47 protein-coding genes are annotated in these 57,671 nt (G+C 37.4%); 21 read left to right on the top strand and 26 right to left on the bottom strand.

The window, feature by feature from the left end; all coding sequences use genetic code 11:
• Positions 1 to 8 precede the first annotated feature (8 nt).
• A complete protein-coding gene (locus OPU68_RS06830; protein ID WP_498473265.1) occupies positions 9 to 1,256 on the bottom strand; it encodes a Kelch repeat-containing protein in 1,248 nt (415 codons plus the stop codon).
• Positions 1,257 to 1,456: 200 nt separating this feature from the next.
• Here OPU68_RS06830 and OPU68_RS06835 point away from each other — a divergent pair, with 200 nt between their 5' ends.
• Positions 1,457 to 2,521 carry a sensor histidine kinase gene (locus tag OPU68_RS06835; RefSeq protein ID WP_498473266.1) on the top strand — a complete coding sequence of 355 codons (1,065 nt, stop codon included), beginning with the start codon at positions 1,457 to 1,459 and terminating at the stop codon, positions 2,519 to 2,521.
• A 25-nt stretch (positions 2,522 to 2,546) separates the two neighbouring features.
• Entirely contained in the window at positions 2,547 to 3,182 is a 636-nt protein-coding gene (locus OPU68_RS06840; RefSeq protein ID WP_498473267.1) for a LytR/AlgR family response regulator transcription factor, read from the top strand.
• Here the strand turns inward: OPU68_RS06840 and OPU68_RS06845 are convergent.
• From OPU68_RS06845 to OPU68_RS06875, 7 genes are all read right to left on the bottom strand, one after another.
• A complete protein-coding gene (locus OPU68_RS06845; RefSeq protein WP_498473268.1) occupies positions 3,171 to 4,313 on the bottom strand; it encodes an inorganic phosphate transporter in 1,143 nt (380 codons plus the stop codon). The genes OPU68_RS06840 and OPU68_RS06845 overlap by 12 nt on opposite strands.
• A 24-nt stretch (positions 4,314 to 4,337) precedes the next feature.
• Positions 4,338 to 4,976, bottom strand: a complete 639-nt coding sequence (locus OPU68_RS06850; RefSeq protein WP_498473269.1) for a DUF47 domain-containing protein — start codon at positions 4,974 to 4,976, stop codon at positions 4,338 to 4,340.
• A gap of 149 nt (positions 4,977 to 5,125) precedes the next feature.
• Positions 5,126 to 6,850, bottom strand: a complete 1,725-nt coding sequence (locus tag OPU68_RS06855) for a DEAD/DEAH box helicase (RefSeq protein WP_498473270.1) — start codon at positions 6,848 to 6,850, stop codon at positions 5,126 to 5,128.
• Between the two features lie 140 nt (positions 6,851 to 6,990).
• Positions 6,991 to 8,409 (bottom strand): L-serine ammonia-lyase, encoded by a 1,419-nt coding sequence (locus OPU68_RS06860; RefSeq protein ID WP_498473271.1) that lies wholly within the window; start codon positions 8,407 to 8,409, stop codon positions 6,991 to 6,993.
• 315 nt (positions 8,410 to 8,724) lie between these two features.
• On the bottom strand, positions 8,725 to 9,366 hold the full coding sequence (locus tag OPU68_RS06865) for an alpha/beta hydrolase (RefSeq protein WP_498473272.1): 642 nt from the start codon (positions 9,364 to 9,366) through the stop codon (positions 8,725 to 8,727).
• A 90-nt stretch (positions 9,367 to 9,456) separates the two neighbouring features.
• Positions 9,457 to 10,023 carry a YceI family protein gene (locus tag OPU68_RS06870; RefSeq protein ID WP_498473273.1) on the bottom strand — a complete coding sequence of 189 codons (567 nt, stop codon included), beginning with the start codon at positions 10,021 to 10,023 and terminating at the stop codon, positions 9,457 to 9,459.
• A 131-nt stretch (positions 10,024 to 10,154) separates the two neighbouring features.
• Positions 10,155 to 10,727, bottom strand: a complete 573-nt coding sequence (locus tag OPU68_RS06875) for a hypothetical protein (protein ID WP_498473274.1) — start codon at positions 10,725 to 10,727, stop codon at positions 10,155 to 10,157.
• 218 nt (positions 10,728 to 10,945) lie between these two features.
• On the opposite strand from OPU68_RS06875, the gene OPU68_RS06880 reads away from it, so the two are divergent.
• From OPU68_RS06880 to OPU68_RS06895, 4 genes are all read left to right on the top strand, one after another.
• Positions 10,946 to 12,313 (top strand): DUF1800 domain-containing protein, encoded by a 1,368-nt coding sequence (locus OPU68_RS06880; RefSeq protein ID WP_498473275.1) that lies wholly within the window; start codon positions 10,946 to 10,948, stop codon positions 12,311 to 12,313.
• 11 nt (positions 12,314 to 12,324) lie between these two features.
• Positions 12,325 to 13,521, top strand: coding sequence for a DUF1501 domain-containing protein (locus OPU68_RS06885; protein WP_498473276.1), 1,197 nt, complete (start codon positions 12,325 to 12,327; stop codon positions 13,519 to 13,521).
• A 134-nt stretch (positions 13,522 to 13,655) separates the two neighbouring features.
• On the top strand, positions 13,656 to 14,078 hold the full coding sequence (locus OPU68_RS06890) for an organic hydroperoxide resistance protein (protein ID WP_498473277.1): 423 nt from the start codon (positions 13,656 to 13,658) through the stop codon (positions 14,076 to 14,078).
• A gap of 58 nt (positions 14,079 to 14,136) precedes the next feature.
• Positions 14,137 to 14,565, top strand: coding sequence for a MarR family winged helix-turn-helix transcriptional regulator (locus OPU68_RS06895; protein ID WP_498473278.1), 429 nt, complete (start codon positions 14,137 to 14,139; stop codon positions 14,563 to 14,565).
• Between the two features lie 58 nt (positions 14,566 to 14,623).
• Here the strand turns inward: OPU68_RS06895 and OPU68_RS06900 are convergent, their stop codons facing one another.
• The gene (locus OPU68_RS06900; protein WP_498473280.1) at positions 14,624 to 15,646 is read right to left on the bottom strand and encodes a 3-oxoacyl-ACP synthase III family protein; all 1,023 of its coding nucleotides are present in this window, start codon (positions 15,644 to 15,646) and stop codon (positions 14,624 to 14,626) included.
• Positions 15,647 to 16,125: 479 nt separating this feature from the next.
• Between OPU68_RS06900 and OPU68_RS06905 the strand changes: the two genes are divergently transcribed.
• The 5 genes from OPU68_RS06905 (at position 16,126) to OPU68_RS06925 (ending at position 22,273) form a co-directional block, all read left to right on the top strand.
• Positions 16,126 to 17,028: a magnesium transporter CorA family protein gene (locus OPU68_RS06905; protein ID WP_498473281.1), complete on the top strand. Its 903-nt coding sequence runs from the start codon at positions 16,126 to 16,128 to the stop codon at positions 17,026 to 17,028.
• Positions 17,029 to 17,033: 5 nt separating this feature from the next.
• Positions 17,034 to 17,951, top strand: coding sequence for an endonuclease/exonuclease/phosphatase family protein (locus OPU68_RS06910; RefSeq protein WP_498473282.1), 918 nt, complete (start codon positions 17,034 to 17,036; stop codon positions 17,949 to 17,951).
• A gap of 209 nt (positions 17,952 to 18,160) precedes the next feature.
• Positions 18,161 to 18,295 (top strand): hypothetical protein, encoded by a 135-nt coding sequence (locus OPU68_RS06915; RefSeq protein WP_498473283.1) that lies wholly within the window; start codon positions 18,161 to 18,163, stop codon positions 18,293 to 18,295.
• 345 nt (positions 18,296 to 18,640) lie between these two features.
• Complete coding sequence (locus tag OPU68_RS06920; RefSeq protein WP_498473284.1) at positions 18,641 to 20,764, top strand: Tex family protein; 2,124 nt, start codon at positions 18,641 to 18,643, stop codon at positions 20,762 to 20,764.
• A gap of 60 nt (positions 20,765 to 20,824) precedes the next feature.
• Positions 20,825 to 22,273: an FAD-dependent oxidoreductase gene (locus tag OPU68_RS06925; RefSeq protein WP_498473285.1), complete on the top strand. Its 1,449-nt coding sequence runs from the start codon at positions 20,825 to 20,827 to the stop codon at positions 22,271 to 22,273.
• A gap of 54 nt (positions 22,274 to 22,327) precedes the next feature.
• Here the strand turns inward: OPU68_RS06925 and OPU68_RS06930 are convergent, their stop codons facing one another.
• The 5 genes from OPU68_RS06930 to OPU68_RS06950 all read right to left on the bottom strand — a co-directional run bounded on the left by OPU68_RS06930 (position 22,328) and on the right by OPU68_RS06950 (position 30,327).
• A complete protein-coding gene (locus OPU68_RS06930) occupies positions 22,328 to 23,041 on the bottom strand; it encodes a 3-ketoacyl-ACP reductase (RefSeq protein WP_498473286.1) in 714 nt (237 codons plus the stop codon).
• Between the two features lie 155 nt (positions 23,042 to 23,196).
• Positions 23,197 to 24,780: a calcineurin-like phosphoesterase C-terminal domain-containing protein gene (locus OPU68_RS06935; protein WP_498473287.1), complete on the bottom strand. Its 1,584-nt coding sequence runs from the start codon at positions 24,778 to 24,780 to the stop codon at positions 23,197 to 23,199.
• A 28-nt stretch (positions 24,781 to 24,808) separates the two neighbouring features.
• Positions 24,809 to 26,257, bottom strand: a complete 1,449-nt coding sequence (locus tag OPU68_RS06940) for a SusD/RagB family nutrient-binding outer membrane lipoprotein (protein WP_498473288.1) — start codon at positions 26,255 to 26,257, stop codon at positions 24,809 to 24,811.
• A gap of 12 nt (positions 26,258 to 26,269) precedes the next feature.
• Entirely contained in the window at positions 26,270 to 29,242 is a 2,973-nt protein-coding gene (locus OPU68_RS06945; RefSeq protein ID WP_498473289.1) for a SusC/RagA family TonB-linked outer membrane protein, read from the bottom strand.
• Positions 29,243 to 29,580: 338 nt separating this feature from the next.
• On the bottom strand, positions 29,581 to 30,327 hold the full coding sequence (locus tag OPU68_RS06950; protein WP_498473290.1) for a glycerophosphodiester phosphodiesterase: 747 nt from the start codon (positions 30,325 to 30,327) through the stop codon (positions 29,581 to 29,583).
• A gap of 180 nt (positions 30,328 to 30,507) precedes the next feature.
• Between OPU68_RS06950 and ligA the strand changes: the two genes are divergently transcribed.
• Positions 30,508 to 32,508, top strand: a complete 2,001-nt coding sequence (ligA, locus tag OPU68_RS06955; protein ID WP_498473291.1) for an NAD-dependent DNA ligase LigA — start codon at positions 30,508 to 30,510, stop codon at positions 32,506 to 32,508.
• 98 nt (positions 32,509 to 32,606) lie between these two features.
• Here ligA and OPU68_RS06960 read toward each other — a convergent pair whose 3' ends face one another.
• The gene (locus OPU68_RS06960) at positions 32,607 to 33,257 is read right to left on the bottom strand and encodes a DUF1349 domain-containing protein (protein ID WP_498473292.1); all 651 of its coding nucleotides are present in this window, start codon (positions 33,255 to 33,257) and stop codon (positions 32,607 to 32,609) included.
• A gap of 17 nt (positions 33,258 to 33,274) precedes the next feature.
• A complete protein-coding gene (locus tag OPU68_RS06965) occupies positions 33,275 to 33,835 on the bottom strand; it encodes a sugar O-acetyltransferase (protein WP_498473293.1) in 561 nt (186 codons plus the stop codon).
• Positions 33,836 to 33,912: 77 nt separating this feature from the next.
• Here OPU68_RS06965 and OPU68_RS06970 point away from each other — a divergent pair, with 77 nt between their 5' ends.
• On the top strand, positions 33,913 to 34,674 hold the full coding sequence (locus OPU68_RS06970) for a response regulator transcription factor (RefSeq protein ID WP_498473294.1): 762 nt from the start codon (positions 33,913 to 33,915) through the stop codon (positions 34,672 to 34,674).
• Between the two features lie 123 nt (positions 34,675 to 34,797).
• Here the strand turns inward: OPU68_RS06970 and OPU68_RS06975 are convergent, their stop codons facing one another.
• The 6 genes from OPU68_RS06975 to OPU68_RS07000 form a co-directional block, all read right to left on the bottom strand.
• The gene (locus OPU68_RS06975; RefSeq protein ID WP_498473295.1) at positions 34,798 to 35,202 is read right to left on the bottom strand and encodes a hypothetical protein; all 405 of its coding nucleotides are present in this window, start codon (positions 35,200 to 35,202) and stop codon (positions 34,798 to 34,800) included.
• A 113-nt stretch (positions 35,203 to 35,315) separates the two neighbouring features.
• Positions 35,316 to 36,896 (bottom strand): DHA2 family efflux MFS transporter permease subunit, encoded by a 1,581-nt coding sequence (locus OPU68_RS06980; protein ID WP_498473296.1) that lies wholly within the window; start codon positions 36,894 to 36,896, stop codon positions 35,316 to 35,318.
• Between the two features lie 85 nt (positions 36,897 to 36,981).
• On the bottom strand, positions 36,982 to 38,097 hold the full coding sequence (locus tag OPU68_RS06985) for an HlyD family secretion protein (protein WP_498473297.1): 1,116 nt from the start codon (positions 38,095 to 38,097) through the stop codon (positions 36,982 to 36,984).
• Positions 38,098 to 38,118: 21 nt separating this feature from the next.
• Positions 38,119 to 39,417, bottom strand: coding sequence for a TolC family protein (locus OPU68_RS06990; protein WP_498473298.1), 1,299 nt, complete (start codon positions 39,415 to 39,417; stop codon positions 38,119 to 38,121).
• Between the two features lie 34 nt (positions 39,418 to 39,451).
• Positions 39,452 to 40,084, bottom strand: a complete 633-nt coding sequence (locus OPU68_RS06995) for a TetR/AcrR family transcriptional regulator (protein WP_498473299.1) — start codon at positions 40,082 to 40,084, stop codon at positions 39,452 to 39,454.
• Positions 40,085 to 40,250: 166 nt separating this feature from the next.
• A complete protein-coding gene (locus OPU68_RS07000) occupies positions 40,251 to 41,357 on the bottom strand; it encodes a DNA polymerase III subunit (protein WP_498473300.1) in 1,107 nt (368 codons plus the stop codon).
• Between the two features lie 357 nt (positions 41,358 to 41,714).
• On the opposite strand from OPU68_RS07000, the gene bamG reads away from it, so the two are divergent.
• The 3 genes from bamG (at position 41,715) to OPU68_RS07015 (ending at position 44,714) form a co-directional block, all read left to right on the top strand.
• Complete coding sequence (bamG, locus tag OPU68_RS07005) at positions 41,715 to 42,995, top strand: BamG family beta-barrel-assembly machinery protein (protein ID WP_498473301.1); 1,281 nt, start codon at positions 41,715 to 41,717, stop codon at positions 42,993 to 42,995.
• Positions 42,996 to 43,081: 86 nt separating this feature from the next.
• Positions 43,082 to 43,615, top strand: coding sequence for an LPS export ABC transporter periplasmic protein LptC (lptC, locus tag OPU68_RS07010; RefSeq protein ID WP_498473495.1), 534 nt, complete (start codon positions 43,082 to 43,084; stop codon positions 43,613 to 43,615).
• 40 nt (positions 43,616 to 43,655) lie between these two features.
• Positions 43,656 to 44,714, top strand: coding sequence for an anhydro-N-acetylmuramic acid kinase (locus OPU68_RS07015; protein WP_498473302.1), 1,059 nt, complete (start codon positions 43,656 to 43,658; stop codon positions 44,712 to 44,714).
• Here OPU68_RS07015 and OPU68_RS07020 read toward each other — a convergent pair.
• Entirely contained in the window at positions 44,711 to 45,097 is a 387-nt protein-coding gene (locus OPU68_RS07020; protein WP_498473303.1) for an SRPBCC family protein, read from the bottom strand. The two genes, OPU68_RS07015 and OPU68_RS07020, sit on opposite strands and share 4 nt — an antisense overlap.
• Positions 45,098 to 45,133: 36 nt before the next feature.
• On the opposite strand from OPU68_RS07020, the gene OPU68_RS07025 reads away from it, so the two are divergent.
• Entirely contained in the window at positions 45,134 to 45,748 is a 615-nt protein-coding gene (locus OPU68_RS07025) for an NUDIX hydrolase (protein WP_498473305.1), read from the top strand.
• A 17-nt stretch (positions 45,749 to 45,765) separates the two neighbouring features.
• Here the strand turns inward: OPU68_RS07025 and OPU68_RS07030 are convergent, their stop codons facing one another.
• Complete coding sequence (locus tag OPU68_RS07030; RefSeq protein WP_498473306.1) at positions 45,766 to 47,037, bottom strand: UDP-N-acetylmuramoyl-tripeptide--D-alanyl-D-alanine ligase; 1,272 nt, start codon at positions 47,035 to 47,037, stop codon at positions 45,766 to 45,768.
• An 88-nt stretch (positions 47,038 to 47,125) separates the two neighbouring features.
• The gene (gene gldJ / locus OPU68_RS07035) at positions 47,126 to 48,733 is read right to left on the bottom strand and encodes a gliding motility lipoprotein GldJ (protein WP_498473308.1); all 1,608 of its coding nucleotides are present in this window, start codon (positions 48,731 to 48,733) and stop codon (positions 47,126 to 47,128) included.
• A 160-nt stretch (positions 48,734 to 48,893) separates the two neighbouring features.
• On the opposite strand from gldJ, the gene porU reads away from it, so the two are divergent.
• From porU to OPU68_RS07050, 3 genes are all read left to right on the top strand, one after another.
• Positions 48,894 to 52,859: a type IX secretion system sortase PorU gene (gene porU / locus OPU68_RS07040; RefSeq protein WP_498473309.1), complete on the top strand. Its 3,966-nt coding sequence runs from the start codon at positions 48,894 to 48,896 to the stop codon at positions 52,857 to 52,859.
• A 44-nt stretch (positions 52,860 to 52,903) separates the two neighbouring features.
• On the top strand, positions 52,904 to 54,034 hold the full coding sequence (gene porV / locus OPU68_RS07045) for a type IX secretion system outer membrane channel protein PorV (protein ID WP_498473310.1): 1,131 nt from the start codon (positions 52,904 to 52,906) through the stop codon (positions 54,032 to 54,034).
• 150 nt (positions 54,035 to 54,184) lie between these two features.
• A complete protein-coding gene (locus tag OPU68_RS07050) occupies positions 54,185 to 56,440 on the top strand; it encodes an FUSC family protein (RefSeq protein ID WP_498473311.1) in 2,256 nt (751 codons plus the stop codon).
• Here the strand turns inward: OPU68_RS07050 and OPU68_RS07055 are convergent.
• Positions 56,416 to 57,027 (bottom strand): 4'-phosphopantetheinyl transferase family protein, encoded by a 612-nt coding sequence (locus tag OPU68_RS07055; RefSeq protein ID WP_498473312.1) that lies wholly within the window; start codon positions 57,025 to 57,027, stop codon positions 56,416 to 56,418. The genes OPU68_RS07050 and OPU68_RS07055 overlap by 25 nt on opposite strands.
• A gap of 143 nt (positions 57,028 to 57,170) precedes the next feature.
• On the opposite strand from OPU68_RS07055, the gene OPU68_RS07060 reads away from it, so the two are divergent.
• Complete coding sequence (locus OPU68_RS07060) at positions 57,171 to 57,554, top strand: hypothetical protein (protein WP_498473313.1); 384 nt, start codon at positions 57,171 to 57,173, stop codon at positions 57,552 to 57,554.
• The last annotated feature ends 117 nt before the right edge of the window (positions 57,555 to 57,671 follow it).

Genomic DNA, 57,671 nt, shown 5'->3' on the forward strand with positions numbered 1-57,671 from the left:
AACAACAATCAATTAACTATATGAATTTTTTTTGAAACCGAATTTTGATTTTGCTTTAAATTAATAATATATAATCCGCTTTTAAGACCTTCATTCGCAAGCGAAACTGAATGCGTCCCTTTTTTATCCGCAACTTTTGATTTTTTTCTCATTTGTCTGCCTTGCATATCCCAAATCGTAAGAAGCGTTTCCCCACTTTCTGAAAGACAAAAATTCAGTGCCGGACGAGTTCCGCTTATGGTTTTCATATTTTTCAGCTGACAAGCTTTATCATCGGAAACAGATAAATTTTCCTGAGAATAGATTTCTGTTTTTTTCAAATATTGCTGTTCAAATCCTCCTGAACAGATTAATTTCCAACTTCCATCAAGAAAAATTGAAGCTGCGTTTCCGGTATTCCAGGCCGTTGGTTTATTGGTTAAATGAGTCCACGTATTATTTTCGGCATCAAAAAAGTAATTTTCATCTGTATAAGTATCAAAAGTATTATCCGTAGTTCCACCAATAAGAATCACGCCATTATTCCAAGGCTGAAGTTCAAAGAAAGTACGCGTCTGACCTGGAAAAGAAGTTCCTTGAGTCCAGTTGACAACCGAGCGGTTATTTTGGTCTATTTCTCCAATCCAGACATTGTTCCAATAAGTTGCGGAAAAAGTTCCATTGGAACCACCAACGTAAACCAACTTATTTCCGGAAACTGAAAGTGCACCGTAAGAAAGCGAAGTTCCCGGCGAAGGAACAGCGTTACATTCACGCCATTTATTTTTATTGATATTATAGACAAAAGTCTTCTCTGAGTTATAACTTCCCACAACATAAATCAAACTGTCCTGATAAGGAACTGCGTCGCCGTCCGTAAAAGCTCTCGGAAAATCTGCAACATTACTCCAAATATCATTTTCAATATTATATTTGTAAACTTTTTTTGTAACCGTTCCCGGCGTTGTAACCATTCCTCCGATGATGAAAATATTCTCTCCAATTCTGGCACTTGCAGCTCCCAAAATTGGCGTAGGAACATTCTGCTTCGTTTCCCAAGTATTGGTTCTGATATTATAACGATAGGTTTTATTTGAAATAATTTCCTGGTCGTTTCTACCACCAATAACGTACATATAAGCATTGTCGCTGGCATCAGAATAAGAAATTGAATTCCCTGCTCTTATTCCTTCCGGCATATCTGCTCCTGTTGTCCATTGCCCAAAGAACATTTCGCAAAAGACAAACGACAAAATAAATAGTAATGATTTTTTCATTTTTTTATTAAAATTAACTCGTAATAAGATTGGAAAAAGTGATTCACAATACAAAGCTTATCAGCAATTACACACAACCGTTTTAAGTCGTTCAATAACGTCACATCTGTTTATGCGAAAAAGAGAATCATTGGTTTATTAAAAACTGTAGTTCGTGACAATCCTGAAAATCGGAAAGCTAAAAAACGTAGTTTTACTTTATGAAAAAACGATTCGTAAGACATTTCATTTTTTGGTTATTCTATGTGATTTTGGAAGTTTACACCGAATATTATTGGATGGAAATCCAGTACAAACAATCTGTCTACTCTACTTTTGTTCACGCTTTCTGGGAAGAATTTCTGACGATAATGCTTATCAAAATGCCGATGGGATATTTGATGTTGTATTTTATTTCGAGGTTCAGACATACGAAAAGCAATATCAAATTAATCATATCATTAGCAGTTACATTAATATTATTTTCGGTTCTTGGCTATGTTTTTCTGGTTCATTTTATTGTGCCTTATATTTATCCGCATCTTGAGATTGTCGGCATTTATGGCTATGGAGGAATTTTAAATTCTTTTATGGACAAGATTTTCCTGGCTTGCGTGATGATTGCACTTTATGAATATTCTGCCAGTCAAAAACTGAAACAACGGGAAATATTATTAATGAAAGAAAAAACCGAAGCAGAACTTAATTTCCTTAAATCCCAAATCAATCCGCATTTTTTGTTTAATACATTGAATAATATCTATTCTCTTGCACGGGAAAAATCTGATAAAACGGCTGATGTTATTTTAAAATTATCGAGTCTTCTGCGGTTTATGTTGTATGAAACTAAGGAAAAATTCATTCCGATATCAAAGGAAATTCAGTTTATGAATACTTATCTGGAAATTCAGAAAATACGTTTTGATGAGCGTTTGAAAATTGAATTTCAGAATTCGGTCACAGATAATCAGGAATATGTTTTACCTTTAGTATTACTTCCTTTTTTAGAAAATGCCTTCAAACACGGTGCAAGTGAAAGCACGGATGATAAATTCATTAATATCAATCTTGAAATTAATAATAATATTTTAAATTATAGCGTCATTAATTCTTTTGAAAAAAATGATAATGAAGAAAGCAAAGGCATTGGTTTGATTAATTTTGAAAGACAACTGAAATTGGTTTACAACGACTTCCGTTTGCAAACCGAAGAAGAAAATAATATATTCACAGCAACACTTTACATCAATCTGAATTCCTATGAACCTGAAATGTATAATAGTTGAAGATGAGCCACTGGCCGTCAATATAATGAAAGATTACATCCAGCAGATTCCTTTTTTGGAATTGATTGCGGTTTGCAATGATGCAATCAGTGCGATGCAAAAACTCAATGAAAACAAAATCGATTTGATGTTTCTGGATTTACATTTGCCAAAAATAAAAGGTCTGGATTTTTTAGCCACAATCAAGAATCCGCCCAAAGTCATCATCACAACAGCTTATCACGAGTTTGCCGTGGAAAGTTATCAGTATCAGGTTTTGGATTATTTGCTGAAGCCTATTGCGTTTGAAAGGTTTGTATCAGCGGTTCAAAAAGCTTTACCAACTGCAAAAACAGAAAGTCAGATACCAAATGAACCTGAATTTTTGTTCTTTACTGTTAATAAGAAAAGAGCAAAAATTCAGGTTCAAGAAATTCTTTATATCGAAAGCCAAAAAGAGAATATCAAAATTGTTTTAAAAGAAAGAACAATCATAACCCGACATTCTATTAGTGAGCTGGAAAAAATTCTGCCGTCAGATTTTATCCGTATTCATCGTTCTTTTATCATTTCAAAATCCAAAATAGACTTTTTTGATTCACAATCTGTAGAAATCCTGGGAATATCAATTCCTATCGGTAGGAACTACAAAGATTATATTAAAAGTTTATTAGAATATTAAAACTACAAGCAAATAAGTAATTCCTGCAACAATTGCGCTGATTGGAATCGTAAGAATCCAGGCCCAAAGCAAACTTACTGTAATTCCCCATCTTACAGCTGAAACTCTTTTCGTCAATCCAACTCCGATGATAGCACCTGTAACAGTGTGTGTCGTAGAAACCGGAATTCTCAATTGTTCCGTAATGAAAAGCGTAATAGCACCTGCTGTTTCCGCCGCTACACCTTCTAGTGGGGTAACTTTCGTAATTCTGGTTCCCATCGTCTTAATGATCTTCCAACCACCACTCATCGTTCCCAAAGCGATTGCCAAGAATGACACAACCGGAACCCAAAGGTAATGCTCTGCAAAGAAGTTAAACCTTTCTGCTTCCGGAATATTAAGATAAAGTGGATCTTTCATCATATTCACGTGAAAATAGATCATCGCAGCTCCAATAATTCCCATTACTTTCTGAGCATCATTGGTCCCGTGTCCAAGACTGAATAATGCAGAAGAAACCAACTGTAGTTTTTTGAACACGCGTTCAGCTTTATGCGGATTGGCTTTTTTACAGATATTGACGATAATCAATGTAATTAAAATTGAAATTGCCATACCGATAAGCGGCGCCATAAATATAAAAAGGAAAATAGGAATTACCACTTTATACTTGACAACATTCTGCGTGAAAAGCTGTACAAAGGACTGATAAGCCGTTTCGAAAAAAGAATATTCAGGATGCGTGATTGCGATCAAATGATAATCGGATATCAATGCGTGCATCAATGCTGCTCCAATAAATCCACCAATCAAAGTGTGTGATGATGAGGATGGAATCCCGAACCACCACGTTAATAAATTCCAGGCAATGGCGGCAATCAATCCTGAGAATATAACTTCGAGGGTGATGAAATTTTCATCCACCGTTTTGGCAATCGTATTACCAATTTTGAATTCGCCTACAACGTAAGCGGCAATGAAAAATGCTGCAAAATTCCAGAATGCTGCCCAGAGAACAGCTTGAAAAGGCGTCAGTACTTTTGTGGAAACAATGGTTGCGATAGAGTTAGCTGCATCGTGAAAACCATTGATATAATCAAATATTAACGCAAGTGCGATAATGATAATTAGTAGAATTGGAAATTCCATTCGTTTATTTTTAGATACTGCTTTTTATGCGTATTTGATAACTATGCTTTCCATTGTGTTGGCAACATCTTCTGCTTTGTCTGTAACGATCTCAAGATAATCCAGGATAGATTTCTGTTTGATAATCAACAATGCATCATTCGTTTCAAATAACTTCACGATAGCCTGGCTCAAAACATCATCTGCAATATTCTCGTAAGAATTGATCTTGATGCAAGACTCTCTTACCTCGTTTGGATTTTTAAAATCTTTAAGGTTTTCCAAAGCTTTCTTGATCTCGATACAACATTTGTGGATCAGCAAAGAAAACTCAGAGTAAACTTTATTTTCAGGACTTTTGTAAAGATAAATATATTTTGCAGAAGCGTAAATGTAATCCGCAATATCATCCAAACCAGACGCCAGATAGTTGATATCTTCCCTGTCAAACGGTGTGATGAAGTTTTCCCCTAACTGTACGAAGATCTCGTGTGTAAGATCATCCAATTTGTGTTCATAATCACTCATTTGATTCAACAACGTTTCATCATTGATATCAAACTCCAGAAGACCATCGTGAAATGTTTTTGACATCTCTACTAAGTTATCTGCTACACGAAGAAACAGATCAAAAAAGATTTTATCTTTCGGCTGAAATGCTCTGAAAATATTACCTATTCCCATTATTTTGCTTTAATTTCTGCAAATATGACACAAAAAAACCTTAACGAAAAACTTTTATATTAATTTTTCATTAAGATTAAAACACACAAAAACCTGCTGATTAGCAGGTTTTTATGTAAAATATTTTATTTTATTTTCGGGTTTTGTTCTTATTGGGCAACTTCTGCTCTCATTTCTTTTCCCCGAAACTTCATACTAGTTAATCCATCCATCACTTCATTCTTGTATGACTTTTCAATTTCGAAGAAACTGAATTTGTCCAAGATTTCGATTTCACCGATGTCGGCTCTTTTTTTAGATTTAGAAGTCGCTTTGTTGATGATCTCCAGCATATCAACTTTCTTCAATTGGTCTCTTTTCCCAAGGTTGAAGAAGAATCTTACCATATCTTCATTATTGCGTTTTGGCTTACGGTCTCTACCGCCATTTCTGTCGCCGCCACGGTCACGATCGCCACCTCTGTTGTCTCTGTCTCGGAAAGAATCTCTGGATCCTCTGCTGTCTCTTCCGTCTCTGTCTCTTCTACCTGGCTTTTCGTCTCTACCAGCACCAAATTTCTGATCTGCAAGATCATTGCTGTTCTGATAGTAAGTAGCCATTTCTTTCAATTGAAATTGCAATAACTGACTTACCAACTGCTCTTTTGTGAAAGCAGAAAGATCTGGGATAAGGCTCTCGTCAAAATCAATAACATCAACGTGTTCTGTCAGTAATTTTTCGAAAACACCACCAACCTGAGCTTTGATAATTTCTTTTCCGGTAGGGATTTTTTTCTCAACGATTTCGATCTTGGTTTCAGCCTTGATCTGCTTCATTTTTCTGCTTTCCTCAGGTTTTGCCAACGTCATCGAGATTCCGTTTTTACCAGCACGTCCTGTTCTTCCGCTTCTGTGAACGAAAACTTCCGGATCATCTGGTAAAGAGAAATGGATCACGTGTGTCAAAGAATCAACATCCAATCCTCTGGCTGCAACGTCTGTCGCTACCAAAATATCGATGTTTTTCAGTCTGAATTTCTTCATTACTGTATCTCTTTGAGCCTGAGAAAGATCACCGTGAAGTGCATCTGCTGCGTAACCATTCTGCATCAAGAAATCTGCAACTTCCTGAGTTTCCATTCTTGTTCTGCAGAAAATAATGGAATATTGGTTTGGATTAGCGTCAATCAGCCTTTTAAGAGCTTCTTTCTTCTGTCTGTAACCAACTACATAAAATTCGTGAAGAATGTTTTTCTTAACTTCATTAACAGACCCAACAGTAATTCTGTGAGGTGTTGTCAAATAATTTTTAGAAATACGTTCCACTTCTTTGCTCATTGTAGCAGAGAAAAGGAAAGTCTGTTTTGTATCTGGCGTTTCTCGAAGTATGGTTTCCAAATCATCTTTGAAACCCATAGAAAGCATTTCGTCAGCTTCGTCTAAAACTACCCATTGTGCTTCGGAAAAGTCTAATGCTTTTCTGTTGATCATATCTATCACACGTCCCGGAGTTCCCACAATAATTTGTGGTTTTTCTCTAAGAGATTTGATTTGATCCACAATACTGCTGCCACCATAGACTGCTGTAGTCTTGATGTCTCTAAGGTATTTAGTATAGTTTTTGATGTCTTTGGTAATCTGGAGGCAAAGTTCTCTAGTAGGGCAAAGGACCAAAAATTGGATTTTACGACTCTTGTCGTCTATCATATCCAAAATCGGAAGCGAAAACGCTGCTGTTTTGCCTGTTCCTGTTGCCGCAAGTGCGATAAGATCGCGAGTATCTGTGGAGATAAAAGGAATAGTCTGTTTTTGGATTTCTGTCGGCTCTACGAAGCCGAGGTCGCCAATCGCCTGAAGAACTTCAGCGCTAAGATTGGATTCCGTAAATAAATTCATTTAAAAAGATCGTCTAATAATTGCTGCAAAGATACACTTTTTATTTTTGATAACAAACTGACATCTTTTTTAACAATTCCTTATTACGGAAAATTAATATTGGGATTGTAAAAGATTGAATGTGAAAAGCACTGATATATTTAGCATTCAGCAACGTTCACTGCTACAGCCAAACCACCTTCTGAGGTTTCTTTATATTTAGAATTCATATCCAATGCGGTTTCCCACATAGACTTAATAACGCTGTCCAAAGATACTTTCGCTTTTGAAGGATCGCCGTCTAAAGCCAAGGATGCCGCAGTAATGGCTTTCATTGCACCCATAGAATTTCGTTCGATGCAAGGAATTTGTACAAGCCCTCCAATCGGGTCGCAAGTCAAACCAAGGTGATGTTCCATCGCTATTTCTGCCGCCATCAAAACCTGGGCCGGCGTTCCTCCGGAGATTTCCGTAAGTCCTGCTGCAGCCATTGCTGACGAAACACCAACTTCTGCTTGACAGCCACCCATAGCTGCGGAAATGGTAGCATTTTTTTTGAATAAAGTTCCAATTTCGCCTGCAACCAAAAGAAACCTGATGATATCTTCTTCCGAATTGAATTCTGTGAAAACCTGTGAATACATCAAAACTGCGGGAATCACACCACTTGCACCATTTGTTGGCGCTGTAATAATTCTTCCAAAGGACGCATTTTCTTCATTGACAGCGAGTGCAAAGCAAGAGACCCATTTGGTGACAGAATTGAAGCTTTTCTGGTCATTTTTGACCATTTCAAACCATTCGTTTTTGTTTTTATAAATCTGGGTTCCGAGGAGTTTTTCATTCATTTCCGAAGCGCGTCTTGTGACATTGAGTCCGCCTGGAAGAATTCCTTTTTTGTTGATGCTTTTGTAAACGCAATCTTTGATATTATCCCAAATTTCAAGTGCTTTCTGACGGGTTTCTTCTTGAGTTCTCCAAGATTCTTCGTTTTGAAAAACTAAATCTGAAATTTTATCAAGCTTTAGTTTTTCAATATATTTCAGAATGTCGCTGCCGTGATGACAAGGATAAAGTGTTCTTACGCAACGATCTTCCATTGAATTATCTTCTTTGGTAGCTACGAATCCGCCTCCAACTGAATAGTAATCCTGACTGATGACATCGCCGTTTTCAAAAATAACTTTGAAGATCATTCCGTTTGGATGAAAGTCAAGGGATTTTTCTTTGTTAAGGATTAAATGATGGCCGTAAACAAACGGAACCCAAATTTCTCCGCCCAAAAAGATCTGCTGCTCTGCTCTGATTTTCGCTATTTTCTCATCAATTTTATTGGTATCAATGGTTCGGAAATTTTCTCCGCTGAGGCCTAGCATCCCTGCGATATCGGTTCCGTGGCCAACGCCGGTTTTTGCCAACGAACCGAAAAATTCCACAAAGACTTCTTTTACATCTTGTAAAGAATGATTCCGTTTGACCAAATCCAGAAACATTTTTGCGGCATTCCAAGGTCCCATTGTGTGGGAAGATGACGGTCCGATTCCTATTTTTATAATATCAAAAACACTGATAGATTCCATTAAGACAAATTGATTGCGGTAAAAGTAATTGATTTTTGAAGTCTATGCAATTTTAAATTTTTCTAAGTTTATAATTGAAAAAAATAATGCAAAGCCACTAAGATTTTATTAATTATTGAGAATATTTTTAAGGCTCGCAAAGACGTAAAATTCATCAAAGAAAAGAATGCCAAAATTGTGTACCTATACTACCTGTTGTTAGAATGTTGAATCTGCAGCCCGACCTGAGTGGAGCTCATTTTTTGCTTAGGGAAAAGCTTTGGCAAAAATAGCGGAAACGGAGGGCGGAAAAGCTGCCCAAATAATTAATCAAGTTTAAATAAAAATCTTTTTCAAAATCTCGGAAACTTCTTTATGTCTGGTAACCGGGAAGAGATGCGTGGCATTTTTGATGATGAAATCCGGCTGTGAATTTTTGAGCGGGAAAACAATATCCTTATCCCCCAAAATCTGAATAACATCAGGGATTTTATCGAATTTCCAATGTGCCACTTTATCCATAGACCATTTGAGATAATATGGGTCTTTTACCCGAAAATATTGCGTGAGTTTTGGATTCTTCGGGTCAAATAATTTTCTGAAAAAGGCATAAAAAAGAGTACTTTTATCATTGAAAATCCGAAGTGGAATGTATCTTAAGACATTTGTTTTTTGTCCCGCAACGATTAATTTTGATTTCTCCAAATCACAACGGATACTTGCCATAATTACGATTTTCTTCGCCGGTTTCAGTTTATGAATTTCCTGCACGAGAATGCCACCGAAAGAATACCCCAAGAGATAAAATTCTTCGGAATCGTCTATGAATGCTGACATTCTTAAAACATAATCCGAAAATTCTTCATTGAGATTTGGAATCAGCCATGGAATATGAACGAGCTCTACTTCTTCATTAAAAGTCAGTTTCTCAAGGACTTTTTCGTCTGCGCCGAGTCCGCTTATGGTGTATAATTTCATTTGATAAATGTCTTTTGTGTTTTGCTCAAATTTAAAACAAAAAAAGAGCAGAAAAAATTCTGCTCTTTAAAATATATATATTGTGAAAAATTATTTTACGCTGATTTTCACTTTCAAATCCACATCGTCTTTTACCAAAACGTCTTGCATCGTAGATTTGTAAGCTACGTCAAATTTCTGTCTGTCAAAAGAGAATTTATCAGATTCCAAAGTCACAACACCGTTTGCAGAAGTGATTTTTGCAGGGAAAGAAACTGCATTTGTTTTTCCTTTTACAGTCAGGTTTCCGTTTACTACAAAGTTGTAATCTTTGTTAGAATTTTTCTTTACAGAAGTGATTTTGTAAGTGGCAGTCGGGAATTTTTCAACTTCGAAGAAATCACCGTTTTTCAAGTGACCGTTCAATTTGCCTTGGTATTCTCCTGACAAATCTGTAGAATTGATAGAGGTCATATCCAATACGAAATTTCCACCTACAACTGCTCCGTTTTTAAGAACCAAGTTTCCGGATTTTACATTTACAGTTCCATCGTGAGAAGATGCCTCTGTTTTTGCAATTTTATAACCCCACCAGTGTACGTCTGAACTTGTTAATTTTTTAGTTTGTCCGAAAGCCAGTCCGCTGACCAATACTGCTAGTAATAATACTTTTTTCATTTTTTTAAATAATTTTAATGATACAAATCTACTTAGAATGATTCAAAATTAAACTTGATGTATGATAAGTTTTCAAAAAATTAAAGCCCACATAAAATGCGGGCTTTAATTATACATAGTTTATTGATTGATTACTTTCCTAAAGGAATGTTGTAGCTAAATCCAACACCGATTGCACCAGCGTTATAATCCTGGTCTCCGATCTGACCCTTGTCACCAGTGAATGTTTTGTTGTACTGAGCAAAGAAGTTCCAGTCACGGTTGTGGTAACCTATTTCCGGTTTGATATAGAAGCCGCCATCTGGTCTTGCAACATTGAAATTCTCTGCCACTCTGTCATCTCCAACGATAAATCCGTAACCCAAGTCAGCTCCGAAATAGAATCCCATTTCTTTAGGATATATTCTAAAAAGTGCTGCAACTGGAATTACTCCGAAATCATTATTTTTAACTTCCACACCATTCTGCATTCTATCTTTTCCGAAATAGTTGTTATAACCTGTTGCGATACCTAAACCAAAACCTGGAGTTACCAGATGCTGGTAAGATAAGTCTACACCTAAGTTTGCTGCAGTATTACCACCAGTGGAAACGCCTCCGTTCAATCCAACTTTCAGCATATTTGTCATATTAGCGCTTTGTGCAGATATTAAACCTCCCGCTACGATCCCAGCTCCTACTATTAATTTCTTTAAAGAATTCATATTTTTAAATTTTAAATTTTACAAGATTGATACTTGTAAAATCCGTGCCAAAGCTGAAAATTTGTTTGACAAATCTAACATTAATGAAATCAACCATCTAATATCCAATTATTTAAAATCATAATTAATTATTAAAATTTATTCACAAACGGACATTTTCACAGTCTTTGATTTAACTAAGTCAAATTTCTCTACTCCAACCAATAAATCTACTTGCTATGAACAATTTTCAAAAGAATAAACATTTGGTTTCCAGAGCAGGTTTCGGCATCCATCACAACGATGTGGAAAAGTACAAAACTATAAGTCCGAAGAAGCTTTATCTTGATCTTAAAAATATTTCGGAATATCAAACCCTTCAGCCGGATGTTCCAGCTGTAACTCCTGAACAATATCAGGAAATGACCAAAGCTGCGGACAGAAAACCCCTGAATCAATTCAATAGAAATTACAATAGTGCTGTCAAAAAGTCGTGGCACAATGAGATGATCAATACACCTAACCAGCTTCGGGAAAAGATCGCGCTTTTCTGGCATGGGCATTTTGCAACCAGAATTCAACATTCGCTTTTCAACAAGGAGATTATAGAAATCTTCAGGAAAGATGGTTTGGGGAATTTCCGAGATCTGGTCTTCAAAGTTTCAAAATCTTCTGCTATGCTTCAATTCCTGAATAATCAGCAAAACAAAAAAGCCAAACCCAACGAAAACTTTGCCAGAGAACTGATGGAACTTTTTACACTCGGCAGGGGAAATCTCTACACAGAAAAAGACATCAAAGAATCGGCAAGAGCTTTCACTGGCTGGAGTTACAACGGATTGGGAGAATTTGTTGACAATAAAAAACAACACGATCCAGGAGAAAAAGAATTTCTTGGAAGGACCGGAAACTTCGATGGTACCGACATTATCAATATCATTTTAGAAAAACCGGAATGTGCGGAATTTATCACGAAGAAAATCTATCAGTTCTTTGTGAATGAAACGCCTGACGAAAAAATCGTAAAATCTATCAGTCAGAAATTCTATAAATCTAATTATGACATAGTGACTCTGATGGATGAAATTTTCCTTTCGGATTGGTTTTATTCTGACAAAAACATTGGTGCAAAAATAAAATCACCGGTTGAATTGATTGTCGGAATCAGGAGAGTCTTGCCAATGGATTTGCAGAATCGCGACACAATTTACAACTTCGAAAAGCTACTCGGACAAGAACTTTTACAACCTCCGAATGTCGCAGGCTGGCCAAGCGGTGTTGCGTGGATAGACAGTTCTACTCTATTATTAAGAATGAAAATTCCTGCCGTAATGGCTGGTTACAAAACACTCGACGTAGAACCCAAATCCAACGACGATGTGAATATGGGAAAAGAAGAGAAAAAAATAGTTGTGAACAAAAATCAAAACGCAATTACCATCCATTGGGAAAGCATCAATAATATTCTGAATGAAGACCTTTTCAGTCTTTTGCTGTCAAATCCCAGTGAAAAAGTGGAGAAAATGATTACTCAGTTCAATACAGACAAGAGTAAAAAACATTTGATGATAAGTATTATGTCGACTCCGGAATATCAACTTTGTTAAAATAAGCTGTTATGATTATCAATAGAAAAACCTTCCTAAAAACCAGTAGTCTAGCCGCTGCATCTTTTCTTTTTCCAAACTTCCTGAAAGCGCTTACGCTTCCGGAAGCACTTGCAATGAACGGAAAAACGTTGATTATCCTTCAGCTTTCGGGCGGGAATGATGGTCTTAATACGATTATTCCAGTCAAAAACGATATTTATTATAAAGTCCGGAATCAAATTTCTATTAGAGAAGAAAATGTACTTTCTTTAACGGATGAAGCGGGAATCAATCCTAATCTGAAATTCTTTAAAGAACTCTACGACAACGGTGAATTGGCGGTAATGAACAATGTGGGTTATCCGGATCCAAACAAATCACATTTCAGAAGTATGGATATCTGGCAATCGGCGAGCGATAGCAATCAGTTTGTGAACACCGGCTGGCTGGGAAGATATCTGGATGAAGCTTGCCACGACTGCACCAATCCTACCCAGGCCATAGAAGTGGATGATCTGCTGAGTCTGGCAATGAAAGGTGATTACAACAAAGCTATTGCCTTCAGAGATCCAAAAAAATTATTCAATAACAGTCAGGAAACACTTTATAAAAAATTGGTTGCGGAAAATCACGATCACGATCACGATTTAGCTTCTTACATGTACAATACATTGGGGAATACAATCAATAATTCCAGTTATATTTTTGAAGAAAGCAAAATAAAGCCTACCGATAAAGTTTATCCGGGAACGCAGATTGGTAAAGATTTCAAAACCATTGCATCACTCATCAAATCCGATATCAATACTCAGGTTTATTATCTTTCGGTTGGGAGTTTTGACACGCACACGAATCAGAATCAGAAGCAAAATCATCTTTTCCAAATTATTAATGATGCCGTTGAAGTTTTCACGAAGGATATGAAGGAAAATGGGAAATTCAATGATGTGATGATAATGACTTTCTCCGAATTCGGAAGACGCGTTGCCCAAAATGCGAGCAACGGAACCGACCACGGAACGGCCAACCAAATGTTTTTTATAAGCGGTGGACTCAAGAAAAAAGGTTTTTTGAACCCACTTCCCGACCTTACGAATCTTAACGAAGGAGATTTGATTTACACTGAAGATTTCCGAAAAGTTTATGCTACAGTTCTGAAAAGATGGCTGAACACCAATGACCGGAAAATCCTTGGAAAGGACAATGGTTATTATGATTTTATTTAGTATTCAGATTCAAAAAGCACCTTTATAGTTTACATCAATCATAGATTTTGATGTAAACTTCATTTTATATTTTGCACAATATAATTTTACACCATACATTTGTACCATCAAATAATAATTAAATCATCAATAAAATGAAAACATTGTACAGCATTGGCGCTACAGCCACAGGAGGAAGAAACGGAAACGTGAAAAGTGATAACGGAGTTCTTGACTTGGAAGTTAGAATGCCAAAGGGATTAGGTGGCGCAAACGACAATTTTGCCAATCCGGAAATGCTTTTCGCAGCAGGTTATTCTGCTTGTTTTGACAGCGCTTTGAACTTGGTTATCAAACAAAGCAAAATCGAAACTGGCGAAACAACTGTAACAGCGAAAGTTGGAATTGGACAAATCGAAAACGGTGGATTTGGATTGGAGGCTGAATTGCACGCCAACATTCCAGGTGTTTCTTTGGAACAAGCTCAGGAATTGATTGAGAAAGCTCATCAAGTTTGTCCATATTCTAATGCAACCAGAGGAAATATGGAAGTTAAATTGACCGTGAGCAACGACTAAGAAAACCGAAATTCAGTTATCTTTGATTATTGTAAAAGATTAAATTGAAAAGCCCAATATGGAAGATTTACTAAAACTCGACAAGCAACTCTGCTTCTCCGTCTATGTTTTACACCGCGAGATCATGCAGTGTTATCGTCCGATTCTGAAAAATATTGGGCTGACTTATCCGCAATACATCACGATGATGACGCTTTGGGAAAAGGATGATTTGACCGTCAACCAAGTTGGGGAAATTTTGCAATTGGATAACGGAACTTTGACACCTCTGCTGAAACGTTTGGAATCCAAAGATTATCTGACCCGGAAACGAAGCAAAGAAGACGAACGTGTGGTGAAAATTCATCTGACAGAAAAAGGCAGGAAACTAAAGGAAAAAGCAACCTGCATCCCAATTGAATTGGCGAAAGCTATGAATCTGAACCTGGAAGAAATGTTGCAACTGAAAGATTTATCTGATAAAGTTGTCAGACAAATCAATGAGTAACAAAAAGCGCTATTTGGAAATCCGAATAGCGCTTTTTTTTATTTTTAATCAAATTGAATTAATATTCAAAAAGAACACTTCCCCAAGTGAATCCACTTCCGAATGCCGACATACAAACCAAGTTACCACGTTTCAGTCTGCCTTCCTGAATCGCTTCACTCAAGGCAATTGGAATAGACGCAGCGGTTGTGTTTCCATATTTTTGGATGTTCACAAAAACCTTTTCGTCTGGTAAGTGAAGTAATTGCTGAACATATTGCGCAATTCTGATATTCGCCTGGTGTGGAATCAGCAAATCCAAATCTTCAATGGTTTTTCCTGCTTTTTCCAAAGCTTCCAAAATGGTTTCGGGAAATCTCGTCACAGCGTGTTTGAAAACAAAATTTCCGTTCATCACCGGATAGATATCTTCTGAGGTTACAGAATCTGGATTGGTCAATAAAGTGTCGCTCCAGCCTAATTTGGTTCCAGGGAATTTTACGGCTAGTTCTTCTGCATATTTTCCTTCGGAATGCATATTGACAGAGAGAATTCCTTTGGCATTTTCATCTTCACTTGCAGATAAAACCACTGCTCCTGCTCCATCGCCAAAAATCACTGAAACGCCTCGTCCGGCATCAGAAAAATCCAATCCGAAAGAATGAATCTCTGCACCGACTACCAAAACGTTTTTATACAGTCCAGATTTGATAAACGCATCTGCAACACTCATTGCATAAACGAAGCCTGAACATTGATTTCTAACATCCAATGCGCCAATCGTTCCGCAACCCAGCAAATCCTGCAAAAGCACACCAGAACCCGGGAAATAATAATCCGGAGATAATGTGGCAAATACGATATAATCGATGTCTTGAGCTGTAAGATTTGCGTTCTTAAGTGCTATTTCTGAAGCTTTGAAACCGTAGAAAGAAGTTGTCTCTTCAGAATCGACGCGGTTTTTGCGGTGTCTTCTTTCTTTGATGCCTGTTCTCTCGGTGATCCACTCATCATTGGTGGTCATCAGTTTGGAGAGATCATCATTGGTTACAATATTTTCCGGCACATAATGTCCTACGCCGGCAATTATACTTTTGATCATTTTGTAATGGTATTGATAATGGCAAAACTAATTATTTTATTTATTACATAGGTTTTTTTATTAGAAGTTAGAATTGATATGTTAGATATCAGACTGATTTCTAATCAATTAATTTATAAAAACACACAACCAACATCACATTCAGTTTATCATCCTGAAAGGATCTAAACAGCTATTAAAACTTTGTGTAGATTTCCTATGGAATGGCAAAATTGCGTTTTTTTGTTGAATGTTGTTTTACACTGAAACTGCAGCCCGAATTATCTCTCTTTTCTTATCTATTTTTATTTGAATCGATGAACCACTTTGTTAGTTTTGGGTGAAGCTCTTTTGTTATTGTGATTGTAGAAAAGTTCAACATTTGGCTTCCCTTCAATCGCAATGACAAAAAAGCGGTAACGTAAGGCCGATTAAGCCGTCCTAATAAATTGAATGATCAATATTATTCAACTAATTGTTATTTTATTTAGTTTTGCGCTATGCCTATAGAACAGAAATATAAATCAAAGCACTGGGAATGGATTGATGTAATTGCGCCAATGGAGGAAGATCTTCAGTTTTTGCATCAGCGGTACCATATCAATTACCTGCTTTTGGAGGATACGATAGATCCAAACCACCTTCCTAAATACGAAGAAGTGGGCGATGTGAAGTTCTTTCTGACGCGAGAATCCACAGATCTTGAGAAACGAACACTCAATACCATCAGTGACATCAGCAGTAAACTGGGCATATTTCTCCTTCCAAACCTCATCATCACAACTCATAGAACCAAGAGTAAAAGTATCAATGAACTATGCTCCGAGCTGGACAAAGAAGATATTGATGCTATCAAAAAAGATGATCTTGCCCTGAGATTGGCGTTAAAGATTATGAAAAGCTTTGATGACGAAAGCGCCAGCCTGCTGGAAGTGATGGATGCGATGGAAAACGAAATCTTCCTGAAAAACACCAACGACTCCGTGCAAATCCGCAGACTCTACAAACTGAAAAGAAAATCCGGGCTCAACACCAGAATCCTGAATATGTCCGGCGAATGGATCTCGAAATTCAAAACTTTGGATCTGGAAGAAGTGCAGGTGATGGATTTACTGGACAAACAAAAAGACGTCATTGCCGATTTTGACCATCTTAATGCGCAGACCACTAACCTCATCTCGATGTTTTTGGCATTATCAGACCAGAAGGCCAATCAGGTGATGAAGCTTTTGGCGATCTATTCGGTTTACTTTTTACCGATTACCTTCATCGCCGGAATCTACGGGATGAACTTCGATAATATGCCGGAACTGCACCACAAGAATGGCTATTTTTTTACCATTGGTCTCATGCTGACCATTGTTGTGGTAACATTTATCTACATGCGTAGAAAGCGTTGGTAAAGCAGATGAATTCTGAACTAATGATGTTTTATAACGTCGAAAATCTCTTTCCGCCATATGATCTGGATAATGACGCTAAAACTTCCGGATTTCGCAATTGGGACAGCTACAAGTACAATCTGAAAATCCGAAAACTCAGCAATGTCTTTCGATTTATTAAGGAAGATCATGGGCAATTACCTTCTGTCATTGGTCTGGCTGAGATTGGAGCGAGATCGGTTTTGGAAGATTTGGTTAATGAAAATTCCCCCATTCACAATTACGACATCATCTATCAGAAATCCAATGACTCCAGAGGATCAAGTGTGGCTCTGTTGTTTGATAAGGAGAAATATTCCTTAATTCAATTTAATATTTTGAAGTTTCAGTTGGATGAAAATCTGGAATTTGATACCCGGGATATTTTACACGCAGAATTCTTGTTCGAGGAAAAAAAACTGCACATTTTAGTTTGTCATCTGCCTTCCAAAAGAGAGAAAGATATTAAGAAAACGCAACGACAGTATATTTTAAAAAAGCTACACAACACCATTCAAAATTTAGCAGACAAAGGAGAACCAATCATCCTGATGGGTGACTTTAATGAAAATCCGGATGCCGAGGAATTACGACAGTTGCTTCTTGATAAAAATAACAATAAGATGCTGAGTAATCCTTTTGAAGCTTTGTATCTTAATAGTCAATTCTCGACCTATCACGGCAAGAAAGGTGTTGGTTTTGATCAGATTTTATACACGGAAGAATTGCTCTTAAAACACTTCAATCTCCAAACCATCACTGCTGAAATCTATAACGCTCCTCAACTGCGAAATAAGGACCGTAAAAACAACCAATACCCGATGAGGACTTATTCCGGGTCGCGGTATATGGGTGGGTGGAGTGATCATTTTCCTGTTATGGTGAAACTGGATCTGGAACATTAATTTTTTTAGCTCCATTTAATCTGTTATAAATTTGTGTTAATCTTATACAAACATTTCATTTTCAAGAGTTAACATTTGTTGGGGCGAAAATGATTATTCCCTTGGAAGAAGCCTGGATGTTTTTATGACGCGACTCCGGAAATATCAACAACGATGATCTTAAAAATGCTGCAAATAACAACCGAAGCATTCTTTACTAGAACTCAAAAATGAAACCTGAGTCTGGCCAATTTATCAAAGTAGATTTCTATAATAACGACACAGCCAAGCAATATCGTGTTGTCATTATCGGACCGGATTCCGTGATCGGATTATCTGTTTTTTATGATGAAAAATTACCTTAATCAACTCAAAATCAATATTAATTGACAAAATCCGTATTTATACTGAAAACAGAATAGCAATATCATTTTAGCTTTGATAAAAATATTCAGCTATGTCAGTACTTACAGTTTTTGGGGCTTTCGGATTAGAATTATTCGGGCCTATTTTATTAGTTTCATTGCTTTTCATCGTTTTATTGAAGAAAGAAAAAGAAATGGATGACGATTAGACTTCGTGACATTTCTTTGCCAATCATCTGAAAGTATATTTGAAAATATTGCGGCATTTCTGTTTTGAAAATTAAGAGCTTCTGCAATCTTTTGTTTTGATTACAAAACACTATTTTCGCTTTTCAAAACTTAGTAATGACTTCTTCAGAATTTATCCAAAGACAACTCAATATTCCTTCTAAAAGTATCAGCAGCACACTGCAACTGCTGGCAGAAGACTGCACAATTCCATTCATTGCCCGCTACCGGAAAGACAAAACAGGAAATCTTGATGAGGTGGCTATCGAGAATATCTATAAACTGAATAAGCAGCATGATGAGATTACCAAAAGGAAGGAAAGCATCCTGAAATCCATCGAGGAACAAAATGCGCTGAATCCGGAACTTAAGCAAAAAATAGAACAAAGTTTTGACCTTCAGGAGCTGGAGGATCTCTATCTGCCTTATAAAAAACGCAAGACAACAAAAGCCGATACAGCGAGAGAAAAAGGTCTGGAACCTTTGGCTAAAATCATTATGAGCCAACGCAATGATGATGTTGAGTCTCTGGCTCACAAATACCTCAGCAAAGATGTGGCGGATGAAGCTGAAGCCTTGCAGGGTGCAAGAGATATTATGGCAGAATGGATCAATGAAAATCTCTACATCCGTAAAAATCTGAGAAAATTGTTTCAAAGAAAAGCAATCATCTCTTCCAAAGTCATAAAAGCTAAAAAAGATGATGAAGCGGCACAAAAATTCTCTCAATATTTTGAATGGCAGGAAGCGCTAAACAGAATCCCAAGCCACAGATTACTAGCAATGCTTCGCGCAGAGAATGAAGGATTTGTGAAAACTTCTGTTGACATTGATAAAGAAGAAGCGCTTGAACTGATGGAAAATGCAGTCATCAAAAGCAACAATTCCACAACCAAACAAATACAACTCGCCATTGCTGATTCCTACAAACGACTCTTGGAACCGGCCATTTCCAATGAGGCTTTGCAGGAAGCCAAAGAAAAAGCAGATACCAAAGCCATCGAGGTTTTCTCTGAGAATCTTCAGCAACTGCTTTTGGCGTCGCCCCTGGGTGAGAAAAGGATTTTAGCGATTGATCCAGGTTTCCGAACAGGCTGCAAAGTGGTTTGTCTGGATGAGAAAGGTGATTTATTAAACAACGAAACCATCTATCCACACGCACCACAAAACGAAACCGGAATGGCGATGAAGAAAATCCGCTCGATGGTGAATGCATACAACATTCAGGCGATTTCTATCGGAAACGGAACGGCAGGAAGAGAAACAGAATTCTTCATCAAGAAAATCGCTTTTGATAAACCAATTCAGGTTTTTGTGGTTTCAGAAGCGGGCGCATCCATCTATTCCGCGAGCAAAATTGCCAGAGACGAATTCCCGAATTACGACGTCACAGTTCGTGGCGCAGTTTCCATCGGACGGAGACTGGCTGATCCGTTGGCAGAACTTGTAAAAATAGACGCAAAATCCATAGGCGTTGGGCAATACCAGCACGATGTGGATCAGACCAAACTAAAAGAAAAGTTGGATAATACGGTTGTCCGCTCTGTGAACTCAGTGGGAATCAATCTGAATACAGCTAGTAAATCCCTCTTAAGCTATGTTTCCGGAATCGGAGAGAAAATGGCAGAGAATATCGTGAATTACCGAACAGAAAACGGTGCTTTCACAGAGAGAAAAGAACTGAAAAAAGTGCCTCGACTTGGCGAAAAAGCCTATCAGCAGGCAGCAGCATTTGTAAGAATCAAAAATGCTAAAAACCCTTTGGATAATTCGGCTGTGCATCCGGAAGCTTATAAAACCATCGAGAAAATGGCAAAAGATCTTGGTCTGAAAACAGAAGAATTAATTTCGAACAAAGAAAAAATTGCATTGATTGATCCTGAAAAATACATCACATCAGAAATCGGGATTCTCGCAATCAAAGACATCCTGAAAGAACTGGAAAAACCGGGACTTGATCCAAGAAAAGCAGCCAAAGTCTTTGAGTTTGACCCAAACGTCAAAAGCATCAAAAACCTCCGTCCGGGAATGATCCTTCCTGGAATTGTGAATAACATCACGGCATTCGGATGCTTTGTGGATCTCGGAATTAAAGAAAGCGGACTGGTTCATATTTCCCAGTTGAAAGACGGTTTTGTATCGGATGTGAATGAAGTGGTAAAACTTCATCAGCACGTTCAGGTAAAAGTTGTGGAAGTAGATGAAACACGAAAAAGAGTTCAGTTGACTATGATTTTGTAATACAAATCAAAATTTCAATAAGATCAATTTTACTAAGTTTGTCATAGGCAATATCAAAAAATGCAAACCAAAACACCATATTTTACAGCTTGCAAAGATTGCGAGGGTCTTGGAAAAAAAAAGCGGAGAATCAAAAAAAGTGTAAGGCTGCGCTACCAGTCTGAACTGGAAATTTTTGAAAAAACCAATGGTGAAGGAACCGCTCCTACTCGTCCGGAAGCGCATTTGTACGTTTGTCCCACCTGTTCAGGCTCTGGGTTGATACCGTCTGACAGTTTTCCAGTTCCTGATACAGAAAATCTACCAAACGTGGCGATCATTGGTGCCGGGATTGGTGGTGTTGCATTGGCAGTAGCTTGTTTGCATCGAGGTATTCCTTTTACGATCTATGAGCGGGACAATAGTTTCAATGAGCGCTCGCAAGGCTATGGACTTACTTTGCAGCAAGCCAGCAAAGCAATCGAGGGTTTTGGGATTTTTAACTTAGAAAAAGGTGTGGTTTCTACCAGACATTTGGTTCATACGCCCGACGGAAAAGTGGTTGCAGAATGGGGAATGCGAAAATGGTTGCAAAAGACCGAAAAACAATCACCAAAAAAAACCAATATCCATATTGCCAGACAGTCGCTCCGCTCAGCCTTCATAGAACAATTGGGCGGATATGAAAATATTAAATGGGCACATCAGCTCATTGATTTTAATGAAAATAAAGCCGGTGAAATTAAACTCAACTTCCAAATCGACGGTGAATCAAAAATTGAAAAAGCTGATCTTATAGTAGGTGCAGACGGCATAAGAAGTGCTGTTCGCAATATTTTAATTGGCGAAGAAATTTCTCCATTGCGCTATCTTGACTGCATTGTGATTTTAGGAATTTGTCCGTTGAATGCTTTAGAAAATACAGACCATCATCTGCTGGATTCAGCCACGGTTTTTCAGACAGCGAATGGGAACGAGCGGATTTATATGATGCCATTTGATTCCGATTCTGTAATGTGGCAATTGAGTTTTCCAATGTCCGAAGAAGATGCTAAAAACCTCAGCAACAGAGGTTCGGAAGCGCTCAAACAAGAAGCTATCCGACGAACAAACTGGCACTCGCCTGTCCCGGAAATCATCAGTGCCACATTGGCAAGTCACATTTCCGGATATCCAGTTTATGACCGAGCATTGCTCACACCAGAATTCATGAAAAACTTCGGCAACGCAACATTGATTGGTGATGCCGCACATCCGATGAGTCCCTTCAAAGGGCAAGGTGCCAATCAGGCTTTGCTGGATGCATTATCATTGGTTCGGGGAATTTCAAAACAATGCAAGCCACAATCCGATTGGAAAAAAAGAGGAATCCGCGAAAGTGTACTAAACCATTTCGAATCTGAAATGCTAGAAAGAAGTTCCGTTAAAGTTGAAGATTCTGCCGCTGCTGCAAAATTCCTGCATTCAGAAATTGCACTGTATGAAGGGAATGAACCGCGGGGAAAAGTATTGAAACGGAAAGATCAATGACGAAAAAAGCGGTTACATTTTTTGTAAAACCGCTTTTTTATTTGATTTTTAATCTTAAGGATTCGTTGAGAAAATAGAACCATTGGCAATCAATGCGCGTCTGTTCATCTTCAGGATGTCTCGTACCCATTCTGCAAAATCTTCCGGCTGTAGAACTTTATCTGGGTTTCCGTCTGTCAAACCGCCATTGATGCTCATATCAGAAGCAATCGTACTTGGTGTCAAAGTAATCACACGGATATTTTGTTTTCTCCATTCTGCCATCATCGATTGTGATAATGAAACTACTGCAGCCTTTGATGCGGCGTAAGCTGACATATTCGGGCCACCTTTCAAACCTGCTGTGGAAGCTACATTCACGATATCGCCCTCTCCTTTTTCTTTTAAATAAGGATAAGCCGCTTTCGCTACATAATAAACGCCGAAAAGATTGGTTTTGATGACTTGTTCCCAAGTCTCGGAAGGCATTTCCTCGATGCTTCCAAAGTCACCGATTCCTGCATTATTAACCAAAATATCTACGCCTCCCAATTGGTTTGCAAGAGATTCTATTCCGGCTTTTACTTCCAATTCGTTGTCCACACTGAAAACTGCGTAAGCTACTTTCACGCCAGTTGCTTTCAGTTCGTTTGCTGCTATTTTAAGATAATTTTCGTTTCTTCCTGTGATGCCGACGTTCACGCCTTCATTGGCCAGGATTTGCGCAACCGCTTTCCCAAGGCCTCTTCCACCACCAGTGATGATGGCGTGTTTTCCTTTTAAATTCATTATAATCATTTTGAAGGTGCAAATTTACCAAACGATTGTTTAAAAAAGAAACATTGTAATTAGATTTAATGAAAGTTTATCATTTGGAATTTCGATAACAAAAAAACCAACTCTTGAGAAGTTGGTTTCTTTTAAAAATTAAAATTGAAAAAAAATTATGGAATCTGAACAGCTTCCTTCACCTCAAAATCCTCTGAAGCGGAAAACTGATTGCCGTACATATCCGTTGCACGCACGTCCACTTTATGTTTTCCTATAGTCAGCTTGTTATTAAAACCGCCGACCCAAATGTGCTTAGAAGATTCCGGATTGGAAGGTCTTCTTCCTGGCATCAACGTCTCTGTAGTGTCCCATTTATAAACATCCATTGCAAAGTTGGGATCTATGGTCTCATTGTACTCCATCGCTTTCCACGCATCACCATCAATCCTGTACTCTACTTTGTCGTTTTTGCTTCCCATAAAGAAGTTCGCCAGTACTTTAGCCGAAGTTTTGGACGGATGAGGAATAACTTTCGGAACGTACAATTTGATTTGATAATCATCCGGCTGTCCGGCCGTTTTGTATTTCACTTTGTATTGGTTATCATTAAAACTGATGAACGAATATCCTTTGGCTGTACCGTCTCTCATTGTGGAAGTCGGTAATCCGATATTATCCGCTGTTCCGGACCACCAGTCGCCGCAAGTGGTTCCTGCATTGTATTCATGAAGTTCTTTTGCGCCGTTCCAGCCTTGCGGTTTCCCATAGAAAATCTGCTGCTGAATGTGTGTGTGCGCTGACAAAAGCAATGCATTTTGAAATGGTGCCAGGGCGTCAAACAACTTCTGACGGTCTGCGTTTCTGAAGTTGTCCTCTTTGGTATGATCCAGAGGAATGTGGAAAGACACCACTACCAGTTTATTTTTATCAACCAGTTTCAGATCATTTTCAATGAATTTTAACTGATCTTCACGGAAGCCGCCCCAATAACCGCTTCCGTCTCTTGGATCAGGATAAAGAATATCGTCCAGGATCATAAAATGAACATTGCCATAGTTGAAAGAATAATTGGCAGGACCGAAGTTAGACTCAAAAGTCTCGTCTGAGAACTGGTCTTCTTTCGCTTCATAGTTCATATCGTGATTTCCCATCACGTTGTACCAAGGCAGTCCAACTTCCTTCATCACATCCGCATAAGGCTTTTGCAGACTGAGATCGTTGCCCACTAAATCACCTAAGCTGATGCCGAATACCGCATTTTTCTTGTTGCCTTTCACCTCGTTTACGATGCTTCTCTTGAAATAATCCAGCTCTTTTTTGTTGTAAGGCTGCGGATCTCCGAATACCAGGATATCAAAATCTTTGCTTTCGTTCTGTTTGTTTAATGCAAAATTAAGTTCTTTCGGAAGCGCTCCTGTGGGCGCTGTTCCTTTGTATTTAAAATCTGCCGGCGAACCTTTTGGTTTGTACTGATAATAATACTGAGGCAGATTATTCTCATTCACTGCGGTCATATAACCGGCAGGTTTGATCACAAAAATAATTTGTCCGTCTTCCACCGGCAGGCTGTATCTTCCGTTTTTATCCGTCAGCACCACTTGTGCACCGTTTGAAACTGCCACGCTTGCAATCCCTTTTTCTTTGCTTTCTTTAGTCAGATTTTTGTTGGCATCTTCATATACATAGCCTGAAACAGAAGTCTGGGAGAATGCCATTGCTGAAATCAGCAGACACGGCATTATAAATTTTATAGTCATTATAGAATTTGATTAATTGGTTAAAAAATTATTGATTCCACCATGTTTTCAAGTTGATATCATCGCCACCCATCTGTTGAACGGCTGCCTGGTAATTGGCTGTGTTCAACACTTTTGGATTTGGCGGATACATCAATCTTTGCGGCAGATTACCATTGTTCAAAAGTCCTCCGTTGTTTGGAAGGACTGGGAACCCGGTTCTTCTTTTTTCAAACCACTGCTGCTGATCTACGAAGAAAAGAGACACATATTTTTGAAGAAGAATTCTTTCTAAAGTCCCGTTGAAAGCCACATTGGCATTCGTAAAATAATTGGCAGGCATTGTAGAACCCCACTGCTCGATCGTGGCTTTTACACCAGCTTCATAAAAAGACTGTGCACTTCCCGAAATGATGCCTTTGAAAGCCAATTCAGACAAAGTAAACTGCAGCTCCGCATACGGATAAACAAGGATATTCAGTGGTGCTTTTGCCAGATTCTGGTTCATCCCGGAAGGCTGATAAGTAAAAACCGTTCCGTAAGTGTAGCCAGACGGCGCACCTTTGTAACCGATATTGACATTGTTCAGATCTTTTGCCTGACCAAAAAATAAGGCCATTCTCGGATCATTATTAGCCTTCAGCGTTTCAACAAAAAATGCGGAAGCTGCCCTTCCAGTCGTGAAATCCTGCGGTCTGGCAATCGGCGGCAGAAGCGGCGCAACGCCTGTCACATTTAGTTTTGCCGTGTCTGCATTGCTTTGGAAAATCGGATAAAGCGTTGGGTTGTTGACGATTTCTTTGATTCTGTCATAGACATTTACTTCGCCGTTTTTCTTTAAAATCCTTGTCAGTAGTCTTAATGAAAGTGAATTACAGAATTTTTTCCAGTTGTTGATTCCGTTGACATCGGTTTCAGCCTTGTAGAAAAGGTCAGATCCTGTCAGCAATTTTGTAGGTACAAAAAGTGAGTTGGCCGTTTTCAAATCTTCTAATAACTGAATATAAATATCCTTCTGCTTATCAAACTTAGGCTGAGGAATCGCATCGTCCAGTCTGGAAGCTTCACTGAAAGGGACATCACCATAAGTATCCGTCAAATTTGAATAAACCCAGGCATTCAGAACCATTGCAATCGCCTGATAGTTGGCATCATTGTCACGGATTGCCGCTTTTTTCATATCGTTGATCTGCATCAGCCATTTGTAGCTGTTGTTCCAGAATCCTGCACCTGTATTTTCCGTCAGATAATATCGGCTCAAAGAGTTTCCTTCATTCGGAAAATCCAGAGAAACCTGCATTATATCGAAAGTAAAATCATTGGCTCTCATATAATTGACCGCTGACATATTGTACTGTATCGGCACCAAAAGTTTGGAAGCCACAGGATCACTGATTCTGCTGTTGTCCACATTCACCTCATCCAGATTCCTGTCACACGAGACGGAAACCAGGCTAAGTCCTGATATTAATATTATATTTAAAAGTAATTTTTTCATGTTTCTTTAATTTTAGAACTTCACATTTAGCTGAACACCTACTGTTCTGGCGGTTGGCAATTGTCCCATCTCCACACCCGGCGTAATCTGATTGTCGTTTAGCGTTGCAGCTTCCGGATCGAAAAGCGGGAACTTGGTCCACATCCAGAGATTTCTTCCGAATAAGGCTAAGGTCAAATCTGTAATTTTAAGTTGCTCCGTCACTTTTTTAGAAAATGAATAGGAAATCCTGGCATCTCTCAACTTGATAAATGAAGTATCAAAAGTGTTGGTTTCCACGTTGGCTCTTCTGTAGAAATCTGCGTAATAAGCAGATGCCAAGACACCTTTTGTATTCTGAGAGAAAGATCCGTCCGCATTTTGTACTACACCATCGCCGATGATCAAACCATCCGGATTATCTCTACCAACTAAGGTATGCTTCAGTTTCCCCTGTTCTGTCATTTTATGGTGAGACTGGGAATAAGCCATTCCTTTGTACTGACCGTCAAATGAGAAACTTACACTCACATTCTTGTACCGGAATTCATTTTGAAGGCCTGCTCTCCATTTTGCATAGGCGTTGCCGATTTTCTTCATCTGCGTTGGTTTTCCTGTAAGACCATCGCTTCCGAAAATCACTTTTCCGTCAGGGGAATACATCAATCCGTAACCGTACATATCACCCAAAGAACCACCAACCACTGCGTTGTAATAAACCACACCACCAACACTTCCCATCGTATAAGGTTCACCGTGAAACTCTTCTGGAATAGATAGGATCTCGTTTTTGTTGGTTGACCAGTTGGCGTTAATGCTCCAGGAGAAGTTTTTATTCTTGATTGGATAAGTGTTCAAAGTCATTTCCAGACCTCTGTTTCTCACTTCACCAGCATTGATAACTCTTGCGCTGTAGCCAGTTTCCCATAAAGCAGGAATCTGAACGATCTGATCTTTTGAATTGTTCTGATAAGCCGTAATCGTATAATTGATTCTGTTTTTAAGAATTGTAAAATCCATTCCCGCCTCGATATTGGTAATCATATTCGGTTTAAGGTTCGGATTTGGATACAATGACGGCGATTGAACAGAACCTGCAAAATCACTGTTGTTATAATATTTAATTAATTGATAAGGATTGGTGTCATTTCCAACCTGCGACCAGGATGCTCTAAGCTTCCAGTAATTAAACTGATTGGAAGATATTTTGAAAATATCAGAAATGATAAAAGATGTAGCCACTGATGGATAGAAGTAAGAACGGTTTGCCTTGGGAAGCGTGCTGCTCCAGTCATTTCGGGCTGTAACATCCAAAAATGCTAAGTTTTTGTAGCCTAAAGTTGCCAAGCCGTAAGTACTGTTCACCTGCTTGTCACTTGGCGTAGCAAACTTGATAATGCTCGATATTCCGTTTGGCATCGTGTAAAGACCCGGTTTCAGAAGGCCGTCTGCCAGATAATCATTCATTGTATATTCTGAGTAGCGGATATTTCCACCGGCAGAAGCACTGAAATCGAAATCATTGAATTTATTTTTGTAAGTAAACAAAATATCGTTATTCAAGTCCATCAATCGGATGTATTGCTCTCTGTACATCCCCTGAAGGTAATTGGCTGAATTCCAAGGTCTTTTCTGTGTACGCTCCTCATTGGTCAATTCCATTCCGGATCTCAACATCACTTCGAAATTCTTTGTGATTTTATAATTCAGGTTGACATTTCCTGTGATGAAGTTTTTGTCCACACCATTCAGCATTTCGTAAGCAATCAAATATGGATTATCTATAAATGAACTGAAAGGATGAATCTGCTCTACCTGATCTTTCCCTGCTTTCCAGATTGGTTTGTACCAGGACAGATCAACATTCGGATTCTGGAAAATCATAAAATAAGAGATCGACTGGTTGCTGTATCCTGTTGCAGGCAGATTGTCGCTCTTTGTTTTGTTATAATTAAATTTAATCCCTACTTTCAGTTTCTCATTCAGTTTGTGATCTACGGAGAATGCGGCATTTAATCTGGTGAAACCTGTATTTGGCATCATCCATTCATTCTTAAGATAAGTTAAAGATGAACGGAAAGATGTATTTTCATTAGACGCTTCTAGTGAAATGTTGTTTGAGAAAGTCGTTCCGGTTTGCCAGAAATCTTTGATATTGTTTTTGTAAGGTCTCCAAAGTTGTCTCGTTGCGCTTTGACCTTCTATGGTAGGATCGTATTGAAAGAAATACTGTCCGTCAAATCTTGGTCCGAAAGCACTACTTGTACTTCCAGTATTCACGCCGTCAGCAGAAGCCTGGTAAGAATAAAAATAATTGCCTTTCGCATCTTTCTGCATTGTTCCCTGCCCGTATTCATACTGATAATCCGGCCATTTCAGAACAGTATCATAGCTGGAATAGGAATTTAAAGAGACCTGCACTTTACCCAACCTACTCTTCCCGGATTTGGTGGTGATCATAATTGCACCGCCAGCACCTCGGGAACCGTAAAGTGCGGATGCGGTAGAACCTTTCAGAACTGTAATTGTTTCGATATCATCCGGATTAATGGTGTTGATGCCATTTCCGTAATCGATTGGCAAATCTGCCTTGGAGCCTGCACCATAAGCAGAAAAACCTGTTCCCGTAGTCGTGTTGTTCATTGGAACACCGTCCACAACGATCAACGCATTATTCTCGGCTGGATTCATAGAAATATCACCACGCAATTTGATGGTAGAACTTCCCAATGGTCCGGCGCCAGCCGTCTGAATCTTAAGTCCTGCCACTTTTCCTTCCAAAGCCTGAGACCAGTTGTTATTTTGGGTTCTGGACAATTCATCAGATTTGATCGTTTCTGCGACATATCCCAAAGATCTGTCCTGTCGTTTGATCCCCAAAGCCGTTACTACGACCTCATCAATTGTTTTTACCGTGTCCTTTTTAGCTTTTTCCTGAGCCGTCAGATTTACACTGACCAATCCCAAGAGAGCCAAAGCCAACAACTTCTGTGTTTCTTTACGCATATCCTTTTTGTTTGCGCAAAATTAGATCGACACTGTGACTAGGATTTTAACAACGTTTTAACATTCATTAAAGAATTTTTAAACAAAATATGAACGCTTCATAAACAGAAGCACTTACGATTTTGATAAACAACAGTTTAACATAATTAAGCAATATTAATACGTCCTGATGTAATCATTTAAATAACTTTATGCTCTTTATCTCCTATGAATAAAGGAAACCTCAAATAAAGACAATATGTTTTCTACCGAACAAAAATCTCATTCAGCGACAAAACAAAAACCTGTCTTCCAAAAGAAAACAGGTTATATAATCTGTGTGTTCGAAAAAAAATTAGCTAGTTATTTTTCAGCTGCTCGGGAATATTGGTGGTCACAAAATCGATTCCCTGCTCTTTCAGCTTTTTATAAATTTCAATATCATTTACCGTCCAGGAATTGGTAATCAATCCCAATGATTTTGCATCAGCAATCCACGTTGGATTTTTCTGGAATATGCTGTAATGATAGTCAATTCCGTCCAGTCCTTCGTTTTTAATCTGCTGAGGAGACAGCTCGCCTTTCAGATACTGAACTTTGAATCTCGGTTCCAGTTTTTTGATTTCTTTGCAGATGTTCAAGCTGAAAGAGATAAACTCACATTGGCTCTCCAGCTTCATTTCTTTGATCATTTTTAGGGTTTTCGCCGTCAATTCATCTTCTTTTTCCTTCGTTTTATCGGGCTTGATTTCGACAATTAATTTTAATAATTTGTCTTTTTTGCCTTGTTTTAGATAATCTTTCAACGTCGGATAATTTTCACCATTTGATAATTTCACTTTTTCCAGCGTCTTAAAGTCGGTCTCAGAAATCTCCATTTCGCCGTGATGCTCATCGTGATTGACTACCAAAACGCCGTCTTTCGACATCCTGACATCGAATTCTGAACCATAGATTTTCAAATCCTGTGCATTTTCCAATGACTTAAGAGAATTTTCAGTCGTAGGCAGATTGGTCTGCCAGTAACCTCTGTGGGCGATGATTTGGGTTTGAGCATTCATAAAAACGGTGGTTAAAAGTGTAAACCCTAAGATAAACTTTTTCATAAATTCTTTAAAATATTCTTCTACATTATTATTAATTTCACTCTAGGTGAACCGCTGCAAAATTAAAAAGAGATTTTAAAGTTCAGTTTAATTCTGATTAACATTTATTGAATCTAATATTAAATTTAACCACGCATTTTCCTTAATACTTATTATTTTTGCTTCAAATAAATTTCTCCGATGTCCGAAAATATCCAGCAAAAGATAGAACAGCTCCGCAAAGAACTCAATCAGCATAATGAAAACTATTATCTGATGGATGAGCCCAGCATCTCTGACCTTGAATTTGATTTATTATTAAAAGAGCTTCAGGATTTGGAAGCCAAACACCCTGAATTTCACGATGACAATTCTCCGACTGTGCGTGTTGGTGGCGGTGTGACAAAGATTTTCCCGACCATTCAGCATCAGTTCAGAATGTATTCTCTGGATAATTCTTACGATTTTGACGACCTGGCAGATTGGGAAAAACGCATCATTAAAACCATCGATGAACCTGTAGAATTTGTTGCGGAATTAAAATATGATGGTGCTTCGATTTCTATTTTATATGAAAACGGAAAATTAGTTCAGGCTGTCACTCGTGGCGACGGTTTTCAGGGTGATGAAATTACATCCAACGTAAAAACCATTTCAGACATTCCGGTAAAACTGACCGGAGATTTTCCTGAGCGTTTCTTTATGCGTGGTGAAATTTATTTAACAAGAAAAAATTTCGATAAAATCAACAAACAGCGTGAGGAAGAAGGTCTTGATTTGTTTATGAATCCTAGAAATACGGCAAGCGGAAGTTTGAAGATGCAGGACAGCGGTGAAGTGAGAAAACGAAGATTATCTTCAGTTTTATATCAATTTGTTGCTCAGGAAACTTCAGCAGAAAGCCATTGGGAATTGCTTCACAAAGCGCAGGATTGGGGTTTTACCATATCAGCTCAGACAAAACTTTGCAAGAATTTAGAAGAAATTAAAGAATTCATCAACTTCTGGGATACGGAAAGACATAATCTCCCTTTTGAAATTGACGGAATTGTATTGAAAGTCAATTCATTAAAGCAACAGAGACAACTCGGTTATACGGCAAAATCTCCACGTTGGGCTATGGCATATAAATTTAAAGCCGAAAAAGTAGAAACTGAATTGCAAAGTGTATCTTATCAGGTTGGAAGAACCGGAGCAATTACCCCTGTTGCTAATCTAAAGCCTGTTTTATTAGCCGGAACCACCGTAAAACGTGCCTCTCTTCACAATGAAGACATCATTAAAAAACTCGGTTTGCACGAGCACGATTTTGTGTATGTGGAAAAAGGCGGGGAAATTATTCCTAAAATTGTCGGTGTCAACACAGAAAAAAGAACGTCAGAAAGTAAAGAAGTTAAATACATCAAAAACTGTCCGGAATGCGGAACTGCATTGATAAAACTGGAAGACCAGGCGATTCATTTTTGCCCGAACGATTTGCATTGTCCGCCTCAGGTTGTCGGCAGAATGATTCATTATGTTTCCCGAAAGGCTTTGAATATTGATAATTTGGGAAGTGAAACCATCGAACAGCTTTACAAAGAAAAACTGATTGAAAACCCTGCAGATTTTTATGCCTTGACGAAAGAACAGATTCTTCCCCTGGAAAGAATGGCTGAAAAATCGGCTCAGAATATTATTGACGGAATTGAAAAATCGAAAGAAATTCCGTTTGAAAAAGTTTTGTTTGGAATTGGTATTAAACACGTTGGAGAAACGGTTGCCAAGAAATTGGTAAAGAACTTCAACACGATTGATGATTTGAAAAAAGCGACTGCAGAAGAATTGTGTCAGGTGGAAGATATTGGTGGTAAAATCGCTGTGAGCATTGTTGATTTCTTTAATAATCCTGAAAATATTTTGATGCTGGAACGTCTGAAATCTTATGGCGTACAGTTGGAAAAAGGAGAAAACACCAATGAGGTTTTATCAAATGCTTTAGAAGGAAAAACATTTCTATTTACAGGAAAATTATCATTATTTACAAGAGAATCCGCCGAAGAAATGGTTGAAAAACACGGCGGAAAAAATATTTCTGCGGTTTCTAAAAACCTGAATTATCTGGTGGTTGGAGAAAAAGCCGGAAGCAAGTTGAAGAAGGCGCAGGATATTGGAACGATTACAATTTTGGATGAACAGGAGTTTTTGGATTTGATTGGGTAAAAAAAGAGTCACGACAAATAAACAAGAATCAGGACTTGTCATTTAATATATAAAACAAAACTCTCATATTAAATTCTCTGAGAGTTTTGTTTTGTTATTTACTGATTTTTCTTCAGCCATTCCAGACGACGCTGGTCTGGAAGATGTTTAACAGAGAAGTTTTCGAAGGTTGCTTTGAAGCCGTTTCCATCGGGACTGGCTGCCATAAAACCAACCTGAACTGGCGTATTATCTTGCAAATAAGCATTACGCATCATCACATATTCTTTGTCATCGAATGAATAGAAAATTTCGACAGCATCTAATCTTCTAACAGCTTTTATCCAGACGAAAGGTGGTGTTTTTTCGAGGACAATAACGCTCCAATCGCTGGTTTTGTGAGTAACAACTGTGCTTAGATTGAATTTCCCGTCCACAAATTCTACTCCGGCTTTGATATAATTTTGTTCATCGATTCTCAGCATCAATCCCATCTGGTCGAAGCGGGCTTTGTAATCTCCTGTGATTTTTACTTTGGTTTCGAATTCTCCACCGTAAGTTGAGTAATAAAACGGCGCATCATCTACTGTAAAACCATAATGCGAAATTCGCCAGTAATCGCTTTGCGGCGTGACGTTCATTATCAGTTTTTTGTCTTTGATTTCCCACTTAGAAGGTTCGTTGAACCACGTCATTTTTTCGAGAGATTGGGCTTCTAGTCCTGAAAACAAATTCAGAAATATAATTGAGGACAGTATTATTTTTTTCATTTTAATCTTAATTGATTTTATAATTCTCGGATTACTTTACACGGATTTCCGACTGCTAAAACATTGGCAGGAATATCTTTTGTGACCACACTTCCTGCTCCGATTACCGTATTATCGCCAATCGTAACGCCGGGTAGAATGCTGCAACCTGCGCCAATCCAGACATTGTTTCCCACTGTGATTGGATATGCATATTCCAAAGCTTTGTTGCGCTGCTCTACATCGAACGGATGGCCAGCCGTATAAAATCCGCAGTTGGGTGCAATCATTACGTTGTCTCCGAAAGTGACTTTTGCACAATCGAGAATCACGACGTTAACATTGGTGTAGAAATTCTCACCAATCTCAATATTGTAGCCGTAATCGCAGTAGAACGGTTGCTCGATATGGAACATTTTCCCGGTTTTGCCGAAGAGTTTTTTGATTAAAGCTTTTCTCTCTTTCAGCTTGGAAGGTTGGAGATGGTTGTATTCAAAACAGAGGTCTTTGGAAATATTTCTTTCTTTGATTAAGTGTTTATCGGACGCATCATAGATTTCTCCGCTCAGCATTTTTTCTTTTTCGGTTGGATTATTCATTGTACTTTTACTTTGATAAAGGACAAATGTATGGTGTTTGGCTGTTTTTATCAATACTGATTTATAACCAATTTATAATGAAACCCATTCAATCCGACCTCAACGAAAAACTCTTACAACAGGAATTCTCTTCCTCTCCCGAAAGTGAAAACCTCCAGCTTCAAAAATGTCAGGAAATAGCGCAAAATTTTGTTGAATTAGAAAATGGAATTGCAGTTTTGAGTGACCTTCAAAACAATAAAAGTTATGTCTACTCGGGGAAGTTGGCTGATGAACTACAAATTTTTCAAGGACAAAATACTCAGGAAATCGAAAGTATTTGGGAAGAGGAACTTTTTACGATGTTAAATGCTGAAGATGTTTTGCAGAAGCATTTGCTGGAGCTTCAGTTTTTTCAGTTTATTAAGACCATTCCGTTTGAGGAGCACAAAGATTATTGCGTGGTCAGCAGGTTGAGGATTGCTGATAATGAAAATCAAAAAGCGCTTTTGCATAAAATGTTCTACTTCACCAACGCTAATGATAAAAATGTGGAACTGGCACTTTGCCTTTATCATTTTGATTTTCTGAATTCTTCGCTTCATCACGGGATGATCATCAATACAGCGAACAGTTCTGTCATTCATCAGACAGAAGCTGGAAATTCCGCTTTTCTTTCGGTTCGGGAAAAGGAGATTTTGAAGATGATTCAGGGAGGGAAACGGAGCAGGGAGATAGCCGACGTTCTCTTTATCAGCATCAATACTGTGAATCGCCATCGGCAGAATATTCTCGAAAAGATGCGGGTTTCTAACACTACGGAAGCTTGTACGATGGCTTCAAAACTGAATTGGATTTAGTAATGCTTCCAGTACCGAGCGATACTAACATCTAGTACCGCTCGGTACTAACGTCTGGTTACGCTCGGTACTAACACTTAATGATACCCGACACTGGACTTCGGTTACAAACAATCTATTGCTTTATTGCTCCTCGCTCTCCAATTCTTTCAGATTCTTGTCCTTCATCTTGGCTTCGATTTTCTCAACTTTCAGGCTCTGGCGTAGAAATCCGAAGAGACTCATATACCAATTGGCAACCCAAACTAAAGCGAAAAATGCTAAAAGGTAACCAAGCCAATCAGGATATAAAAGTTTGAACTGTGTGATAATAAGAAAAATCAAACTGATATAATGGCTGAAGCAATACTCGCAGGTGAAGAGATAAAAGAATTTTCTTTTCACAAGCGACTTGGAAGTACCACAAACATTTTGACAATATTCTCTGGGTTCCCGGAAAATCTCCTCGTGAGTGACCGTCCAAGCGACGCAGGCAACTGGAATTGCAATGACAAATAGATAGATAATTTGAGAGGCAAGAGACATCATAGTTTTGGTTTTGAAGTGATTCTGAATTAATTGATTAGCAGTAAAATCAGTGCCAAAAAAAACTCAGAACCATTTCTGGTCCTGAGTTTTACACAAATAACTAAAAATAAATATTAATGCGCTGAGCTGAGGTCAATCTTCTCACCCTTGCCTTTGCGTTCTCTTACGAATAATACGAACGGAATACAGATCAAAAACATCAATCCCAAATAAAGGAAAACGTCCATATAAGACAGAACCGTCGCCTGTTTCGTCACGCCATAGTCCAAAATCTGATAAGCTGATTGAAGTGCTTTGTCCGGTGCCATTCCTTTGGCTATAAAACTGGCCTTGAGACCGGCAACTCTCTGCTGAACATCCAGGTCATTGACATCCAAATGTGCTACAAGCGTGCTTCTGTAAAGCTCACTTTTGTTGGCGATGAATGTGGTAATCGCAGCAATACCGAATGATCCACCCAATTGACGCATCATTCCTGTAAACGCTGCTCCCTGGCCAATCTCGGCACCTTTCAATGTACTTAATGACAATGATGTGATCGGAATAAATAACAATCCCAACCCCATTCCGCGGACAATCAACATCCAGAAGAAAGCGTCTTTCCCTGTATCCGGCGTAATAATCTTGTAGCCCCAGAAACTATAGACGAAGAATACCAATAATCCCAAAGCAACCAAGATCTGCTGTTTCACTCCTCTTGTAAGTAACTGTCCGATGATCGGCATCATAAAAGCGGTGGTCAGTGCTGCAGGAATCATTAATGCTCCTGATTGCAGTGCCGTCCACCCGAGAATACTCTGCGTATAAAGTGGCACTATGAATGTAGAACCGTACAAACCAAATCCTAAAACGAAGGACATAATGGTTCCGATCCTCAGGTTTCCGTTCTTCAAAACTCTAAGTTCTACAATTGGATATTTGAAGGTAAGTTCGCGCCAAATGAATAAGATAAATCCTACGACTGCTGTGATTGTCAGGAAAACGATAGCTTTACTTTCGAACCAATCGTCCTCGTGGCCTCTTTCCAAAATGTATTGCAAAGAACCTACGAAAGCTGCCAACAATCCGATCCCTGCCCAATCGACATCGGAAGCAGAGCGTTTTTCGGAATATCGTGGACTCTTCACAAACTGAATCGTCAATAATGTGGCGATGATCCCCAAAGGAATATTAATGTAAAAAATAAATGGCCAGCTGTAATTATCAACAATATAACCTCCCAATGGCGGACCTAAAGTTGGACCAATAATTACTCCCAAACCATAAATAGCTTGAGCCATACTTCTCTTCTCAACCGGATAGGATTCTGTAATGATCGTCTGCGAAGTTACCAAAAGTGCTCCACCTCCGACTCCCTGCATAAATCTGAAAAATACAAGTTCCCAAATGTTGGTGGCATTACCACAGAGAAAAGAAAAAATTGTGAATATAATGATGGAAGCCGCAAAGTAATTTCGTCTACCGAACTGCTGAGACAACCAGCTTGTCATCGGAACGATAATTACGTTACCAATGGCATAAGCGGTGATGACCCAACCCACTTCGGAAAGTGTGGCACCAAGATTACCTTTCATCTCATTAAGGGCCACATTCACAATCGTGGAATCCACGATTTCCAGAAGGGCGCACATAATGGCTGTTATAGTAATAATGGTTCTGCGGAATCCATATTCTACTAATGAATCGTCTTGCATAATATTTTAGGTTTTAGATATTAGGAATAAGGTAATAGTTGAAAAAGCATTTTAAACTAATACCTAAGACCTTATTGCTGATACCTTATTTTAATGAAACTGTTGTTTGAACGTTCATTCCAACGCGTAGTTTCTTCATAATATCTTCATTAAGGTTGTCAAATGTGATCTTCACCGGAAGTCTCTGAACTACTTTTACGAAGTTTCCACTTGCGTTATCCGGAGGAAGTAATGCGAATGCAGATCCCGTTGCGGGAGAGAAAGAACTGATCGTCCCTTGAAATTTCTGATCAGGATAAGCATCGATCTCGATCTCTACTTTTTGACCTTCCACCATTTTTTCAACCTGTGTTTCTTTGAAGTTGGCAACCACCCATTTCTGATTGCTCAATACAACACTGAACAATTGAGAACCAGCCTGGATAAACTGTCCCGGCTGAACTGGAATTTTAGAAACATAACCACTTTCTTTCGCAGTGATTACGGTGTAGGAAAGATTCAGTTTTGCATTTTCAACATCGACTTGTCTTTGTTTCAAAGTAGAATTGGCGATTCCAATATTCTGATAAGTTGCATTGGATTGAGATGTCACCACGCCAGTCTGAACATTAGCCTGATTTTTCTGATCTACCAAAACCTGAAGTTGTTTCTGAGCGGTTTGATAAGCTGCGGAAGCCTGCTCGTACTGCTGTTGCGTGATCGTGTGGTCTTTTACCAATTCAGTATATCTTTTCATATCCTGCTCCGTTCTCCAGACATTCACTTTTGCTGCTTCGATCTGTGCATTAGCTGTCTGGACTGCTGCTCTGGAATTATTAATCCCGGAAGCTGCCGCCGCCGAACCTGCCTGTGCAGAGGAAACATTGCTTTTTGCTGTTCCCAAAGCCGCTTCTGCCTGAGACAAAGCCATAGACTGATCTCTGTTATCAAGGATAATTAATGTATCACCTTTTTTAACAAATTGATTGTCTTTCACTTTAACCTCGGAAATGTAACCGGATATTTTAGAGATTACAGGACTTACATCTGCTGCGATCTGTGCATCATCTGTCTCTTCGTGAGCTTGTCCATATTGGTATTGTCTGAAACCGAAAAATACTGCTCCCAAAATTAAAACACCCAAAATGATGTAAAAAACCGGACCTTTTTTCTTTTTCACAGGAACTTCTCCCTGCTCGAATTTTATATTGTCTTGTGCCATTTTATTGATAGTTTATTATAATTAGTTATTGATAGTTCCTGTTGTTTGTAGTAATTTTTTGTGAGCTAATGCCGCATCCGCTTTTGAAGTCACGACATTGACGTTAGCTGTGATCTTTGCAGTATCAGCATCAAGAAGATTGGTGATCGTTTCCAGTCCTGCATTATATTTATTAAGTGTAATTCTGTAATTTTCCTCTGCCTGCTCCAATGCTCTTTGATAAACATCAATTTTCTTGTGGGCATAAAGATCGTTTTGATAATCACGTTTCACTTCCAAAGTCACATTGTCATTTAGCAATTCATTGTTGGCTGCCAACTCCTGTTCTTTCGCTTTGGACTGTACGTAGCTTGAATTTTTCTTCCAGATGTTCGAAAGATTGTATTGTATTCCTACACCCACATTCACTGCGTTTGTAATCGTCAAAAGTTTAGGAATATCCGCCGCAACATAACCACCGGTGAAAGCCAATGAAGGAAGATTTTCCGCCTTAGCAGATTTGCTTCCAAGCGCTGCCGCTTTTCTTTGATAATCCAAAGCTTTCAGATCATTTCTGTTTTCTCTCGCTAAGTTCAAATAATAATCATCCGGCTTTGTAAGGTCATCTTCTCCGATGTAATTGGAATCAACTTCGATCTCCGTATTATCAGGAAGTCCTAATAACAGATCCATATTAATGTTTGCGATGCTGTAATTATTCTCAGCTTCCATCAACTGCAATTCGATATTCGAAGTTTGAAGTTGTGCTTTCAGACGGTCATTTCTTGCAATCACGCCGTTATTTTCTAATTTAATAAAAGACTGATCTCTTTTTTGAGACGACGTTAAGTTTTCCTTCAGAAGTTTTACAACCTCATTCGCTTTGAACAAATTGTTGTAAGCTTGAGAAATATTGTAAGCGATTGCATTTTTGTCGTTTTCAGCATTTAGTTTAGAAGCTTCTACAAGATATTCAGCAGATTTGATTCCGTATTTGATTCTTCCTCCAGAATAGATCGGAACTGAAACGTTTGCAGAACCGTAAAGCACATTGCTTACTTTTGGTCCGCCACCGGCTAATCCTGGAATTTGAAGATTAACATTCGGCTCGAGTGGTAAGTATAAATAACTTCCAGAAACCGTCAGTTCCGGTAATTGTCTGTTCTTCGCTGCCAAAAGGTTGGCTGTAGATTCTTCGATCTGAGCGCGGTCTATTTTTAGATTTTTGCTGTTCTCGATTCCTAATTTAACCGCTTCTTCCAGACTTATAGTTCGTTTTTCCTGAGCAGAAAAGAAACCAAAAGTTCCGACAAGAATAATTGCTGTTAAAAATTGATTCATTGTTTGCATTATTGTTATTATAATTGAGTGTAGTTTAATTTTCCTGATATCCGATCACAGATCTCACGATGGTTTTCACGTGATCGGCAACTTCTGTAAAGTATTTGCTTTCGTATTGCTTTTCGTCGAAATCTGCATTGTTCTTTTTAAGATAATCCTTGTACATTTTGATACCGTGCATCGCATTGAAAATGGTTCCGGAAATGGTGCATTGTAAAAGATGATAAGATGGTCTTTTTGAGAAAATATTCTTCTCCAAACCTGTCTCCACAATTTTCTGAAATATTTCTATGTAGTTGATTTTAGAATCTTTCAGGAAGTTCTGAATATTTTTATTCTGGCTGATGACCTGCTGGGTATGGATCAACAAATAGAAATCCCGAAGCTTCTGAACGCGGTTGACAAAATTATCTATAAACGCATCGATTTTTTCGATCTCGGCAAGGTCACTATTTCCTACAATATTCTTTGCGAAGTTGAGGCCTTCTTCCATTCTCCATTTGAAAAGCTCTTCCATTAGATTTTCCTTGGATCCGAAATAATAGGAAATCATCGAGACATTTACCTTGGCCTTAGAAGCAATATCTCTTACAGAAGTTCCATTATAACCATTAGCAGCGAAGAGTTTCTCCGCAACCATCATAATATGTTCTTCTTTTGTTGGCATATTCTTGATTTTAACAATGCAAATTTAAAACAAAAAGTGATTCAATCAAACATTTGTTTGATTAATTATTTATGAATTGATTATTGACTGCTTCTATTGCAAAGCAAAATTTAACTCAAGACCTAAATAAATTTACTAGAGTAATAAGGAAATAGAATCCATAAAATTAACTCGAAGCTTTGTGAATATAACGTGTTAATTTAATCCCCATATCTGTCAAAACAATTTTGGAATTGGCGTTTCTGGAAATGTGGTAAGATGCATCCGTAATTTCTTCGACTATTGAAACAATATTTGCTCCGTGAATGAACTTTGAAAATGCCGGCCAGTTGAAATTGCCTTCGGAGAGTTTTTTGTAAACCAAATTGTCATTGCCATAGTTCTGAAGCATTGCCAGACGAAAAATTTCAATACAATAATTAAGAAATTTCATTTGTTTTTCGCGGTTCCACTCGGATATTTGGCGTGCCCACTTTACGATTTCGCGAAGAACTTCTGGTTTTTTCTTTGCCTGAAAAGCATTCCGAACCCATTGAATAAAAAAAGTCTCGAACTCTGAAGTGCCGGCATTATTCTCAGACAAATACTTAGCAAGATTCCAATCGCCCTGTGCCTGATATGCAACTTCTTTTGCTGTCTCCTTATTTGTAAGATGACTGATAAGATCTTCATCATTAATTCTTGGAACATTGATGAGCTGACATCTTGATAAAATAGTCGGCAAAATATCGTTAGCACTTGGCGCACAAAGAATAATGTACGTGTTTTTTGGTGGCTCTTCCAGGAATTTCAGGATTTTGTTGGCTGCAGAATCATTCATTTTGTCGGCGCGCCAGACAATTAGGATTTTGCTTCCACCCTCAAAACTTTTAAGCGTGAAACGCTGCCCGATATCTTCCGCTTCGTCTGCAGAAATGAAAAATTGCTTGTTTTCAGACTCCAGAAAAGCTGTCCAGTCATCAAAAGAAGAATAGGGATTTTCCAAAACCATTTCCCGCCATTGGTCGAAAAAACGTTTGCTCAATGAAACGTTCTTCTCAGAAAAAACAGGAAAGCTGAAATGCAGATCAAGATGATTCAGGTTTTCAACTTTATGTACAGAAGCCGGATTTTCTTTTTCGAAAATTTCCTGCGCCATCGCCAACGCCAGAGGCAATACGCCGTAACCTTCTTCTCCCAAGAAAAGCTGTGCGTGCCCAACTCTGGAGTTAGTGATGCTATCCTGCAAAACATTTTTGAGAGCCTGTTGCCCGATGATCCGTTCCCATTTCATAACAGCAAAGATAATATTTTGTAAAGAAGTGTTATATCCGATATCCTAGTTTTTCAACTATTGTTTTTGAAACTAACCTTGTTTTCATTTATATTTTTAATAAAGTGGTAATGGATATTTTACGAATAGTAATCCTCATCTATCTTAAAATACAGACCATCAATCGTCAAAAATCTTCAAACCATCGAAATTACTTAACAAACTTTAACCGAATTATATTTTTGCAATTCATTATTAATTAAGATATTTGCGGATTGAAATTTTAAAGGACTAAAATCGCCAAAATTCAGGTCATAAAGCACTGATGGAGATTGAGCAAGAACTTATAGCCTTTAAAAAAACAATCAATATCTACATATGAAAAGAATTTTTGTTTTATCATCATTGGTTGCAGGATATTTCCTGAATGCGCAAAGTATTGGAAATTCGCCATACGGAGCTTATGGGATTGGAGATGTGAAATATGATAATACAGTTGACATTAATGCAATGGGAGGTATTTCTACAGCTTATGTCTGGGATTTTAACAATAGTTTTAATTTCAAAAACCCGGCAGCGAATACCAATTTGGAACTTACTAGTCTCAAAGTAGAAGGAACGAACGAGAACAATTATTACAGGTCAGACTTTAACAATCTTAAAAGTGATAAACATTCTACCTACCTTTCTAATATAAGTATCGCTTTTCCTATTTCCAGAAAAGTAAAATTTGGGATGGGATTCCAGCCTTACAGTTCTAAAAGTTATGACATCATTACCAGCAAACTTCTAAACAACAACAGCGAAGTCACAGAAGTGCATAATTTCCATGGTGAAGGTTCTATTAATACCATTCAAGCGGCACTCTCCTATCAGATCAATACAGAATTTGCGGTTGGTTTAAGATCCAATTTTTTCTTCGGGAAATTATATGACATAGAAGAAGTGGCTTTTACTGGAGCAGAATTGATCAGCGGATATTCTAACAGTTACAGAGTAAAAGCATTTAACTTTACATTGGGAACTACTTACCAGAAAATAATGGCAAACGACCACAAACTAACTGTGGGAGCAACTTACACCATTGGTAATAGTGGAAATCTGAAAAACATGTACACCAACAGTACGTATTTTTATCTGCTAGGCGACACAAAAGCGTACGAAACGATCATAGAAGAACAAAATAATTTTGACAAAAAGTTTCTTCCACAAGAAGGATCTTTGGGTATTGGTTACGGTAAAGAGACCAAATGGTTTCTGGGAACTCAGCTAGATTATAAAAAAGGAGAAAGTATCAATTTCCTGGGACGACCTTTTAGCTATCAGGATTCTTATAGATATGCTGTTGGGGGCTGGTACTTGCCAAACTTTAATAACTTCCGTTCATATTTTTCCAGAATCATATACAGATATGGAGCATATTATGAAAAAGGAGGTCTCCAGCTCAACGGAACCAATATCAACAAATATGCTGTAACTGCAGGCGTTACATTGCCTTTCCAAAAAAGTACTATCAACCGTATGAGCAGTTTGGATCTTGGATTGGAAGTTGGAAAAAGAGGAACGCTTGATAATAATATGATTCGTCAAAATTTTGTAAACTTGAGAATTGGCGTTAACTTTGCCGACAAATGGTTTGCGAAGCGACTTTACAACTAATGTATGAACATTCAAAATAATCTATGAAGGATTATTGTTTCAAAATATTTAACTTAAAAACATCACAACAATTCTTTTTGTTGCTGATGTTTTTTCTTATTCAGTCTTGTGAAGAAGATTTGACAAAGATCAATCAGAATAAGAAAACCAATTTCGCTTCTACCGTTATTCATAACGGAACAATCATCCAGAAGGATTCCGGCATTGTAAAGGTAAGATTCAAAGCTCCGCTGATTGAGCAATACGAACTGATAGATTCCCCATATATTGAAGCCAAAAAAGGAATTTATCTCGAATTCTTTGACAAGAAAAATCCGAAAGTTCCCGGTAAAATCTGGGCTAACTACGCTAAGAATAATATCAAAAAGGATTTCTATTTCGCTAAGGGTAGAGTGAAAATCATCACAACAGAAGGACAAACCTTCGTCACAGAAACAATTAACTGGGACAAACGGAAAAATAAAATGTACACCAAAGATACTGTTTACGTTTCCGACAAAGATGGGAACATCTTGGTTGGCGCACACGGAATGGTCGCGAAAGATGACTTTTCAGAATACACCTTTTTCAACAATTCCGGAAGTTTTAATTCTGCCAATTTACCAGCGACAAGCAAGTAATCAGCTTATGGCTATTGGTTTTTATTCCTAAATTTACAAAGTGAAAAATCAAAGTTTTTACGCAATTGGTCTGATGTCCGGAACCAGTCTGGACGGTTTGGATATTTGCTATTCAAAATTTACGAGACAAAACTCCAATTGGGATTTTGAGATTCTAAAATGCGAAACCGTCGCCTACTCTTCTGCCTTGGAAAATGATTTGAAAAACGCCATCAACATTTCCAGCGAAAAATTATTACAGCTGAATTCAGATTATGGATTTTATCTGGGTGAGAAAGCGCAGGAATTTATTTCTAAAAACAATATCCAAAATTTAGATTTAATTGCCTCTCACGGTCATACCGTTTTTCATCAGCCTAAAAATAAATTCACTTTACAGATTGGCGACGGACGAGCGATTAAAATTAAAACCAATAAAACCGTTGTTTACGATTTCAGAAGTCAGGATGTTTTGCTTGGCGGAAACGGTGCACCGTTGGTTCCGATTGGCGATGAACTATTGTTTGCTGAGTTTGATTCATGTGTTAATCTTGGCGGATTTTCCAATATTTCTTTGAAGAGAGAGGGAAAACGAATTGCTTTTGATATTTGTCCTGTCAACATTATCCTCAATGATCTGGCTTTAAAACTCGGGAAAAAATATGATGAAAATGGAGACTTAGCGAGATTCGGAATTATTGATTATGAACTTTTGAATGAGTTGAATCAATTAAATTTTTACCAGGAAAGAGCACCGAAATCTCTCGGAATAGAATGGATTAATTCGCAGGTTCTGCCGCTCATAAAAAACCAAAAAAAGGAAGATCTTTTGGCAACTTTCACAGAACATTCTGCAGTCCAGATTGCTAAAATATTAGATGAATTTGAGATTAAAAATATTCTGATAACAGGTGGAGGAACCTATAACAATTATCTCATAGAAAAGATAAAAGCAAAGACCAAAACCGAAATCCAAATTCCTTCGAAAGAAATTATTGAATATAAAGAAGCTTTGATTTTTGCTTTTATGGGCGTTTTGAGATCCTTGAATCTCAATAATGTTTTGTCATCAGCAACAGGAAGTTTGACGGATCATTCTTCGGGATTGATAGCTGATTAAAGTTGCTCAATTTTATCCGTCAATAAATTGATGAAATTCTGAAGCGGTTTTTCTACCATCATTTTAATAAACGGATTGAATTTTCCTTCGAATAACAATTGAACTTCAGTTTGATTTTCGTTCAAAGGATTCATATTGCCAGTCAAAGCAAAGTCAAGACTTGAGCTTGCGGACTTCAGAACAACTTCTTTATCAGACACATTATCAATTTTGAGAGCAATTTCCGGCATTCCCTTCAATCCGAATTTGAAACCATCTTCTCTCGCTTCGAAACTTTGAAGACCTTCCGGCATCAGATCTTTGTAATCTTGTGGATTCTTCAGCATTCCCGCCAATTCTGATGCAGATTTATTTACTATAATTTTTCGTCCTTCTAAGTTCATTTTTTATATTTTTGTAATTATATTAAAGCCTTACAAATGTATAAAGTTTTTATCAATGAAAAAAAAATAGTTTTGAGCCAGGAACCTCAAGACAGCCCGAAAACATTGAATTACGATGGAACGCATAGCTTTGAATTTGCAGTGGATCTGCTTACAAATACGGCATCGCAAGGCTTGAATATTTATCATAACGACGTTGATAAACTTTGGGCAGACTTTAAAGGTTTTTTCAGAAACATAGAGGCTGCGGGAGGCATTGTTCTGAATTCTGAAAATAAAATCCTATTCATCCACCGACTGGGAAAATGGGATCTTCCGAAAGGGAAAATTGAGAAAGGCGAATCCAGAGAACTTGCAGCAGTGAGAGAAGTGGAAGAAGAATGTGGCATTTTTGATCTGGAACTGAAGGATTTTATCAATTCCACCTATCATATTTACACCGAAAGAAATGGCGATAAAGTCCTGAAAACAACTTACTGGTTTGAAATGTTCTACTCCGGAAATGAAACCCCGAAACCACAAATAGAAGAAGGAATCAATGAAGTGGGCTGGAAAAATGATCAGGAAATTGAAAGCGAAATCTTGCCTTCTACATTTCAAAATATTAAGCTGATTCTTAATGATTTTAAAAGTAAAAAACCTCAATCTTAATTGAGGTTTTTAGTTTTTCATAGAAACTCGATAATCTTTTCCAAGGCAATTCCCCGGGAAGCTTTGAGTAGAATATTGTCTTCTTTGATTGGCATCAACTGCAATCTTTCTATTAATTCCGAGGTATTCAAAAATGCATTGACCGATGGATAAACCGATTTGAAATGCGGGCCAACCGTTATGATCTCATCAAAATTACAAGACTCCGCAAAATCGATAATGGTTTGATGCTCTTTCAAACTCTCCTCGCCCAATTCGAGCATATCGCCTATGATGATAGTTTTGGAACCTTCGAAGCTTTTAAAATTCTCCAAAGAAACCAGCATACTACTCGGATTGGCATTATAAGTATCCAGAACCAAAGTTTTTGCACCCTTTTTCTGAATCTGAGAACGCATATTGGAGGGTACGTAATTCTCGATCGCGGTTTTTATATCGTTAATGTTCAGATTAAAATGTAATCCTAAGGCAACTGCCGCGGAGATATTATCATAGTTATATTTTCCCGTGAGATTGGAGAATATTTCTTTTTCATGGTATGTAATTCCAACAAAATTATCTTTAAAAATTGGTTCGAACTGATAATCCGAAGTAGAAATTCCAAACGTTATTTTTGAATCGTAATTTTCAGTTTTTTCTTTTTGAATTTTGTCATTTTCATTAACCAAAATCTGTTTTTTATTTTCAATCAAATAATTATACAATTCAGATTTTCCTTTGATTACGCCTTCGTAACCGCCAAAGCCTTCAAGATGTGCTTTCCCAAAATTGGTAATATATCCGATGTTTGGTTTTGCGATTTTGCACAGCATTTCGATTTCCTTTTGATGATTTGCTCCCATTTCTATAACAGCAATCTCGTGTTCTTTCCGGACCGAAAGCAAGGTTAACGGAACACCGATATGATTATTCAAATTCCCAAAAGTGTACTGCGTTTTGAATTTGGAGGATAAAACTGTACTCATCAATTCCTTAGTCGTAGTTTTTCCGTTGCTTCCCGTAAGTCCAATAATTGGAATATTGATTTGAGCTCTATGGAAAATAGATAATTGTTGTAAAAACAGGAGCGTTGAAGAAACGTAAAAAATATTATTCTGAGGATCAAAATACTTTTCATCTTCCACAATCACTGCCAAAGCGCCATTAGCAATAGTTTCTTTTGCTTTTTCTGCAGCATTGTAATTATCTCCTGAAAAAGCAAAGAAAATACTGCCTTCTTCAACTTTCCGACTGTCTATTACAACATTTTTACTTTGCAAATAGATTGGGTAAAACTCACTAATATTCATAATTCAAAAATAAACAAATGAGATGATTTTAAATAAAAAAAACAGCAGAAAATTCTGCTGTTTTGTATAAATATGGTACTTCCAGATATTATCTTTTGGTACGTTTTGTTTTGCTGTTTTTTGCATCTTGCGCTACTCGGAATCCGATCCAACCAAAACCTTTCGTCTGATCTTTGAATCTTCTTTGACCCGGATCCAGCCAATAAGCTGAGTCAAGCCAAGATCCTCCTTTTACAACTCTGCTGTAATCAGAAACTTGAGTGGTAGCTTTTGCTTTTTCTTTCTGTAAAACTACACTTCCGTTTTTGTTAACAATAAATTTAGGTTTTACTGAATTGTACATACTAAATTCTGCACTATCGGTAGGAGCATTTCCTCCAGCGTCTAAAGAAGATTGATAATCACCATCTCTATAGTTACTGTTATCATCTATTACTTTTCTTTCATATTCACCTGGGAGTCCTCTGTAAACTAATCTGCCATCTGCAAGCGTATCATATTTCACATCTTCATTGGTGATTTTTTTGTACGTCCCATCTTCATTCTTAACAGTTTGTTTTACAACATTACCTCTGTAATAATTGAAATCACTGAATTCCTCATCAATCATTGGTCTGTAAACATCTGCAACCCACTCTGCGACGTTTCCATACATTCCGTAGATTCCTAAATCATTGGAAGGATATTGTTTTACGTCTGCTGTAGTTGGTGATCCATCATTTTTCCAACCTGCAACCCCGGAATAATCTCCTCTACCCATCTTGAAATTTTCAAGATACATTCCTCTATTTCTACCTTTCTTACCTTTTAGGTCTTCAATTTTTGTATTCTTACCCAGATAGTTGTTGTAATCTCTTTCTTTTTGAAGTCCCAGAGCTGCAAATTCCCACTCAACCTCTGTTGGAAGTCTGAATTTTTCTACAACACCTGAAGTAGACCCTCTGTTAGCAGCAGCAATTCTTTCATTAGCTGTTTTGATTCCGCTTCTCTTCTGAAGTTTGTCTTTATCAATATAAGCATCCATTTCAGGATCATTGGATTTGAATTTATCCATATTGAAAGTCGCTCCGGCAGTAGCACCTTTATCCGCTGAATAAAGATCTTTTGCTATTACTCCCTGCTTCATGAGAACTCTTTCATTAGCTCTTTCTGTAAGCCAATCACAATATTTTGTAGCTTGCAACCAAGAAACTCCTACTACAGGATAATAGTCATATTCCGGAGATCTGAAATAAGTCTCAGCATAATCATTACGAGAAAGCTTATTATTCCAAACTAAAGTATCTGGTAACGCGCCGCTGTAAATATGTTTGAAGCTTGGATCTGAGGAAGGAAAAACAAATTTAAGCCAAGTAGTGTATGCTCTATATTCAGAATTAGTCGTTTCTGTATCTCCGATAAAGAAAGAACTAACCTGCATTCTTCTTGGCGTATTGTTCCAGTCATGCATCACGTTGTCTTCTACCAATCCCATGGTAAAAGTACCGCCTTCTACATAAACCATCCCTACGGATCCTTTTTGTTTTTGCTGTTTGCCAGAAAAAAACCACCCGTCTTTTTCGTTGGGCTTCCATCCGGTTTTGCTGACAAAACCTTTTGTGCCTCCGCCTTTCTTCGAGTTCCCTCCTCCTCCACAACTTACTAAAAGTAGTGTAGCGCTAAAAGTAATGATCGAAAACAACCTAATTTTTTTCATAATGTGGTATAGAAATTTTCAAAGTACAAAGAAAAAGCAAATTCTTTGATTAATCAAATATTGTTTGGCTTTTTTTGATAAAACGCAATTAATTTTATTTTATTATATACCATTTTTTTAAAAAAAGCGTTTATTTTGTATTCTAATTAAAATAACATTGATGAAATTCAAATTTTATATTCTGCTTTTTTGTATTTTTTCTGTATTTGGGTATGCTCAAAAAATTAGTCTTGCCTGGGATGGCTACAAAGAAATGGATTATGGATCGGAAAAATTGGTCTATCCATTTTTTAGTAATTATAACTTTCTGGTAGATTCAAATACTATTTTTGCTAATTTTAATTTTAAAACTACCAACCAGATAAAACTTGATCAGTTTGAATGGCAGGAGTTGGCAGCTAAAGACATTAAAGACCTTAGAATTAGTTCACTTTCTGCATCTCCCAGAAATAGTATTAATTATTTCTTTAATGAGACAAAAAATGAGGAAAATGCAAGTATTAGTGTAGAAGCAATAAAGTTTGAAAATAATAAAATTTATAAATTAATTTCTTTTAATATTTCTCCAACTAATAAAAAAATATCTGACTTATCTCAAAATAATAACAAATATGGAACTTCGGATAATCCTTTAAAATCTGGAACATTCTATAAAATAAAAGTTGACAAGTCAGGAATTTTTAAAATTACAAAACAATTTTTACAACAAAACGGTATCAATGCATCCAGCATTAATCCAAAAAATTTCCGAATATATGGCAACGGTGGATTAATCTTACCAGAGGATAATCGTGACGGCCGTTTTGATGCTTTACAGGAAGATGCCATACAAGTTATTGGCGAAGAAGATGGAGTCTGGAACGACTCAGATTATGCTTTGTTCTACGCTCAAGGACCTAATGGCTATAATCTTTTTGACAAAAACAATGGAAATGGATATAAGCGACAGGAATACAGACAGCTGGACTCTTCAAATAATGTCATAAACATCTATGAAGATTACTCTTATTATTTTATAAATTTTGATATAGGCGCAGGTAAAAGAGTGCAAACTATCGATACAAGTCTTCCTCCAGATTTAACAACTCGTTATGATGATTATCAATTCATTAATGAAGAAAAATTCAACCTGGTAAAACTTGGAAGAACATGGACCGGAGATGCAATATCTAATAGCAAAGAGGTATTATTCACAACTAGGAGTCCTATAAAAGCGGATGATCCTATTAAATTCAGAACTAGAGTAATTGGATTTAATGCCCAGCTGGCACAGATTACAATGAGTTTTAATGGAAAAACTTCACTAGTAACTATTGGTAAAGACGATATTTATTCGCAGGTTTTGCAGTATGATACTTTATATAATCAGAGTGGGAATAGTCTTAAGTTTAACTTTACAACCAATCTGAGTGCTAATCCAAACGGTGCATTTTATTTTGATTATGCAGAAGTTCAATATAAAGAGGATTTGAACTTCAACAATACACAAATGAACTTTAGGGATTATGATATCAGAGAAGGATCTGGCGATTTATATGGATTTTCTATTTCTAATGCTTCAGGAATAGATCAAGTTTGGGATGTATCGGATGTTACAAATGCTAAAAAAGTAACCAATAAAAACACTCAAAATTCTATATTTGATTTTGGATATATTGCAAGCAGCTCTGTTTTCAATAATGAATTTGCAGCCTTTAAAAATTCTGCTGCTTTTGATCCAAGTTTTGTAGGCAAAATTGACAATCAGGATCTCGCATCTCTTAAAAATGTAGATTATCTCATTATTACCCAACCCTCATTTTTCTCGCAAGCTCAGAGATTGGCAACTTATCATCAATCCACAAACGGATATAATGTGCAGATTGTAGATGTCAACAAAATCTATAATGAATACAGTAGTGGCAGTAAAGATATTACCGCTATAAGAGATTTTATAACAAAATTAAATACACCGCTTGGATCACTTAAATATGTTTTTCTGTTAGGCGATACTTCTTATGATTTTAAAAATAGGGTTGCTAATAATACGGACATTATACCTAGTTATCAGAGTGAAAGTAGTGGAGATGTAAAAGCTTCTTATGTTACAGATGATTATTTTGTAATGACAAAACCCCAGTCTGTGAATAATTTGAGCCAACTTCCTGATCTCCCGATCGGAAGGTTGCCTGCAGACAATATTCAGGAGGCAAAAGTGATGATAGATAAAACATTAGCCTACTATAATGCATTACCTGGACAATCTAATCCTTTTGGAGAGTGGAGAATGAAACTTGATTTTGTAGCAGATGACGATTATGAAGGAACCGGACCTACAAAACCTGATGGTACAGTTGTACCAGGACCATTCCATTATTTGGTAGATTATGCTATAAACCAAAATTTTTCCGACACCGAAAAGCCAGAATATAATATCAGAAAATTATATTTGGATGCCTTCCAAAATGTTACTAGTGCTGGCGGACCAAGATACCCACAAGTGAACCAAGCTATTACAAATGATGTCGGAAATAGTTTGTATTTATTTTATTTTGGACACGGTGGTATTAATGGATGGGCTCAGGAAAGAGTGCTGACTTCAACAGAAGTTCAAGGCTTTAATAATTTCACTTCCGTGTACAGCCGATTCCCTTTTGTATCAACTATTACTTGTGAGTTTACGCTATGGGATGATCCGAATACTTATTCTGTTGGAGAACAATTAATAAAACATAGCACAGGAGGTGCTGCAAACATGATTACATCCAGCCGAGCTATTTCTGTGGATTATGGTAGAAAGTTTACACCAATATTTACCAAAAATTTATTTACTCTAGCTTCTGATGAGTTTAATACAATCGGAAATGCACATCTAAATGCGCGTAGAGAATATTATAATTCTGGTTATGGCTCTTCTTTTGATCCTTTAAGAGTTAACTTTTTAGGAGATCCTGCGATGAAAATGAGCAGACCAAAAAGATTGCTGAAAATAGACAATATAGAAAAACCTGATCCGGATAAAATAAGAGCATTAGACTTCATAAAAATAACAGGACATGTTGTAAAATCCGACGGTAGCACTGTAGATGATGCCTTTAATGGACGTGTGGCAGTCAATATTTTCGACAAAAAAATTAAGAAAACTACTCTGAATAATGATCAAGTTGATCCAAAAGATGCTGTCATGAAGTACGAGTTTACAGAAGAGCCAAGTGCTATTGTAAAAGCATCCGGAAAAGTTGAAAAGGGCTTGTACACTGTAGAATTTTACGTTCCGAAAGACATTAATTACGAAGTAGGAAATGGGAGAATCTTAGCATACGCAGAAAATTTCCTTGATGCAAAATCAACAGGGACAAGTGCTCATGATGTTTTCACAAATCAGGTACAGAAAATAGGATCTATCAATCCCAATGGCATTAATGACAGTGAAGCTCCTGGCGTAAATCTATACATGAATAATACCAATTTTGCTAATGGCGGAATCACAGATCAAAATCCAATGCTCTTAGCTTGCCTCAAGGATAATATGGGTATTAATTCTACTGGTGCGGGAATTGGCCACGATATAACTTTCGTCTTAGATGGTGATGTTATCAATACAACTTCTATCAATGATTATTTCTCATCAGGTGACGGTAATGGCTGTAGTTTTACAGACCTGAAAGATTATCAAAAAGGCTCTGTGACATTTCCTCTGAAAAGTTTGAAACCCGGTGAACATCAATTAGTCTTTAAAGTATGGGACATCAACAATAATTCTACGTCATCCACGTTAAACTTTGTAGTAAAAGATGAGACAGAGAAAAAACTGACTGTAAACAGACTTCTCAATTGGCCAAATCCTTTTACAAACAAAACTTACGTTCAATTTGAACATAATTGTGATGATGCCCTGAATGTGAATGTACAGATTTATACTATTACAGGAAAAATAGTGAGAACACTTACCTCAACTGTATCAGCAGAACCATTCCTGCAAGGCTTTAGAACACCAAGACAAGCAATAGAATGGGACGGAAAAGACGATTTTGGTGATACCGTAGCAAAAGGTACATATATTTTTAAGATATTTGCACGCAGCCAAAATCAAGAAAAATGTTCCGGTAGCGCTACTGCTGTCGAGAAAATGGTTTTATTAAAATAACAAACACATAACATATCGGTAAAATTTACCTTAAAAGAACAAAAATGAATTTAACAAAAAGATTATTTTTAGGATTAGGAATTGGCGTAAGTGCCCTTGCTTTTTCTCAAAACATTCAGCCGGTGCTTACCGGAGCTCCATTCCTGAGAATCTCTCCAGATGCGAGAGCAGGTGGTATGGGAGATCAAGGTGTCGTGACATCTACAGATGTTTTTTCTCAATTCTGGAACGCGGCGAAATATCCTTTTGCAAAAGTATCTTCCGGATTTGGAGTTAATTATACACCATATATGAGTAAGCTTACTAGTGATGTATTTTTACTTTACGGATCTTACTACACATTTTTAGGTGATGATGAGCGTTCTACATTGAGTGCCAGTATCTATTACTTTAATATGGGTGAGGTAGATTTGACAGACTTCATAGGAAATGAAGTGGTACAAAACGGTACTGCAAAACCAAATGAATTTTCAGTCGATATAGCATATGGTTTGAAACTGACAGACAACTACTCTATGGCGGTTACCGGTAGATTTATCAGATCAGATATTGGCGGAGGTTTCAACTCCAACAGTACTTTGAAACCTGCCAATACCTTTGCAGTAGATGTAGCCGGATACTTTATGTCGCCGAAACACGAAAGTATAAGCGGTTATGAAGGTAGAGTGAAAGCAGGTTGGGCTGTTCAGAATTTAGGACCTAGACTAGATTACACCGGCGATGAAGAATCCAGATCTTATCTTCCTACAATGGCAAGATTAGGCTTAGGATATGATTTACTGATTGATGATATGAACCGTTTCAGCCTTAGTGGTGAAGCTTCCAAAATATTAGTTCCTGGACCAGATGAAACTACGGGTGACGTTCCGAACGTTGGCGTTATCGAAGGAATTGGAAAATCATTTGGAAACAAGAAAAGTATCATGTTCAGTGGTGCGGCAGAATATTCTTATGATGAGACTTTTGCACTTAGAGCCGGTTATTTTACAGAAGCACCGGAGCAAGGCGCAAGACAATACGCAACCGTGGGTGTTGGTTTCAAATATGCATCTTTCGGCTTGGATCTTTCTTACCTGATCAATACTTCAAAAATCAACTCTGCTTTAGATAATACACTTAGATTTGGTTTGACTTGGAATATCGGTAGCGAAACTTACAACGCTCAGGATTATTAATTATTGAAAAATAAATCATTATTTATCAAACATAAATTTTGCCAGAGCTTTTTGCTTTGGCATTTTTTTTATTAAATTTATAATATTTCATTTAACTTAAATACAATCTGCATAATACTTTTTACCCAATACTTTCTGTAAATTTGCAATATGAACTACAGTTCCGAACTCAAAAAATTCTTAACCAGCCAATACATCTATTCCGGAGCAAGGATTGCCCTGGCCATAGTGATTCCAAGTATTATCCTGGCACAGTTTGGCTTGCTTAAGGAATATTTTCTGTTTCCACTCGGGACAAGTTTTGTAGGATTGACGGATCAGCCAGGACCTTACATCCGAAGAAGAAACACATTATTGCTTTCTATCTTTTCCTTCTTTTTTATTGCATTATTTGCAAGTCTTGTGAAAGAATTTCCAATTGCCGTCTATCTGGAAATCATCATTTTCGGATTCTTTTTTTCCATGATTGGTGTCTACGGTTTGAGATTGGCAGTTTTCGGATCCATAGCCCTCGTTGTTCTTAGTATTTTCATTGATGGACATCTTACCGGCGAAAACATTCTGAAGAGTTCATTCATCTTTTTTTTGGGCTGTCTTTGGTTTTTTGTGGTTTTTCTCGTCGTAAGTAAATTGCAGCCTTATAAATTGGCAAGTCAGGTTGTTGGAGAGAATTATTTGGAACTCGCAGATTACCTCAGGATCAAAGCCAGATATTACACCAAAGATCCGGACTTCGACGGACTATTAAATCAATTGATTTCTCAACAAATCAAAATCAAAAATCATCAGGAAGATACAAGGGAAATTGTTTTTAAAACCAGAAAGATTGTCAACGAATCTACGACGCAAAGTAGAATTCTGATGTTGATGTTCCTTAATTCTTTCGATCTTTTCGATAAGCTCCTCACTTCAGAAAATGATTATAAAAGAATGAATCAGGTTTTTGGAAACACTACTTTGATTCATAAAATCCACGACTACCTGCTTGCAATGGCGGACGAAATTACCAATCTTGGAATTTCACTTCAAAGCGGTTTAGCTTTCAGACAGGTCACAAACTTTGATAATGAACTGAAGAAGATTTACGATGATTTCTTTGACCATAGATCGCAACGTTTTTCCTCAGAAACCCTGGAAGATTTTATGATGATACGTCAGGTTCTGATGAGAATTACCGAAATCACAGACGAGGTCAAAACCATTTTAACCGTGCATTCTCAGGACAAAAAACTCGCAAAAAGTCTATCGTCAGGATTAGATTATTCTAAGTTTTTACCAAAAGAAGAAAAGATGAATCTTAAGGTTTTCTTTTCTAATTTTTCCCTTAATTCAGGACATTTCCGACATGCGATAAGAGTTACAATTGCCTTATTGATTGGATACATTGTATCAAGGTTTGAAATCCTGGGAATCGGACATTCTTACTGGATTCTCATTACCATTATTGCGATTTTAAAACCAGCATATTCAACCACAAAACACCGGAATCTTTTGCGATTATTCGGGACTATTGCTGGCGGCGTGATTGCTTACATCATATTATATTTTGTGAAAGATCCGGTTGCGATTCTGGCCATCCTTTTATTAAGTATGATTTTGTGTTTCAGTTTATTAAAATCAAAATATTTCTGGGCAGTTCTGTTTATGACAATTTATATATTTCTGTCTTTCAATTTTTTAAGACCTGGCAACGTGAATGTCATTTTCAAAGACAGAATTCTCGATACTTTGATTGGTGGCGCCGTAACATTTTTGGTTGCTTATTTTATTTTGCCGGTTTGGGAGCACACTCAGAACTTAGACTTGATGAAAAAATCATCCAAAAGTAATCTGGATTATTTCCGATTGATTATGGATCATCTTATGAAAAAAGAACTTCAGGATCAGGATTTCAGAATAAGCAGAAAAAATGCAATCATAGATTTAGCAAATCTTTCGGACAACTTTCAAAGAATGATTTCTGACCCGAAAAATCAGCAAAGAAAATTGGAAACGGTTCATCAGTTCGTAACCACAACACATTTGATTACAGCTTATACAGCCTCATTATCACAATACGCAAAATCGGGTCACGACTTCCCTGAAATCGATTTTCAAAATTGGAAGATCAAAATATCTGCAGAATTATTACGAACTTCTTCCCTACTCTATCAACAAGATTTGGATGAACAAAATAAATTTGACAGCAGAATAAAACCGGAAGATCACGTTTCAGATTTATTAGAAAAAAGGAAAGCAGAACTGGAAAGTCAGGCTATTTCTGACGACAGAATTTTCACAGTCAGCCATTTAACTGAAATCAAAAATATCAAGGAACTTCTGGAATTAATTTATGATGTTGCGAAAGATCAAAGGAAGATAATTGAAGAATATCTAATTTATCAATCCACAACTGCGAAACAATAATTACCAAAGAAATTGATTTTAGCTTTGAAGAAATCTTCATTCTCATCATCATAAACTCTGCATTTTACAGACAATTCTTCCTTCAAATCAAATGGTAAAACATCATAATGCTTCTTCAGCGACCAATGTTTGCTGTGATGGATCTTGTAAAGTGCCTCTTTCACACACCAAATTGCAGTCAGAAAATCAACTTCCTCAGCATCATCAATAAAATTATTCTCGTGAAGAATGAATTTGTGACGTATATTTTTGATCTTATCCTTACGTTTTTCAATATCGATTCCAATTTTGTTTTTTGAAATCGCCAAACCTGCCAGCGGAAAAGAATGACTTACGGAAATCTGAAGATCATTGGGAAACAGATAAGGTTCGCCATCTTCTTTGTACAGAATCTTATGATTTGGAAGAACCGATTTCAGCATTTTTCTTACCATCAGAACCTCAGCTATTTTATTCGGATGATATCCCAGAATCTTGTTCTGATTCTCGGGTTCCAGCAAAATATCCGGATTTAACACTTCATTCTTATCAAATTCCCAAAGAAGAATTGTGGCAACATCGTCTGAAAGATCTTTGTAGAGAGGCATTGGATATTTCTAATTAATTTAATTATCACAAAGGTAATAATTTCATAAAATACAAAAATTATCAAATCCCAACTTAAAAATTCCTTAAATTTTCATTTTTAAGATGTTGTTAACATTTAAGCGAGTAAATTTGCAGTATCAAAATGAAAAAAGGAATTATATATTTATTGATGTGCATTTTTCTGTTGTTTACGGCAGAGAACAAGCAGTCTCTTGATTTTCAGCCAGATTTTGGAAATCAGAATATAGCTTCACAACTTTTTTCCTTTGCAAAAAAACACCACATCAACAAGTCTCTCGAAAAAGCATTGTTTCAGCAGACTAATGATTCTCTGGATTCTCCGGAAGAAAGCAATCTCGATCTAAGTCTTTCAAATTCATTCAACGCCATTGCAGTTTTAGCTGTTTTCGGCTTAGGATATCTTTTACACGTCTGTTTCAAACGTAAAAAGCAAATCTTTCACGAGCCGGAAACCATTATCTATTCGGTAAAAAGGTTTATTCTGCTGCGTTCTATCCGTATTTAAAATTCACATTTCAAAAACAAAATTACCCTTATTCCAAAGTGGTAACATTCCTTGTTGTTTTTGAAATTTTCCCGTATTCAATATTTTACTGAACTGATGATCTTTTTTGGTCATTAA

The organism is Chryseobacterium sp. TB1-D10 (assembly GCF_059803555.1).

Coding starts and splice junctions, on each gene's coding strand:
- OPU68_RS06830 (WP_498473265.1), bottom strand. CDS start 1,256: ATGAAAAAATCATTACTATTTATTTTGTCGTTTGTCTTTTGCGAAATG.
- OPU68_RS06835 (WP_498473266.1), top strand. CDS start 1,457: ATGAAAAAACGATTCGTAAGACATTTCATTTTTTGGTTATTCTATGTG.
- OPU68_RS06840 (WP_498473267.1), top strand. CDS start 2,547: ATGAAAGATTACATCCAGCAGATTCCTTTTTTGGAATTGATTGCGGTT.
- OPU68_RS06845 (WP_498473268.1), bottom strand. CDS start 4,313: ATGGAATTTCCAATTCTACTAATTATCATTATCGCACTTGCGTTAATA.
- OPU68_RS06850 (WP_498473269.1), bottom strand. CDS start 4,976: ATGGGAATAGGTAATATTTTCAGAGCATTTCAGCCGAAAGATAAAATC.
- OPU68_RS06855 (WP_498473270.1), bottom strand. CDS start 6,850: ATGAATTTATTTACGGAATCCAATCTTAGCGCTGAAGTTCTTCAGGCG.
- OPU68_RS06860 (WP_498473271.1), bottom strand. CDS start 8,409: ATGGAATCTATCAGTGTTTTTGATATTATAAAAATAGGAATCGGACCG.
- OPU68_RS06865 (WP_498473272.1), bottom strand. CDS start 9,366: ATGAAATTATACACCATAAGCGGACTCGGCGCAGACGAAAAAGTCCTT.
- OPU68_RS06870 (WP_498473273.1), bottom strand. CDS start 10,023: ATGAAAAAAGTATTATTACTAGCAGTATTGGTCAGCGGACTGGCTTTC.
- OPU68_RS06875 (WP_498473274.1), bottom strand. CDS start 10,727: ATGAATTCTTTAAAGAAATTAATAGTAGGAGCTGGGATCGTAGCGGGA.
- OPU68_RS06880 (WP_498473275.1), top strand. CDS start 10,946: ATGAACAATTTTCAAAAGAATAAACATTTGGTTTCCAGAGCAGGTTTC.
- OPU68_RS06885 (WP_498473276.1), top strand. CDS start 12,325: ATGATTATCAATAGAAAAACCTTCCTAAAAACCAGTAGTCTAGCCGCT.
- OPU68_RS06890 (WP_498473277.1), top strand. CDS start 13,656: ATGAAAACATTGTACAGCATTGGCGCTACAGCCACAGGAGGAAGAAAC.
- OPU68_RS06895 (WP_498473278.1), top strand. CDS start 14,137: ATGGAAGATTTACTAAAACTCGACAAGCAACTCTGCTTCTCCGTCTAT.
- OPU68_RS06900 (WP_498473280.1), bottom strand. CDS start 15,646: ATGATCAAAAGTATAATTGCCGGCGTAGGACATTATGTGCCGGAAAAT.
- OPU68_RS06905 (WP_498473281.1), top strand. CDS start 16,126: ATGCCTATAGAACAGAAATATAAATCAAAGCACTGGGAATGGATTGAT.
- OPU68_RS06910 (WP_498473282.1), top strand. CDS start 17,034: ATGAATTCTGAACTAATGATGTTTTATAACGTCGAAAATCTCTTTCCG.
- OPU68_RS06915 (WP_498473283.1), top strand. CDS start 18,161: ATGAAACCTGAGTCTGGCCAATTTATCAAAGTAGATTTCTATAATAAC.
- OPU68_RS06920 (WP_498473284.1), top strand. CDS start 18,641: ATGACTTCTTCAGAATTTATCCAAAGACAACTCAATATTCCTTCTAAA.
- OPU68_RS06925 (WP_498473285.1), top strand. CDS start 20,825: ATGCAAACCAAAACACCATATTTTACAGCTTGCAAAGATTGCGAGGGT.
- OPU68_RS06930 (WP_498473286.1), bottom strand. CDS start 23,041: ATGAATTTAAAAGGAAAACACGCCATCATCACTGGTGGTGGAAGAGGC.
- OPU68_RS06935 (WP_498473287.1), bottom strand. CDS start 24,780: ATGACTATAAAATTTATAATGCCGTGTCTGCTGATTTCAGCAATGGCA.
- OPU68_RS06940 (WP_498473288.1), bottom strand. CDS start 26,257: ATGAAAAAATTACTTTTAAATATAATATTAATATCAGGACTTAGCCTG.
- OPU68_RS06945 (WP_498473289.1), bottom strand. CDS start 29,242: ATGCGTAAAGAAACACAGAAGTTGTTGGCTTTGGCTCTCTTGGGATTG.
- OPU68_RS06950 (WP_498473290.1), bottom strand. CDS start 30,327: ATGAAAAAGTTTATCTTAGGGTTTACACTTTTAACCACCGTTTTTATG.
- ligA (WP_498473291.1), top strand. CDS start 30,508: ATGTCCGAAAATATCCAGCAAAAGATAGAACAGCTCCGCAAAGAACTC.
- OPU68_RS06960 (WP_498473292.1), bottom strand. CDS start 33,257: ATGAAAAAAATAATACTGTCCTCAATTATATTTCTGAATTTGTTTTCA.
- OPU68_RS06965 (WP_498473293.1), bottom strand. CDS start 33,835: ATGAATAATCCAACCGAAAAAGAAAAAATGCTGAGCGGAGAAATCTAT.
- OPU68_RS06970 (WP_498473294.1), top strand. CDS start 33,913: ATGAAACCCATTCAATCCGACCTCAACGAAAAACTCTTACAACAGGAA.
- OPU68_RS06975 (WP_498473295.1), bottom strand. CDS start 35,202: ATGATGTCTCTTGCCTCTCAAATTATCTATCTATTTGTCATTGCAATT.
- OPU68_RS06980 (WP_498473296.1), bottom strand. CDS start 36,896: ATGCAAGACGATTCATTAGTAGAATATGGATTCCGCAGAACCATTATT.
- OPU68_RS06985 (WP_498473297.1), bottom strand. CDS start 38,097: ATGGCACAAGACAATATAAAATTCGAGCAGGGAGAAGTTCCTGTGAAA.
- OPU68_RS06990 (WP_498473298.1), bottom strand. CDS start 39,417: ATGAATCAATTTTTAACAGCAATTATTCTTGTCGGAACTTTTGGTTTC.
- OPU68_RS06995 (WP_498473299.1), bottom strand. CDS start 40,084: ATGCCAACAAAAGAAGAACATATTATGATGGTTGCGGAGAAACTCTTC.
- OPU68_RS07000 (WP_498473300.1), bottom strand. CDS start 41,357: ATGAAATGGGAACGGATCATCGGGCAACAGGCTCTCAAAAATGTTTTG.
- bamG (WP_498473301.1), top strand. CDS start 41,715: ATGAAAAGAATTTTTGTTTTATCATCATTGGTTGCAGGATATTTCCTG.
- lptC (WP_498473495.1), top strand. CDS start 43,082: ATGTTTTTTCTTATTCAGTCTTGTGAAGAAGATTTGACAAAGATCAAT.
- OPU68_RS07020 (WP_498473303.1), bottom strand. CDS start 45,097: ATGAACTTAGAAGGACGAAAAATTATAGTAAATAAATCTGCATCAGAA.
- OPU68_RS07025 (WP_498473305.1), top strand. CDS start 45,134: ATGTATAAAGTTTTTATCAATGAAAAAAAAATAGTTTTGAGCCAGGAA.
- OPU68_RS07030 (WP_498473306.1), bottom strand. CDS start 47,037: ATGAATATTAGTGAGTTTTACCCAATCTATTTGCAAAGTAAAAATGTT.
- gldJ (WP_498473308.1), bottom strand. CDS start 48,733: ATGAAAAAAATTAGGTTGTTTTCGATCATTACTTTTAGCGCTACACTA.
- porU (WP_498473309.1), top strand. CDS start 48,894: ATGAAATTCAAATTTTATATTCTGCTTTTTTGTATTTTTTCTGTATTT.
- porV (WP_498473310.1), top strand. CDS start 52,904: ATGAATTTAACAAAAAGATTATTTTTAGGATTAGGAATTGGCGTAAGT.
- OPU68_RS07050 (WP_498473311.1), top strand. CDS start 54,185: ATGAACTACAGTTCCGAACTCAAAAAATTCTTAACCAGCCAATACATC.
- OPU68_RS07055 (WP_498473312.1), bottom strand. CDS start 57,027: ATGCCTCTCTACAAAGATCTTTCAGACGATGTTGCCACAATTCTTCTT.
- OPU68_RS07060 (WP_498473313.1), top strand. CDS start 57,171: ATGAAAAAAGGAATTATATATTTATTGATGTGCATTTTTCTGTTGTTT.